This is a genomic window from Paenibacillus sp. Marseille-Q9583 (genome assembly GCF_976954365.1).
On sequence record NZ_CDRJTB010000024.1, the window covers coordinates 1 to 57671 of the forward strand.

The 57671-nt window shown below is 43.1% G+C and carries 52 protein-coding genes (1 of these 52 running past the window's edge); 14 read left to right on the top strand and 38 right to left on the bottom strand.

Annotated elements, in window-relative coordinates; translation table 11 throughout:
- Positions 1–290 precede the first annotated feature (290 nt).
- The 4 genes from ACWNM1_RS13255 to ACWNM1_RS13270 form a co-directional block, all read right to left on the bottom strand.
- Positions 291–1499: an S-layer homology domain-containing protein gene (locus tag ACWNM1_RS13255; protein ID WP_449601281.1), complete on the bottom strand. Its 1209-nt coding sequence runs from the start codon at positions 1497–1499 to the stop codon at positions 291–293.
- 185 nt (positions 1500–1684) lie between these two features.
- Complete coding sequence (locus ACWNM1_RS13260) at positions 1685–2893, bottom strand: S-layer homology domain-containing protein (RefSeq protein ID WP_449601282.1); 1209 nt, start codon at positions 2891–2893, stop codon at positions 1685–1687.
- Positions 2894–2937: 44 nt separating this feature from the next.
- A complete protein-coding gene (locus tag ACWNM1_RS13265; RefSeq protein WP_449601283.1) occupies positions 2938–3174 on the bottom strand; it encodes a hypothetical protein in 237 nt (78 codons plus the stop codon).
- Positions 3175–3179: 5 nt separating this feature from the next.
- The gene (locus ACWNM1_RS13270; protein WP_449601284.1) at positions 3180–3506 is read right to left on the bottom strand and encodes a hypothetical protein; all 327 of its coding nucleotides are present in this window, start codon (positions 3504–3506) and stop codon (positions 3180–3182) included.
- A gap of 842 nt (positions 3507–4348) precedes the next feature.
- On the opposite strand from ACWNM1_RS13270, the gene ACWNM1_RS13275 reads away from it, so the two are divergent.
- Entirely contained in the window at positions 4349–4528 is a 180-nt protein-coding gene (locus ACWNM1_RS13275; RefSeq protein ID WP_449601285.1) for a cyclic nucleotide-binding domain-containing protein, read from the top strand.
- Positions 4529–5483: 955 nt separating this feature from the next.
- Here ACWNM1_RS13275 and ACWNM1_RS13280 read toward each other — a convergent pair.
- From ACWNM1_RS13280 to ACWNM1_RS13295, 4 genes are all read right to left on the bottom strand, one after another.
- Positions 5484–5924 (bottom strand): SMI1/KNR4 family protein, encoded by a 441-nt coding sequence (locus tag ACWNM1_RS13280; RefSeq protein WP_449601286.1) that lies wholly within the window; start codon positions 5922–5924, stop codon positions 5484–5486.
- An 11-nt stretch (positions 5925–5935) separates the two neighbouring features.
- Positions 5936–6349, bottom strand: coding sequence for a hypothetical protein (locus ACWNM1_RS13285; RefSeq protein WP_449601287.1), 414 nt, complete (start codon positions 6347–6349; stop codon positions 5936–5938).
- Complete coding sequence (locus ACWNM1_RS13290) at positions 6342–6674, bottom strand: hypothetical protein (protein WP_449601288.1); 333 nt, start codon at positions 6672–6674, stop codon at positions 6342–6344. The genes ACWNM1_RS13285 and ACWNM1_RS13290 overlap by 8 nt, the downstream gene beginning before the upstream one ends.
- A gap of 278 nt (positions 6675–6952) precedes the next feature.
- Positions 6953–7702 carry an AraC family transcriptional regulator gene (locus tag ACWNM1_RS13295; RefSeq protein WP_449601289.1) on the bottom strand — a complete coding sequence of 250 codons (750 nt, stop codon included), beginning with the start codon at positions 7700–7702 and terminating at the stop codon, positions 6953–6955.
- Between the two features lie 111 nt (positions 7703–7813).
- Here ACWNM1_RS13295 and ACWNM1_RS13300 point away from each other — a divergent pair, with 111 nt between their 5' ends.
- Both ACWNM1_RS13300 and pgmB read left to right on the top strand, forming a co-directional pair.
- A complete protein-coding gene (locus ACWNM1_RS13300; protein WP_449601290.1) occupies positions 7814–10102 on the top strand; it encodes a glycoside hydrolase family 65 protein in 2289 nt (762 codons plus the stop codon).
- A 20-nt stretch (positions 10103–10122) separates the two neighbouring features.
- Positions 10123–10815, top strand: a complete 693-nt coding sequence (gene pgmB, locus ACWNM1_RS13305) for a beta-phosphoglucomutase (RefSeq protein WP_449601291.1) — start codon at positions 10123–10125, stop codon at positions 10813–10815.
- A 127-nt stretch (positions 10816–10942) separates the two neighbouring features.
- Here the strand turns inward: pgmB and ACWNM1_RS13310 are convergent, their stop codons facing one another.
- The 4 genes from ACWNM1_RS13310 to ACWNM1_RS13325 form a co-directional block, all read right to left on the bottom strand.
- Complete coding sequence (locus ACWNM1_RS13310; RefSeq protein WP_449601292.1) at positions 10943–12658, bottom strand: ABC transporter ATP-binding protein; 1716 nt, start codon at positions 12656–12658, stop codon at positions 10943–10945.
- A 72-nt stretch (positions 12659–12730) separates the two neighbouring features.
- Positions 12731–14533, bottom strand: a complete 1803-nt coding sequence (locus ACWNM1_RS13315) for an ABC transporter ATP-binding protein (RefSeq protein WP_449601293.1) — start codon at positions 14531–14533, stop codon at positions 12731–12733.
- Between the two features lie 229 nt (positions 14534–14762).
- Positions 14763–16142 (bottom strand): MATE family efflux transporter, encoded by a 1380-nt coding sequence (locus tag ACWNM1_RS13320; RefSeq protein WP_449601294.1) that lies wholly within the window; start codon positions 16140–16142, stop codon positions 14763–14765.
- Positions 16143–16502: an MmcQ/YjbR family DNA-binding protein gene (locus tag ACWNM1_RS13325; RefSeq protein WP_449601295.1), complete on the bottom strand. Its 360-nt coding sequence runs from the start codon at positions 16500–16502 to the stop codon at positions 16143–16145. It lies immediately after the preceding gene.
- 208 nt (positions 16503–16710) lie between these two features.
- On the opposite strand from ACWNM1_RS13325, the gene ACWNM1_RS13330 reads away from it, so the two are divergent.
- Both ACWNM1_RS13330 and ACWNM1_RS13335 read left to right on the top strand, forming a co-directional pair.
- Positions 16711–17226 (top strand): DUF3231 family protein, encoded by a 516-nt coding sequence (locus tag ACWNM1_RS13330; protein WP_449601296.1) that lies wholly within the window; start codon positions 16711–16713, stop codon positions 17224–17226.
- Positions 17227–17338: 112 nt separating this feature from the next.
- Complete coding sequence (locus tag ACWNM1_RS13335; protein ID WP_449601326.1) at positions 17339–17971, top strand: LysE family transporter; 633 nt, start codon at positions 17339–17341, stop codon at positions 17969–17971.
- Here the strand turns inward: ACWNM1_RS13335 and ACWNM1_RS13340 are convergent.
- The 14 genes from ACWNM1_RS13340 to ACWNM1_RS13405 form a co-directional block, all read right to left on the bottom strand.
- On the bottom strand, positions 17968–19407 hold the full coding sequence (locus ACWNM1_RS13340) for an amino acid permease (RefSeq protein ID WP_449601297.1): 1440 nt from the start codon (positions 19405–19407) through the stop codon (positions 17968–17970). The genes ACWNM1_RS13335 and ACWNM1_RS13340 overlap by 4 nt on opposite strands.
- Positions 19408–19598: 191 nt before the next feature.
- A complete protein-coding gene (locus ACWNM1_RS13345; RefSeq protein WP_076284176.1) occupies positions 19599–20168 on the bottom strand; it encodes a manganese catalase family protein in 570 nt (189 codons plus the stop codon).
- Positions 20169–20217: 49 nt separating this feature from the next.
- Positions 20218–20484, bottom strand: a complete 267-nt coding sequence (locus ACWNM1_RS13350; protein WP_042186389.1) for a spore coat protein CotJB — start codon at positions 20482–20484, stop codon at positions 20218–20220.
- 3 nt (positions 20485–20487) lie between these two features.
- Positions 20488–20706: a spore coat associated protein CotJA gene (locus ACWNM1_RS13355; protein ID WP_313636984.1), complete on the bottom strand. Its 219-nt coding sequence runs from the start codon at positions 20704–20706 to the stop codon at positions 20488–20490.
- Positions 20707–20908: 202 nt separating this feature from the next.
- Positions 20909–21925, bottom strand: a complete 1017-nt coding sequence (locus tag ACWNM1_RS13360) for an AI-2E family transporter (RefSeq protein ID WP_149645895.1) — start codon at positions 21923–21925, stop codon at positions 20909–20911.
- A 48-nt stretch (positions 21926–21973) separates the two neighbouring features.
- Complete coding sequence (locus ACWNM1_RS13365; protein ID WP_449601298.1) at positions 21974–22468, bottom strand: DedA family protein; 495 nt, start codon at positions 22466–22468, stop codon at positions 21974–21976.
- 6 nt (positions 22469–22474) lie between these two features.
- Positions 22475–22999, bottom strand: a complete 525-nt coding sequence (pssA, locus tag ACWNM1_RS13370; protein ID WP_449601299.1) for a CDP-diacylglycerol--serine O-phosphatidyltransferase — start codon at positions 22997–22999, stop codon at positions 22475–22477.
- A 41-nt stretch (positions 23000–23040) separates the two neighbouring features.
- Positions 23041–24795, bottom strand: coding sequence for an ATP-binding protein (locus ACWNM1_RS13375; RefSeq protein ID WP_449601300.1), 1755 nt, complete (start codon positions 24793–24795; stop codon positions 23041–23043).
- Complete coding sequence (locus tag ACWNM1_RS13380) at positions 24792–25472, bottom strand: response regulator transcription factor (protein ID WP_449601301.1); 681 nt, start codon at positions 25470–25472, stop codon at positions 24792–24794. Before ACWNM1_RS13380 ends, ACWNM1_RS13375 begins: the two co-directional genes overlap by 4 nt.
- Before the next feature lie 164 nt (positions 25473–25636).
- Positions 25637–26965: a hemolysin family protein gene (locus ACWNM1_RS13385; protein WP_339248482.1), complete on the bottom strand. Its 1329-nt coding sequence runs from the start codon at positions 26963–26965 to the stop codon at positions 25637–25639.
- Between the two features lie 51 nt (positions 26966–27016).
- A complete protein-coding gene (gene yfkAB, locus ACWNM1_RS13390; protein WP_449601302.1) occupies positions 27017–28153 on the bottom strand; it encodes a radical SAM/CxCxxxxC motif protein YfkAB in 1137 nt (378 codons plus the stop codon).
- 232 nt (positions 28154–28385) lie between these two features.
- A complete protein-coding gene (locus ACWNM1_RS13395; protein WP_449601303.1) occupies positions 28386–29489 on the bottom strand; it encodes an HD-GYP domain-containing protein in 1104 nt (367 codons plus the stop codon).
- Between the two features lie 145 nt (positions 29490–29634).
- Entirely contained in the window at positions 29635–30462 is an 828-nt protein-coding gene (locus tag ACWNM1_RS13400; RefSeq protein ID WP_449601304.1) for an undecaprenyl-diphosphate phosphatase, read from the bottom strand.
- Positions 30463–30535: 73 nt separating this feature from the next.
- Positions 30536–31975, bottom strand: coding sequence for a bifunctional metallophosphatase/5'-nucleotidase (locus ACWNM1_RS13405; protein WP_449601305.1), 1440 nt, complete (start codon positions 31973–31975; stop codon positions 30536–30538).
- Positions 31976–32111: 136 nt separating this feature from the next.
- Here ACWNM1_RS13405 and ACWNM1_RS13410 point away from each other — a divergent pair, with 136 nt between their 5' ends.
- From ACWNM1_RS13410 to ACWNM1_RS13420, 3 genes are all read left to right on the top strand, one after another.
- A complete protein-coding gene (locus ACWNM1_RS13410; RefSeq protein WP_449601306.1) occupies positions 32112–32825 on the top strand; it encodes a molybdenum cofactor biosynthesis protein in 714 nt (237 codons plus the stop codon).
- Between the two features lie 77 nt (positions 32826–32902).
- On the top strand, positions 32903–33943 hold the full coding sequence (locus ACWNM1_RS13415; RefSeq protein ID WP_339246409.1) for an HD-GYP domain-containing protein: 1041 nt from the start codon (positions 32903–32905) through the stop codon (positions 33941–33943).
- 307 nt (positions 33944–34250) lie between these two features.
- A complete protein-coding gene (locus tag ACWNM1_RS13420) occupies positions 34251–34499 on the top strand; it encodes a DUF7667 family protein (RefSeq protein WP_449601307.1) in 249 nt (82 codons plus the stop codon).
- A 69-nt stretch (positions 34500–34568) separates the two neighbouring features.
- Here the strand turns inward: ACWNM1_RS13420 and ACWNM1_RS13425 are convergent, their stop codons facing one another.
- From ACWNM1_RS13425 to ACWNM1_RS13435, 3 genes are all read right to left on the bottom strand, one after another.
- On the bottom strand, positions 34569–36428 hold the full coding sequence (locus ACWNM1_RS13425; protein ID WP_449601308.1) for an ABC transporter ATP-binding protein: 1860 nt from the start codon (positions 36426–36428) through the stop codon (positions 34569–34571).
- Between the two features lie 5 nt (positions 36429–36433).
- Entirely contained in the window at positions 36434–38194 is a 1761-nt protein-coding gene (locus tag ACWNM1_RS13430) for an ABC transporter ATP-binding protein (RefSeq protein ID WP_449601309.1), read from the bottom strand.
- 594 nt (positions 38195–38788) lie between these two features.
- Entirely contained in the window at positions 38789–39028 is a 240-nt protein-coding gene (locus ACWNM1_RS13435) for a helix-turn-helix domain-containing protein (RefSeq protein ID WP_449601310.1), read from the bottom strand.
- A gap of 390 nt (positions 39029–39418) precedes the next feature.
- Here ACWNM1_RS13435 and ACWNM1_RS13440 point away from each other — a divergent pair, with 390 nt between their 5' ends.
- Positions 39419–39988 (top strand): PadR family transcriptional regulator, encoded by a 570-nt coding sequence (locus tag ACWNM1_RS13440; RefSeq protein WP_449601311.1) that lies wholly within the window; start codon positions 39419–39421, stop codon positions 39986–39988.
- The gene (locus tag ACWNM1_RS13445) at positions 39972–40952 is read left to right on the top strand and encodes a BtrH N-terminal domain-containing protein (protein WP_449601327.1); all 981 of its coding nucleotides are present in this window, start codon (positions 39972–39974) and stop codon (positions 40950–40952) included. The genes ACWNM1_RS13440 and ACWNM1_RS13445 overlap by 17 nt, the downstream gene beginning before the upstream one ends.
- A 519-nt stretch (positions 40953–41471) precedes the next feature.
- Here the strand turns inward: ACWNM1_RS13445 and sufB are convergent.
- The 7 genes from sufB to ACWNM1_RS13480 form a co-directional block, all read right to left on the bottom strand.
- Complete coding sequence (gene sufB, locus ACWNM1_RS13450; RefSeq protein WP_449601312.1) at positions 41472–42869, bottom strand: Fe-S cluster assembly protein SufB; 1398 nt, start codon at positions 42867–42869, stop codon at positions 41472–41474.
- Between the two features lie 24 nt (positions 42870–42893).
- Positions 42894–43325, bottom strand: coding sequence for a Fe-S cluster assembly sulfur transfer protein SufU (gene sufU, locus ACWNM1_RS13455; protein WP_036684339.1), 432 nt, complete (start codon positions 43323–43325; stop codon positions 42894–42896).
- Positions 43312–44538, bottom strand: a complete 1227-nt coding sequence (locus tag ACWNM1_RS13460) for a cysteine desulfurase (RefSeq protein ID WP_449601313.1) — start codon at positions 44536–44538, stop codon at positions 43312–43314. Before ACWNM1_RS13460 ends, sufU begins: the two co-directional genes overlap by 14 nt.
- Positions 44535–45836 (bottom strand): Fe-S cluster assembly protein SufD, encoded by a 1302-nt coding sequence (gene sufD, locus ACWNM1_RS13465; RefSeq protein WP_042186353.1) that lies wholly within the window; start codon positions 45834–45836, stop codon positions 44535–44537. Before sufD ends, ACWNM1_RS13460 begins: the two co-directional genes overlap by 4 nt.
- A gap of 27 nt (positions 45837–45863) precedes the next feature.
- On the bottom strand, positions 45864–46646 hold the full coding sequence (gene sufC, locus ACWNM1_RS13470) for a Fe-S cluster assembly ATPase SufC (protein WP_042186351.1): 783 nt from the start codon (positions 46644–46646) through the stop codon (positions 45864–45866).
- A 285-nt stretch (positions 46647–46931) separates the two neighbouring features.
- Entirely contained in the window at positions 46932–47393 is a 462-nt protein-coding gene (locus tag ACWNM1_RS13475) for a Dps family protein (protein WP_449601314.1), read from the bottom strand.
- Between the two features lie 243 nt (positions 47394–47636).
- Positions 47637–47939, bottom strand: a complete 303-nt coding sequence (locus ACWNM1_RS13480; RefSeq protein WP_042186349.1) for a YunC family protein — start codon at positions 47937–47939, stop codon at positions 47637–47639.
- Positions 47940–48154: 215 nt separating this feature from the next.
- Here ACWNM1_RS13480 and ACWNM1_RS13485 point away from each other — a divergent pair, with 215 nt between their 5' ends.
- Positions 48155–48682 (top strand): hypothetical protein, encoded by a 528-nt coding sequence (locus tag ACWNM1_RS13485; protein ID WP_449601315.1) that lies wholly within the window; start codon positions 48155–48157, stop codon positions 48680–48682.
- Between the two features lie 79 nt (positions 48683–48761).
- On the opposite strand, the gene ACWNM1_RS13490 is transcribed toward ACWNM1_RS13485, so the two are convergent.
- Positions 48762–49148, bottom strand: a complete 387-nt coding sequence (locus ACWNM1_RS13490) for a DUF423 domain-containing protein (RefSeq protein WP_076284185.1) — start codon at positions 49146–49148, stop codon at positions 48762–48764.
- A gap of 169 nt (positions 49149–49317) precedes the next feature.
- On the opposite strand from ACWNM1_RS13490, the gene ACWNM1_RS13495 reads away from it, so the two are divergent.
- Positions 49318–49779 carry a hypothetical protein gene (locus tag ACWNM1_RS13495; RefSeq protein WP_449601316.1) on the top strand — a complete coding sequence of 154 codons (462 nt, stop codon included), beginning with the start codon at positions 49318–49320 and terminating at the stop codon, positions 49777–49779.
- Between the two features lie 87 nt (positions 49780–49866).
- On the opposite strand, the gene ACWNM1_RS13500 is transcribed toward ACWNM1_RS13495, so the two are convergent.
- Positions 49867–50334, bottom strand: coding sequence for a hypothetical protein (locus ACWNM1_RS13500; protein WP_076284187.1), 468 nt, complete (start codon positions 50332–50334; stop codon positions 49867–49869).
- Between the two features lie 204 nt (positions 50335–50538).
- Between ACWNM1_RS13500 and ACWNM1_RS13505 the strand changes: the two genes are divergently transcribed.
- On the top strand, positions 50539–51183 hold the full coding sequence (locus ACWNM1_RS13505; RefSeq protein ID WP_449601317.1) for a methyltransferase domain-containing protein: 645 nt from the start codon (positions 50539–50541) through the stop codon (positions 51181–51183).
- Between the two features lie 120 nt (positions 51184–51303).
- Positions 51304–57671, top strand: partial view of a DUF7507 domain-containing protein gene (locus ACWNM1_RS13510; protein ID WP_449601318.1) — the 5' portion only. It continues 370 nt past the right edge of the window; 6368 of the gene's 6738 nt are visible here — the first part of the coding sequence; its start codon is at positions 51304–51306; the stop codon falls past the right edge of the window.

The window sequence follows — 57671 nt, forward strand, 5'->3', positions numbered from 1 at the left end:
GGCGTATTCTTTAATTTCATTCTCCCAGATATCCCACTACCTACCCTTTATTCACCGTCTATCAATTCCTGTTTTCGCCCAATGATTCGCCGCAACGTCACTAAATTGAACGGCGTCAGCCTTAACAGCTGAAGTTGAGGATGAAACTAAGAACACAGCGAGTATTAAGAAGAAAGGAACTGCTTTTTCACTAGTTTTAATAGATTATTCATATAAAACTTTCTCTCGTCGCTAATATATATTTATAAATCCAGACCTACTTGACAGCGCAATCATCAACATCCTCTTCACTATTGTTCACTATGAGGATTTACAATTAAAATATCTGAAAAGGAACGAAAATATCCAGAAGTCGGTGTAGCTATCCATACATTTACCGATTCACTCAGCTTATCTTTCGTAACTTTAGGAATAATCTTAAAAGGAGAATCATCTCGTTTCTTTTGAAAAACTGGTGCGGTCATCGTTAATACACCCTCTTCTTGCTTAGGATTGGGTAATCCTACTCCTATTAATTCTATCTGTGCAAATCCATCACCGAAATAACGATCCGGTGCATCATTTTTCTCCGTTGACTTCCAATAGAGGAGATATGCTTTTTTATAGTTCGATACGGGGTGTCCAGGATTCCCATATTCTCCATAGCTCCATTTAAGTGTGCTTAAAGGAGGTATTTGTTTTAAATTAGGATCATTCGGATCTTCTAAATCAATAGCAATTAGTTCATGCAGGGTCGCCACGTATTTATTGTCTTTGGAGGTTAAGGTTAACTTATCTTCTTCCCATTGATCTTCTATGCTTTCATAGCGCGACCACTTTTCACCACGATATCCAACAATCTCCGGCATCACCGTAAAAATATTCGTCTTATGCCAAGCCAATTCTGCACTGCTAATCGCATACTTATCTGTCGGCAGCTTCTCTCCGCCTTTTATCGTTAATACACGCTCTACGGTAGCTACAGATTGCGCTCTTGTTGTGTTTTCCTTTTCTCCTAGCTTACCTGCACCAAGTCCAGAGATTAAGCCCGACTTCGTAGCCAGATACATCCACTTGTCATCTTCCTTTGACTCTAAGCCGGTTGCCCGGGCAGCAATACGTGCCATCTCTTGACGGGTTATCTTTTTGTTCCATTCCAGCTCTGAATTGGCAAAATCACTGGCCATGTACAACTTCGCCTGTTCCGCAGCATTGACGTAACCTTCATACCATTTGCCTGCGGTTTCCTCTATGTTTTGCCCAGTCGCTGTCACAATCATTTTGATGAATTCCGCACGGGTCACGTTGGCGTTAGGCATAAACAGCCCTCCCGGATATCCCACTATATACCCTTTTTTTACAGCTATATCTATTCCTGATTTCGCCCAATGCTTCGCAGGAACGTCACTAAATTGAATAGGGTCCGCCTTAACTGCTGAAGTTGAGGATGAAGCCAAGCTCACAGCGAGCAGTAAGAAGACCGGGGCTGCTTTTTTACTTAGTTTTAATAGAGTATTCATATAAATCTTCCTCTCGTTGCGAATATGTATTTTTAGGTAATTCTATTTATTAGACAAATCTATTGTCTTCCAGATGTGTTCATCTACTTGTGCGGCTCTTCCTGTTTGTGACTTCAATGTGATAAGCGTCAAGACTAATACCACTAATATACTGGTTACTTTGATCCACCTCATCAACATCTTCACTATTGTTCACTATGAGGATATACATTTAAAACATATACATCGGAATAAAAATATCCAGAATTCGGCGTAGAAATACTTACTGCTATTGAACTTATCAACTTATCTTTTGTAACTTTAGGAACAATAGAATAAGGAACATCTCCCCTTTTCGTTTGAGAAACAGATTCACTCATCGTTAATACACCCTCTTTTTGCTTAGGACTGGGTAAGCCTACTCCTAGTAATTCTACCTGCGCATATCCATCACTGAAATAACGATCCGGTGCATCATTTTTTTCCGTTGACTTCCAATAGAGGAGATATGCTTTTTTATAATTCGATACGGGGTGTCCAGGATTCCCATAGTCTCCAACCCCCCATTTAAGTGTGCTCAATGGAGCAATTTGTTTTAAATTAGGATCATTCGGATCCTCTAAGTCAATCGCAATAAGCTCATGTAGGGTCGCCACGTATTTATTGTCTTTGGAGGTTAGGGTTAACTTATCTTCTCTCCATTGATCTTCAATGCTGGCATATCGCGACCAATCTTTACCACGATATCCAACAATCTCCGGCATCACCGTAAAAATTTTCGTCTTATGCCAGGCTATTTCTGCGCTACTAATCGCATACTTATCTGTCGGCAGCTTCCCTCCGCCTTTTACTGTTAATACACGCTCTACGGTAGCTACAGATTGCGCTCTAGTTGTATTTTCCTTTTCTCCAAGCTTACCTGCACCAAGTCCAGAGATTAAGCCCGACTTCGTAGCCAGATACATCCACTTGTCATCTTCCTTTGACTCTAATCCGGTTGCCCGGGCAGCGATACGCGCCATCTCTTGACGGGTTATTGTTTTGTTCCATTCCAGCTCCGAATTAGCAAAATCACTGCTCACGTAAAACTTCGCCACTTCCGCAGCATTAACGTAACTTTCATACCATTTGCCTGCGGTCTCCTCCACGCTTTGCCCAGTCGCTGTCACGATCATTTTGATAAATTCAGCACGGGTCACGTTAGCGTTAGGCATAAACAGCCCTCCCGGATATCCCACTACATACCCTTTTTTCACCGCCGTATCAATTCCTGATTTCGCCCAATGCTTCGCCGGAATGTCACTGAACTGAATAGAATCAGCCTTAGCCGCTGAAGTTGAGGATGAAGCCAAGCTCACAGCGAGCAGTAAGAAGACCGGAGCTGCTTTTTTATTTAGTTTTAATAGATTATTCATATAAAACTTCCTCTCGTTGCGAATATGTATTAATAGATCTAGATTTACCTAACCGCACAATCCTCAATAAAATACCCTTTTCGCGCGGCCTCCTCTGGATCGAACAGACTTTCTATAACAGTAACCCCCGAGGGTACACAGCTTTCTCCGTAAGCAATATGTCGCCCAGCTGAATTCCGGGTACCTACCAGAACCTTTCGTCGCATTACTGCCCCACTACCTAAGGAATATGCATCCAGCAGTTCTCCACCAGGAAGCGGATAACCTTGAATAAAAGCCATGATCCCTACATCCTGTATGGATTGCTCCTGCAAGCCGCGGGGAAGGGTGAACTGAAAGACAAGCCCATTCGTTTCACCAGCTCCAAATGTCTGTTAATGACTGTTTCCAAGTCTTTTTCAACGAGTGATGTGATCGTACTCTGCCGGATTTCGTGAAATAGTTCTATAGAGGTCAGAGGATTAAGATTGGTCTCAGCCGCTAGGCTTGTATACTCCCCCTCATAGAATTCATTAGAGCTAGTATCATACACCCGCGCATTGTCATCCAAAGTGAAATACAGCAAATTGCCGTTCTGAAGCTTGTAGTAATAGGGACGCTCAGGCCAACTCACAGGCTTAAGTTCATCCTTACCGCTATCACACTGGATCTATAATTCAAAATTGAAACCATGACCGTAGAACAGCATACCCATGGTTGATATCAGCATGGTAAACGACCTGGTCAATGTTGACATAGATATGGAGATGACTAACATCCCGATGGGAGGACTATAATCGTCAACCATGAAAAGATTGGTTTTCCCGATGGCCGGGCAGGATCCTCCAAAACCAATTCACCTTCCGGGTAATTTGGTTTAATTCGAGGGGTCCTTTGTACCTGATTAGTTAGCATTTCTTGAGCACTCATCTTTTTCATCACCACTGGATAGGAATTTTGGATTAACAAGAATAAATAGTGTAAATTTTAATTAAAAAATAAATTATTTTCCAATTTAGGAGATACATACTGCATTATCGGTTCGACGACTAAATAGTTTATATTTTCCATAACATTTTTTGCTAAAATGGTTCAAAGATCCCCAATAAATTACCTTCATTTTTATAAAAGTAAAATTACTAGTGTATATAGATCCAGTTTTAAGGTCACCTCTCCGCACTTCCTTTTTGATTTAATTTATTACATTTGGCACATTTACTTTTTTTATATTTTTCATTTCTTTTTGTTAATCTTACTTCTCAGGAGTAAAATTACGAGTTTTTTTGTATCTAGTATTCCATTGTAGATCCTATGTATCAGACCATTTCTACCAAATTGGAGAGAATTCATACTTCTGGAAGGTATTAACCCGTGGAATAAACTAGGAAATCCCTGCTAACTCGAACTATTAGCCGGTATCAAATCTCATATATGTTTAAGCAAATGTAAACAGACAACCTCGTATGACGCTGCCTGATGTATTCTTTAATCCAAATACGTGTTTACGAGCAGAATGAAATCATTTTGCATGAGGGCGATGAGCTGGACGGAATTTTTTTTCAAGTGGAGGGACGTACTAAGGTCTCTTCTAGTGTGGGAACGGGAAAATCCTTGTTATTACGGTTCTGCTCACCCTTGTCATTCCGTTTCTTTTGACAAGATTTATATACAGAGGAGCTGCATCAACACTTCCGCCACCAACTAATAATGGTAGTCAGCATTGATTTCATATTTGCGGATGTACAACCTGAACCAACGTTTTCATAGAGATAACCTTCAAAATCCATCCACGACAACGCCTCGCCTTGCTGAGCTAAATCCCGTACTTCATCAATGGACAATATCTCAACTTTTTTATTACCACAGGCTGAATGTATAAATCGTCAAAGCAAACAATAACAGCATTATCAAGTTACGCTTACTTCTCATTCATAAACCTCCCAACTCTATCGGGATCTTCCCTACATTGAAAGACACACCTTCTGGTGCGTTTAAAAATGGCTTGAATTTCGGGAGTTCAGCTAAGTGCTCGGAATTCTAATTAGTTAACTTACCTGTATATGTTGACTGGTCGTTACCAGATTGTTCTTGTCACAGTAATCATCGTTACTATGGTCAGTTATGTTGCAGACAAAGTGTTGTTCTTTGAATTACCGCCCTTACTATAGTTTTCGTACTGTTAATCATGAAAGTTGCGATACATATCCTACTATCACATCTAAATTGATAGGATATCCTACAGTTGTGAGTAAATTTGATAAAACCGTGAGAAAACGAAGATAACAAAAACAGGCCAATCATGGTGGTATCTAACCATAATCGACCTGTTATATGTAACGCTAAAGCGTTATTTGGGTTATATTATTAAAGCATTGCTGTGCGTACAAAAGAGATGGAAAAATTATTGTAGTGGTATTACATAGGTTAAGTATGTTATTGGTTGAAAAATCGGTTTATTCGGCCTGGGTGGGGTCTTATTAAACAGCCACCACAACTGATGCATTGTGCAAAAAAGTTCACAAACAATACTGTCGTCTAACTCGCATTGTAATGGCTTCTCATAAGTTAACTGTGTGGATCGATGAAATCATAGATGGAATCTTCAAAAAATTTATTCATCTCCATATAAGTTGTTAATGAACTCATCAAATTCATTAGAAAGAAAAACCATATTATCTACCTCATCATTATCTTCTATATCATGAAACCAAAAATACAATTTCCCATAATATTCACCACTAATCCCAAGGCAAATCTGATTTCCTCCTGAATCATCACCTATAGATAAAAATCCTTCAGGAATTGATCCTTCTAACGATTCGTATGCATTCAACAATTCATCATAACTTTTGCTTATTTTCAATCCATAAAAAACATTTACCACGCTCTCTCCAACATCTGATATGTTAAATAGATTTGGCTCAGGATGCCCCCCGTTAAAAGTAATTAAAAATTCTTTATATGATTCAGGAAGTTTAATATTATGCGTACGCTCAAAACCTTCTATTTCCTGCACTGTTATTTTTTCATTTGAACTAATAATCTTTGTCATATAGACACCCCTTACTTTTTATTTTCCCCATTTACAGCTGACATGCCACCTGTATGGGTAAAATCTCTAACAGGTACATAAACAACTTCAAACCTCGTTAACTCCCCCTGAGTGACCTGTCCATACCGTTTCATCCGTTGACGCTTCTTATCGTAAACTCGGCTGTAACCTGCTACTTGCCTTTGATGCTTCTTATTGGAGTAGCCAGTCCCTTTCCAAGTCCGCATATTCCGCCCAGTGAGCGATAACGTGAACAACTCTGATATGGGCAGCGGTATGTCAAATGCTACATCACACCGAACAAATAATATGGCTGTGGCATTGTTTTTTAATGGCTTAAGCCATGAATAGAAATGAAGTAAGCTATCAGGGTTAACAAGTAAATCAGAATAACTCTCCTCTAATCTACATTTGAGCTCATTCATTTGAGGTAATACTTGTATATATATAAATCTCTGTGATTTTATGGCTATCAGGATCAAGAAACATTGTAACATTAGTAATGTCATTTTCCTTCCAGTTCACCTGATTAACACTGTAGATAATCTTATTCTTGTCTTCAACTCTCGTTTTTTCAATGCCGAATAGACTGCCTAAATTGATGTAATTGGGATTCCCTTTTCTAAATATCAAGACTAGATCAACTAACAAACCATCGAGAGGCTTTTCAAAGAAATCTTTTTGTAGTGCATCCCATTCATGATCAATAAAAGTAAACCAATTAGGGGTTTCAAGCTTTCCCTTTAACAATCCAGATAATTTCCATTTCCTTATGCCAATGTAGTGTAGTTAATATACTGCCATCGTTCTCAATACAGCGGTACGGAAAGGCTTTATCTAGTCTTGGGAATTCCAAATAAATGGCCATCTGATCATCTCTCTTACTTATTTAGTGGATTTATAATCTCATTTATAGCGGACAAAGGCGAGTTTGGCTATTGAAGCTGAAACGTAAAAAGAGCTATCCATTACCCAACCAGGGAAGCATGGACAGCAAATTTTAGGGATCGTTAATGATTCAACTTCTCTCATTTCGTAGTTGCTCCACCGTCCCGACGAAACTGCTTGGGGGTCACGCCAGTGTATTTTTTAAATAACTGTGTATAGTAACTTTGGCTGCAAAATTTAAACATCAAAGCGATTTCGGAAATAGACTGATTCGTGTGAATGAGGATGGACTGCGATTCCTCAATTCTACGCCGGTTAATAAATTCCGTGAGCGGCATACCTGTTTCGCGCTTGAAGCGGTCGGACAAATAACTGGGATGCACACCAACATGCCGGGAGACCAGACTAAGGTTCAAATCTTGAAACAGATGCTCGCGTATAAAATATACGGATAGATTGACAATATGTGAATAGTGAAGGTTCTCCTTCTGCTGGCGCATCACTGTAATGAATTGCAGGACCATTTCATATTCATATCGATGAAGTGCCTCTAGCTCCGTCGTAGCTTCCACCGCACGGATGAACGTATCACTCAGCTGAAAAGCGGTCTCAGGGTCAACACCACCCCGGATAATCGCACGTGTAAACAAGGTGCAGGATGCAATCATAGCGTTTTTCTTGGAGCGCAGCGGATATCGGGCTAGTGTAGCAGCTTCCATTGCGTTGATTCTATGCAGTGCTTCCAGTGCCCGGTTCTCGTCACCGATTCGGATAGCTTCCAAAAGCTCATGTTCATAATCCAGCGGAGGATGGACAAATCCCTCTGACAGATCCACAGAACGTGTGGACCAATATTCCGGCAGTTTATGTTGTCCTTTAAGTTGATCCATAATTGTTAACCTCACCTAAAAATTTTGATAATATCCTAAATAATTTAGTATAATTCTAGCCCTTTCGGACTTAAAATTCAATTCATAACCATTAAGGGAGGAAACATAAGCATGAGCTGGAGCATTGCCAATCAGGGATTGTCGGCAGATACCCTACTGAATTTGGAAAGTATTTTTGCGCTGGGGAACGGGTATTTGGGCGTGCGTGGCAATTTTGAAGAAGGGTATTCCGATAAAGAAATCCGCAGTATCCGCGGAACGTATTTGAACGCCTTTCACGATGTGATTGAGATTCCCTATGGGGAGAAGCTATTCGCCTTTCCAGGTACCCAGCAAAAATTGGTTAATATTATAGATTCCCAAGGGATAAATATTTATATAGGCGAAGATATGGAGCCATTTGCGCTTACAGAAGAGAGTGTCCTCGCCTATGAGCGTAACCTCCATCTGGATAAGGGATATTCGGAACGTAAGATCCACTGGAAATCCCCCTCCGGTAAAGAACTCAAGCTGCATTTCCGCAGACTCGTTTCTTTCACTACCCGTGAACTTTTTGCCATTCATCTGACTGTTGAGCCTGTCAATTTCACCGGTCCAATCCGGGTTGTCTCTCATGTAAATGGCGATGTTAGCAACTATACTAACCCGAATGACCCTCGTGTAGCTGCAGGACATTCCAAACGCCTGAGCGTAGTAGCATGCGAAGCACGGGGTGAATATGTATGCCTGGAGAACGAGACAATGGCTTCGGCCCTGCGGACCGCCTGTGTTACCCGGCATGAATGGGAAGGTGACTGGCAGGTTGAACCTCAGGCTGGAGAAACCGATGCTACAGTGACGGCAACCGCCTCCTTGTCTCGGCCACTATCGCTGACCAAATGGAATGTTTATACCGATACACTACGACATGAACAAATGCTTGTAGATACCGGTATTCAGGTACAGGAATCATTGAAGCACCTCTCCTTTGAAGACATGCTGGAACAGCAGGAGCATTATTTGGCTGACTTCTGGAAGCGTTCCGATGTAGTCATTGAGAACGACTTGTCGCTTCAGGAGGGTATACGTTTCAACCTTTATCAGCTGCTACAATCAGCCGGACGCGACGAGCATAGCAACATCTCTGCCAAAGGCTTATCCGGTGAAGGGTACGAAGGCCATTATTTCTGGGACACGGAAATTTATATGTTCCCTGTGTTCCTAATGACTTCCCCTGACTTGGCCCGGCAGCTGCTATTGTACCGGTATTCCAAGCTGGATGAGGCAAGAGAACGTGCTAAAGAGATGGGCCATGCCCAAGGTGCATTGTTCCCATGGCGGACGATTTCAGGTACGGAATGTTCCTCCTTCTTCCCCTCCGGCACAGCTCAATATCATATCAGCGCCGATGTAGCCTACAGCTATATTCAATACCATCTAGCGGAAGAAGATGACGCCTTCTTGCTTCAATACGGCGCCGAGGTGCTATTTGAGACAGCGCGGCTTTGGATGGAGATCGGTCATTACTACGAAGGCAAGTTTCACATTGATGAAGTGACTGGACCTGACGAATACACTTGTCTTGTGAACAACAACTATTACACCAATGTAATGGCCAAACATAATTTAAAATGGGCCGCACGCAGTTTTGCGCGACTTCATGAATATGACGAGGCTGGATTCCAAGCTTTGTGTGTGCGCCTGCATGTAACCGGACCAGAAGCAGACAGCTGGCTGAAGGCGGCAAATGCCATGCTGCTTCCTTACGACGAGAAGCTGGGCATTAATCCGCAGGATGATACTTTTTTACGCAAAGCGGTCTGGGATTTCGACAATACACCACCGGAGAAACATCCGTTGCTGCTGCATTACCACCCACTAACGCTGTACCGTTATCAGGTCTGCAAGCAAGCCGATACTGTACTCGCTCATTACTTACTGGAAGACGAGCAGTCACAAGAAACTATTCGCAAATCGTACGATTATTATGAACAAATCACTACCCATGATTCCTCTTTGTCGTCTTGCATATTCAGCATTATGGCCTCGAAGATCGGGTATAAGGACAAAGCGTATAACTATTTTATCGAGACGGCGCGGCTCGATCTCGACAATACGCACGGAAACACTAAAGACGGATTACATCTCGCCAATATGGGTGGAACGTGGATGGCCATTGTGTACGGTTTTGCCGGAACACGTCTCAAGGAAAATGGCCTGTCGCTCGCTCCGTCCCTACCTACGGGCTGGCAGAAATATAATTTCCGCCTCACCTTCCGCGGCCGCCTCATTGCTGTAACCATTCGCGAGGAAGGTGTCGAGCTTGAATTGCTAGAGGGTGAAGCCCTTGAACTTACGCTCTACGGCCAATCGGTAACTCTGGGCAACGAGAAGCCGGTAACTCAGGCGTTGCAAGCCTAATTCATAAGGAGAGATACACAATGAATGCAACCTCTCAAATTCAAGCCGTAATCTTTGATCTAGACGGCGTTATTACCGATACCGCAGAATATCATTATCAGGCTTGGGGCATGATCGCGAAAGAGCTGGGTCTCCCGTTCACCCGAGAGTTCAATGAGAACCTCAAAGGTGTATCGCGCATAGCCTCACTGGAGTTGCTACTTGGACAAGCGGCAACTCCGCACACCTACTCTCCCGAAGAGATGGAGGAGATGGCGAACCGCAAAAATGAGTTTTATCAGCAGCTCATTCAGCAGGTAACCCCTGCCGATGTGCTGCCTGGTATTTCTGAATTGCTCGCCGAGCTGAAGAACCATGGAGTGAAAACTGGCATTGCCTCCGCTAGCAAAAATGCCTTTACAGTTATCCGCCTTCTAGGTATGGAGAAAGACTTCGGAGTTATTGTAGATGCAGCAAAGCTTGCTCGCAACAAACCAGACCCGGAAGTGTTCCTGACCGCCGCCGATGCACTTGGTGTAGATCCGCAATTTTGCGTCGGGGTTGAAGACGCAGTCGCCGGGGTAGAAGCGATCAGAGCGGCAGGTATGTTCGCTGTATATATCTCCTTACAGGAGAGCTTGTCCAACGCTGATATGAACTTGAACAACACTGCTGAACTTAACTACTCCGAGCTAAACCAGCAATTCGCTAATAAGAATAGAGTAACTAAATAATCAGGTATCCCAGTCTCAATATATGTAAGTCACGAACTAAGCCGGCAAGCTCCTAAGGGAAGCTTGCCGGCTTTTGTTTGAAATATACTTTTCAGAATACCCGCTTCTGATTCCGATCATCAATAACCTATTGATAATATTGCGCTTGTGCTTTCCACATCGTGCTGTACTCCTGCTGATCTTTCAACAATTGATCATGTGGACCGTATTCGCGCAATTCACCATTGTTAAAAAGTGCGATCTTATCGCAGAATTTACAAGCAGATAAACGATGTGAGATATAAATAACAGTATGATTTGCTGCCAAAAGATTAAAGTTGTTGTACATCTCAAACTCCGCATAAGGGTCCAACGCAGCTGTAGGCTCGTCCAAAATAAGAATAGGTGGCTTTTTGAGTAAAGCCCTAGCAATTGCAATCTTCTGACTTTCACCACCCGAAAAGTCTGTGCCTTTTTCATCAAAGATTCTAAATACCTGTGTATCTAGTCCTTTGTCCAAACCTTTCATTTTTGCTTCCAATCCTACTTGATTAAGCATTTCTTCCATTTCCTTATCCGATGTTTCGCTATCCTTCGCGCATAAGTTGTCTTTGATAGAAAATGAAAACAACTTATAATCCTGAAACACAACACCTAAGATTTTCATATATTCATCGTATCGATAATCTTGAATAGATCTTCCATTCAGAAGAATCTCTCCTTGATCAGGTTCATACAATCGGCAAAGCAGTTTAATAAAAGTCGTTTTACCTGCGCCATTTTGACCTACTATAGCTAACTTCTCTCCATTTTTTATCGTCATTGATACATTTTTTATTGAATAGCTCTCGTTTCCCGCATATTTAAAAGACACATTGCAAAATTCAATCTCAACATTCATGAGTTTTTCAAGACGTTCTTCTCCGCTTTTCATTGTTGGACTTAGACTTTCAAATTCTCTAAACACCTCAATGTACTTACACATTTGGCGAAAATCAACATAAGCATTCATTCCCAGAGACACTTGCGTAGAAAAGCTATTGGTGGCGGAGATATACATAACAAAACCACCAATTTGAATTTTCCCCGTAACTACTTTTACAACCATGTAGGCGTAAATAATGACCATTTGCAATTGAAGATTAGCACTGGCCAGTCCCTTATATCTCCCCACTTTTTCGTAAAGCCCTCCAAAACCACGAACGCTTTCATTATGATATGCATCCACTTTATTCAGCAAATAAGGAGCCATCCCAAACAAACGGACATCTTTAGCCATGGAAAAATCAACGGCCAGTTTGGAATAATAACCAAATTTCCGATTCAGAGGAGCTAATAATTTATGAAAATTGAATTGAGCTTGTTGCGACTTTTTAAAGATAAAGGTATTAAGTACAATCATCCCAATAATCAGCACGATGATTCCAATGTTTAACGTAGAGATTAAGGCCGTTAGTCCCAACAGGGAGAGCATTGTTTGCAGCAAAATCTTCATACTATCTAGCATTTTACGTATAACATCCTGCTGCCTAATGGGAATAAGCGCCTGTTCTTTAAGATCTAGCACTTTGGGATTCTCTAAATTCTCATAATCCAGGTTCATAATATGATTTCCAATATGTAGCTCTAAATTATCCATGACCAATACATTGGACAGTTCAATTTGTTTAGTAAGATAACTCTGAAGTAACCTCAAGACAGCATTACCTGCCACCAAAATTCCTATCCAAAGGATAATATTCATTTCGCGGCCAGCTCCCATCAATTCATCAATCAAATATTTGGGAAGGATAATGTTTATAAACGGAAAGATTGCGCTACATAGTGAAGAAACTACCATTAACGGAACATAAGATTTTGACATAGAATGTACCAGCTTCAAAAAGTAAAGGGTCACATGCCAATCCTTTTTCAGAGCAGGGAATGGATTCATAAGCTAGGTATCACTTCCCTTATAATATTGTGCTTGAATCTGATACATTTGGTTGTACTTTCCTCTGCGTTCCATCAATTCGCTGTGAGAACCGCCTTCGGAAATCTCTCCTTGCTCCATATACAATATCTGGTCACAGAACCGTGTGCTGGACAAACGATGGGAAATATATAATGCTGTTCTCTCTCCGATCATTTCATTAAATCTTGTATACAGGTTGAATTCGGCAATTGCATCAACTGCTGCAGTCGGCTCATCCAAAATAATCAATTCTCCATTCTTATATAGTGCCCTTGCCAACATCATTCTTTGGTTTTCCCCTCCAGAGAACTCAACGCCTTGATCATCCAAAAACTTTTGCATTGGGGTGAGAATACCTGATTTCAATGAGGCGACTTTTTCGCTTAGTCCCGCTTTTTCAAGACTGTCATGAATTCTTAACGCGTCAGACTCTCTATGTTCTTTTAGAGAAATATTCTCTGCTAATGAGAAAGCGAGTACGCGAATTTCTTGAAATACCGTAGAAAATAATCTCCAGTAATCCGTTTTAGCAAAATGTTTGATATTGATTCCATTCAGAGTTATCTCTCCACTATCGGGTTCATACAACCTGCATAACAATTTGATAAGCGTTGTCTTGCCAGCACCATTATGACCCACAATAGCAAGTCGTTGATGCGGAGGGATGATGAAGGATATTTTATTAAACACAGGCTGGCTAGTACCAGGATATGTAAAGGAAACTTCTTTAAATTCTATCGAATAAGGGCCTGTTGGGAGTGCATGCATAGCTCCTTCCCCCTGCTTATCTTGCTGCATCTCTAAAAAGTTACGGAGTTCCTCTATGTATAAATTCTGTGTGCGCAGATGGGCTAAATCTTTCATAAATCCCTGAAGAACGCCAGAAAATCCAGCGACAGCAGTTGTGTACATCACAAAATCACCTATAGTTATCCTCTGATGAAGGTAAAGATACGCCAAATAACCATATACAATCCCCTCACGGAATAACCGGATCAAAATATCTAATATTTCACTCTGAAAATAAGAGCTGCTGATTGAGGACTGAATTTCCTGTCTATTTTGAACACTTGAATGGTATAGGGAGACCAATGTATTGTTAAAGGAATTAATCCGAATTTCCTTACCAAAAGTAAAGTCTTGCATAATATCCGAATAATACTTTCTCTTCCTCTCCAATTCTGAAAGCTGTTGTTCATGTTCATACTCATAACGTTTAGCACGTAGGGAAAACACGTAAGAACACCCAATACTTATAATTAGAAAAACAATAACAGCAGAATTTAATCCTCCAATTACAGTTATATAGCCCGCAAAAGCAAGAAATCCAGCCAGACATGCAAAAAATGTATGAAATAATCCCTGAAATCCATTCTGCACACTTTGTAGGGAACGCTTGGCCTGCTCCATCTGATTAAGATAACCGGGATCTTCTGTATTTTTGAAATCAACATTCATATTTTGCGCAGTGTGCGCGTGGATCTGTTTAAATACAACTTTCATTAATTGAGTTAAACCCAAATTTTGTAGATATCCTGTAAAATAGCTAGTGATGGTCAGTAATAAAAACATCAGTGAAATTAGGAAGATAAACTGTTGAGGTCTTTGCTGTCCCGTCAGTTCAACTATAATAAATTTTGGGAATAGGATTAAAAGGAAGGGCTGCATAGCTAAAAGAAGCGTTACAGTAGAGTAATAAATAATGGAACGTCTACTGTTAATCCACGATGTGGAGAGGACATAGCGAATGCTGGTCCAAGTGGAGGTTAAGGATCTTGTTCTCATTACATAAAGTTCCCCTTAGTATTTAAAATGTTTCTTGATTACATTTTATCAATACTATTATTTGGAAACAGTATGAATAAATTAGTATAAACAGTATTATTTTAGGTGGATTAACGGATAAATTCGTGCATCACAAATAAAAAGGTTCTTGTTAGCCGAAGCTAGCAAGAACCTTAATCTTTAGTTTCATCCTCAGAATACCGACTTCTATTCGCCATTGCGGGCATCTTCACAGCATTCCAGCTTTATCAGACCTATCGTTAAAAAGCTTCTTTACCGTGAGTCCAAATAAAACACAGCAAGTCAGTGCCGCACAAAAATCAGCAATAGGCTCAGCAATAATCACTGCATCTGTTTTCGGGCTAATAAATGTCGGGAGCAAAAGGACTAATGGAATAAGCAAGATAATCTTACGCAAGATTGCGATAAAAATAGAAACCCTGGCTTGTCCCAAAGCAATAAATACTTGTTGAAACGCTAATTGAATACCAAAAATACAAGTGCCAAGGAAAAATATCTTCATTAATCTAGCCGTCAGAGCCACAAGCTCAGGATTATTGGTAAAAATGATAATGGGTAGCTTCGGAACAAAAATGGCCACGCCCCACATCGACAATCCGAAAGCTGCGCAAAAAACACTGCAATATAAAATGGCGGATTTTACACGTGCGAAATCACGAGCTCCATAATTATAGCTAATAATAGGCTGTGCCCCTTGCGCAAAACCAGATAACAACGTCCCAAAGATTTGCATCAGCGTGCCCATAATCCCCATGGCAGCAACGTACATATCGCCTCCAAATTTAGCTAAGGACGTGTTAAATACAATTTGAATTAAACTTTCGGTCGACATCATAATAAACGGAGAAAGCCCCAATGCAAGTACACTAGCCGCTTCTTTAGGTTTAATGCGCATATTCGATAGACGTAAGCGCAGATGAGCCCGTTTAGAGATTAAGAACCCCAATACCCAAATAGCCGAAATAAATTGGGCAATCACAGTTGCCAACGCTGCACCCTTAATTCCCATATTCATCTCGAAAATAAAAATGGCGTCAAGGACGATATTCACAACTGCTCCAATGCATACCGTGAGCATGGCTGTTTTGGCGTATCCTTGCGCTGCAATGAATGGATTCAATCCTAAAGAAATGAGCACCGCCACAGTTCCTAGAAGGTAAATGCTTAAAAAATCGTTGGCCAGCGGCAATGTATCGTGACTCGCTCCGAATAACGTTAAGAATGGCGACTTAAAGATAAGAAACAAAGCGGTTAGGATTACGGATACCAACAGCAGCATAGTAAAACAACTTCCCAGTAATTCTTCTGCTTTTTTATGTTCTCCTTCGCCCATCTTAATGGAAGCTAGGGGCGCCCCACCAGCTCCGATTAGAGCTGCAAAAGCTGAAATCAACATAAGGATCGGAAAAGATATCCCTATAGCGGATAAGGCTAGCGTTCCCCCCTCCTCCATTCTTCCGAGGAACATCCGGTCAACTACACTGTACATGGCATTGATTAGCTGAGCTATAACGGCAGGAATAGCCAATAAGAAAATAAGCTTGGGTATACTTTGGTTGGCAAAACGATCCTTCATTTGATTATTCATTTAGTTCATTTCCAACATAGATTCTCGGAGGCTTTTAGGAAGCTTTTTGACAACCATATCGTAGGAGTGGTCAATCATGTCAAAGACATCCGACTCTGGCAAGGAACCATCAATCATGATTGTATTCCAGTGCTTTTTGTTCATATGAAATCCCGGTCGAACGCTCTCATGTTGCTCTCTAAGATTTTCCGCAATGACTGGGTCACATTTTAGGTTTAAGCGAACAAGCTTCCCTGTTTCCTCAAAAATAAGTGCGAACATTTTATCAGCAACTTTGATGACCAATGGAGTGGGGCCAAACGGATGCTCTTGAGTCGCTCCTTTCTTTTTTAAACAGTATTCGATGATGTTATTCTTCAACTCTCTCTCTCCTTCGTTGATCAACAATCTGATCATTTCTGCCATTAAACACGTTTCTTAATTATATCATTTTATTCAGCTGAGCAGGTTTCTGCATAATTTTTTTAGCTTTGAGATAACTCATATTTTTTGAAGCAGACGACCGCAACATTTGAACATTTATGGGCATGCTATATACGTTCAAATTTAATTATAAAGGAGCTTTCTTATGACAGGAATTTTAGGTGGCAACCCCAAGGATGAACCGATGCATTATGGTGAGATCTTTAGTGTATGGCAAGCTTCGATGGTAGCAAAGGGGGCCCTTTCGTGCTACCGAGCTTACTTGTATCATGCCGGCGATAATGACCTAAAAAAAGTATTAGGCGCATTAATTGATCAAGCCGAGCTTGAAGTTAGTGAGTGTGATACGCTGCTGGCAGATAACGGGGTTGCTTCCGTACCAGCGATGCCAAATAGACCCGAAGCCAAGCTTGAAGATATTCCTGTAGGTGCACGATTCACAGATCCCGAGATTGCTGCTAAAATTGCTGCTGACACTGCTACAGGATTGGTAGCTTGTAGCCAGGTTATGGGTCTTTCTATCAGAGAAGATATCGGTGCATTATTTGCAAAATATCACCTAACTAAAGCAGCGATAGGCGTTAAAATTCTCAATTTGAGCAAGAAAAAAGGGTGGTTAATTCCTCCACCACTTCAGATAAAAAGACCAGAGTCTGAATAAGATTGTACCCTGAAAAGGCCTTCGATAAATCGGAGGCCTTTTTGGTTGTCCTACAAATTGTTTTTTTGAATAGGCTAGTATTACACACAAATATTAGAGAGGAGGGAATGCTATCAATACTTTTATTGGATATATTTTTCTTGGTCTTTCGCTATCCGCACCTATTGGTCCTATTAATGCTGCTCAACTGGACAAAGGAATTCGTAAGGGCTTCTGGCATGCTTGGGTGGTAGGGCTTGGAGCCATAAGTGCAGATATCATATTCATGTTACTCGTTTACTTTGGGGTAATCCATCTGCTCGAATCCCCTTTTATTAAAGCATTCTTGTGGTTATTCGGTTTCTTTGTGCTGGTGTATACGGGCATAGAGAGCATTAAACATGCTGGTGTGATTTCTGAACCCGGTATGAGAAGCAATGATTCATCCTTAACGAAGTCTTATTGGTCCGGTTTACTGATGTCTTTATTCAATCCGCTTTCCATATTATTTTGGCTAGGGATATACGGGTCCATTTTGGCCAAAGCGGCCATGGAGTATCCAATGCAGCAGTTGTTGATGTATAGCGGAGCTATTGTACTTGGAATTTTGCTCTGGGATATATCTATGGCGGCCGCTTCAAGCATGTTCCGTAAAGTCCTCACAACCGGTGTTTTAAAATCGATCTCCGTGCTGTCAGGCCTTTCGCTTGTTGGTTTTGGGCTTTATTTTGGTGTACAAGCCGCTAGGCTATTGTTTTTTCATTAAGTTTTGTTTTTTTTGGGCCGAATGATTTTTATCGGATCCTTTGAATAATCTATTATTCCCTGAATTTCTAACAATAAATTCCCTTTACTCGGTTCCTTATCCGTATCAACGGTACGTTTCTTTCGAACACGTGTCACGATCCAATCAGAAACGGCGATCAGAGTGACAAGCAACAAACTAATATATAACCCTGGGCGGCTGAGTGAATGAAAAAGAGTACCTGTGACCGCGACCCCAATGAGTAGCAATCCTATCCAACGTTTAACCGTGCTAAATCGATTGCCTTTTAGCAGCTTTCCAGAAGACAGCAGGATAAACGACCAATTATACAGCAGCATTAACCCGGCTGCAGTTGTGATATACTCATACACTTTTCCCGGCAACAATAGTGACATCACTACTGCTGCCGTAATCCCTACGGTGATCAAGGTAAGGGCATAAAAGGGATATTTATCCTTCCACTTCCGAGAAAATAACTTCGGAGCATCTCCTTCTTGAGACAGGGTAATCATCATTGAAGTTACAGCGTAGAGTGACGCAGTCATTGTAGAGAAGCCAGCGACAATCAACACTCCGTTAAATAAATGAGGTACGAAAGCCAAATGATCACTACTTAGCGCTAGAACAAACGGACTTTCTTTCGAGTTAAACGCACTAAAGGGCACCATGATTACAGCTAGACCAATAGACAAGATGTATACAATAACCAAGGCGATCAGCATAACCTTTCCTGCCTTTGGTGCATCCTCCGGCTTTTGAAGTCTATTGGACATAATTCCGAGTACCTCAATCCCTCCGTAAGCATAAAAAGCGAACAGAAAGGCAGACCACAACCCCACCCCTCCTTTAGGAAATAGCGCGGAGTAGATTAATGGAACCTTCGGTGTATACTTCCCTCCGCCTATCCAACCAGCCAATAGAGAAGCCGCAATGATTAAGAACATGAGAATAGCAGCTATTTTTATTACAGCCAACACATTCTCAACCCGGTCAAACCCCTTATTCCCAAAAAAGACAATGACAAGACCCAATAAAGCAAACCCAGCAGCAAAAATCCACATAGGTACCGCTGGGAACCAAAATCGCGAAAAGATAGATAAAGCAGTTAGTTGACTACCCATGATTAACAACTCCGAGAACCAATAAACCCAGCCACTGCAGAAACCCGCCCAGCTACCAAACGCTTTTTTTGCATAGGAACGAAAAGATCCTTGCTCTGGTTGTTCTGCTGTCATACGTGAAAGAGCATCAAATACTATATACGTTCCAATAGCTGCCAAGATGTAAGCGATCAGTACTGCAGGCCCGCCTATAGAAATCGCTAAGCCTGAACCTAAGAAATATCCGGTTCCAATCGTACCTGCAACGCCTAATAAGCTTAACTGCCACCATTTCAATTTCTTTTCACTTTTTGAATTAGTAGAAGCTTGGTTCAAAGAATTCAGTCCTTTTCGTAAAGAAGATATAAGTTCACCTTCTGGATTTTACACACTCCAATAGGCTGTCCTTATACTCATAAGTACATGCGGACTTTTTTTATTCTATATAATGCAAAGGGAATGAGACCTGTATAAATTTAAAAAGAGTAAAGCGACCAATAGGTCACTTTACTCTTTTTTAGTATCCCTCAGAATATCCGCTTCTGATCCCGATCATCAATAATAATCTGCACGGCTTCTTTAAACCGAATCGCATGGATGATCTCCCGCTCCCGCAGGAACTTGAGACTATCCTGCAAATCCACATCATCCGTCATGTCAATCAGCCACTGGTATGTAGCCCGAGCCTTTTCCTCCGCTGCAATGTCCTCATACAAATCTGCCAGCGGGTCACCCTTAGCTTGAATATAAGCCGTTGTAAACGGTACACCTGAGGCATTATTGTAGAACAAGGCATGGTCATGCGCTGCAAAATGCGGGCCTAATCCAGCTTCCTCTAATTCGCATACCGACGCGTCCTTCGTCAGCTTGTAGATCATCGTGGCAATCATTTCGAGGTGGGCGAATTCTTCTGTAGAAATATCGTTCAAAACGCCAATAACTTTATCCGGAATCGTGTATCTTTGATTCATATAGCGCAGGGCTGCGGCGAGCTCACCGTCAGCTCCTCCGTATTGCTCACTTAAATAACGCGCCATCCGGATATCACATTTACCGACCCGTACCGGATATTGCAGCTTCTTCTCATATATCCACATTCGGGAACTTCCCCTCCTCTAGAAACTTAGTTCCTTACAGTACACACTTTTACACCTGCCAAGGCCAAGGAGCCTGATTCCATTCCCACGGACATTTCGAATAAGCGCGACCAAAATTCTGCAGCGGACCATATAATTCCTGAAATTGATTCGCTAGCTTAGTACGTTCCTGAGTCAGCTGATTAAATTGTTCAATACTTCTTAAATCATCTGGATGAGTGTTCAGATATAAGTTTAACTCCACCAAGGCAAAATCAAGAGTCTGCAGCTGTTCAAGCATTTCATAATATCGTTGATCGCAAGGGTTTGCCTCCATAGTCTACTTTCCTCCTCCTTTGCACTTAGATTCATACGGGCTGAACAGTGCTGGCCAGAGCGTGCCATACCTTAGAGCCTCCTGTAAACTAAACTGCGGAAGATCGGGTGGCTGAAAGTTAATGAACTGATTGGGTGGAACTACATATGTCTTGAATGGTACCGGTGGGCAAGGATCAAACGGGCCCCTAAACGGGGTATACCTCCGTAGCTGTGATTCCATTTTTCGTACCTCCTTTGTTCCTGTTCCTTGTTTATTACTCCCTTAGCTAACTTATGACAGCAGGACACATTATAAAACGTTATTTATAAAAAAAGCACTGAAGCAAGATTTGTCATGCAATTGCACAACAAATAAGCTGACTTCGGAAAAGTACCGAAAACAGCTTATAACTTGGAACTTATTGAATATTAAGTTCTAGACTTCACTTTTTTGACGAATCTTCGTGGGTAATCTCAAGGATATCCAACATAAAAACAAAGATGGGAATGCCAAGAAGAAGTCCCCAGACACCTATATAATGCTCAGAAAACAACAACACGATAAAGGTGTAGAACATCGGCAAATTCATTTTTGTGGACATCAACTTGGGATTCAAGAAATAGCCTTCGATAAAATGTAATACCGCAATAATCGCCAGCACATAAGTGACTGTTGTCAGACCGCCGATGTTGTAGCCGATGATTAAGAGCGGAATGAGCGAAATCAAAAAACCAACCACCGGAATGAGACTGAGCAGAAAAATCAAGATCGATAAGGCAAATAAATATGGGAAGTTAAGCAGCCACAAACCAATAATAGTAAGACAGGTGTTGAACAGAGCAATGAGAATTTGTGCTTCAATTACTTTCCCAAAGGAAATGATGAATTTTCGGCTGAAATACTCCAGATCTATATAAAACCAGGCAATTCGGCTCTCTCTCATTCTAGAAGTGAAACTGACGACCCGGTTCTTCTCCAGAATAAACACAAAACTTAGAATGGTCGATATAACGAAAGTCGCACCCCAGTTGCTAACCTTCAGCACATAATCGATACCTCTTTTGATGTAGGACTGATAGTTAAGGTCCCTGAGCATATCATACAAATACAATGTAATCTTGTTCTGCGGGAGATCTTCTGGTTTGAGATTGGTAAGGAAGATGGTTAATTGCTTAATCTGTTCCAATACTTTAGGGAGATATTTAGCAAGGGCCAGTACAATCACTGCGATTAAAGCGAGGTATAAAATGACAATAATCACCTTACTGTTAACCTTCATAAATTTACCAATTCGTTTACTAAGCAATGTCTGAAAGCTGTTCATGACAAAAGCAATCAAAAACGTCAGCAACACCAGATTAAGCATCCCTCGAATACTGAACAGCAGCAACCCGATAAGTGCGAGAATAAAAAAACGCCTGGTGGTTATATTCGCGTAGAATCGCTTCAATACATTCATAGATCTTGCTCCATTCGATTGCGATTAATATTGCTGATCATCCATTGGCTATAAAAAGGAAAACTTAGCCCCCACAAAAAAGCCAATTGAAACAAAAAGGAGTGACCAGGTTAGCGCTCCTGCAGTCGTTATGAGTATATATTTTTTGAAAGACATAGCACTGATTCCAGAGATATAGCTTGATACATGCCTCAGACCGGGAATGAAATAGGCAATGAAAATCGCCCAGTTGCCAAACCGCAAAAACCATCTTTTCATACTGGCAAAACGCTTGGGTGTAAGGCCAACCCACTTGCCGAATTTTTCTACCACAGGTTGCCCTAGTCTTAAACCAATGGTATAGCTGATAAGCATTCCGGTGATAGATCCCATGAAACAAACCAATACGGAAATTGAAAAGTCCAAAACCATAACGGAGGATAAATAACCTACAAACAGCATTAACACCTCATCCGGCACAGGAAGTCCAATAATTCCAAGTGCCATAAGGGCAAATATGGCTAAATATCCGTACTGCGAAATGATTTCAATAATCCAAGGCATGGTGTATCACTTCCTGTTGAAGGATTTTTTAAGGGACGGAAATGGGATACGACTGACCATCATTACAGACAGTATTGCCATTAATACGATGACCAGTCCTGGTTTCATGCGTTCATCTAGTAAAGAAATCATCGACAGAATGACTCCAGCAGCAGTAATGGGCATCCCCACGAACCCTTTGGTAGGCGCCGACAGATTAAATCTGGCCAAACGAAGTGCGCCACAGATCAAAAAAAGAACCGAAACTGCAGGTCCAATCCAGTGAGCATCTTCTAACCTATACAACAAGATCAGGAAGGTTGGCGCTAAACCAAATGATATAATATCCGCCAATGAGTCCAATTGCTTACCGAATTCACTGGTACATTGCAGTATTCTTGCCAGCAACCCATCGAGTACATCGCATATTGCCGCAAGCAATATCATAAATAAAGCCAGGCTGTATCGTTCTTGAATCGTGAAATACAAAGATAGTGATCCGAGCCCCAAGTTTGCAAGTGTGCACATTGAAGGCAACCAATTCAATTTCATACGATTTCACCCCTTTCATTGTAGTATTTTTGTTGATCCTTTTAACCTTCAAAGGTCACAGTAAAGCTGACGCCGTTCTCCGTATTTTTCACAGTATAAAGACAAGCGTGCATATCTAATATTCGCTTCGCAATGGAAAGCCCCAGACCTGTACCGCCCGTCATTCGACTGCGAGATGGCTCAGACCGATAGAACCGTTCCCAGATCTGCTCCAGCTGATCTTCAGGGATTAATTCTCCAATATTTTGAATAGTGAATACAATAGTCTGGGCATGACTCTCAATATTGACGGTGATAGAACTTCTTTCTTCCGCATGTCTGATAGCATTGGTCATAAAATTCAGCAGAACTTGTTCGATCCAGTTCACATCAGCATATATCGGTAATTCGTTTGCAGGAATAATGATGACCTCTAAATGTTTTTCACTCAGCAAGTGAACCAGCTTGTCCGTCACCTTTTCCGTCAGTTCACTTAACATAAAGGAAGTTTTCCGAAGTTTAATCGTGCCCGACTCCAACCGTGCTAGATCTAGCATATTTTTAACAAGAAACTCCATTTTATCTGCTTCCTCAATAATCACCTTAATGTAGTGATCCTGCTTGCCGGCGCTAACGCCATCTTCTAATCCCTCGGCAAAACCTTTGATAATACTGAGCGGTGTCTTCAATTCATGTGAGGCATTGGCAAAAAAGTCCTGCTGCATGATCTCCATTCTTTGTTTCTGCTCCATATCCTCAACTAGCTGCTGATTGGCCTCTCTTAACTCTCGTAAAGCAGAATCCAGACTTAGTGATAAGGTGAACATGCTATTAGAAAGACTGCCTAGCTCATCCTTCTGCCGAATCGATGTGTCCCCTGTAAAGTCCAGAGAAACCATCCGTTTGGCTATGTTGTTTAACTTAATTAGCGGACGCGTTACCATTTTCGAAAAAAAGAGAGAAAGAACCAAAATCAGAACAATACCGCCTATTCCCAGATATAAAAAGAACCAACGCAACGCCTCGTTCGAATCCTTGACTTCCTGTAATGAGGTGACTGTGAATAGTAGTTCAATTTCTCCGGTACTTTGTTTAAGAGGCAAAATAATCACAGAATTACGACTCCCGCTCCAGGGAGCAATCCAGTCCTGCTTCTGCATTTTCAAATTTTTGAAGTCGTCTATCTGCGCCGGTGTCAAAGGAAACCATTCCTCTAGAGCCTCAAACAGTATTCCCTGGCGTGGATTCCATATTTTCATATCAGGCAGTACAATTTCTGCAACTGTACCAGATGCGTGAATCATCCCGGTCTCTTCCGTATCCCCTATTGTTCCGCTCCCTTTTTTTGTAATACTTATGGGATAGAGTATAACGGGTGAAGAACTGTCTTCATCCAGAAGTTCGCCTTCAACGCTCAACTGGTCATCTACTTTTATGTTTGCTGCTCTAAGCGCATCTCCGTACTGATTCATGAATAGGGATAAAGAAACAACCATACTCTTTCCGTCATCATCAATTAACTTTATATGAAATGGATCTTCCGAATTCATTTTTCCATCCAGCTTCAAAATAACCATTTGTGTTTTATTCCGCAGCATAAACCGAACGAGCTCCTGGGAGGTTCGAGTGCTTCCCCACGGCTCGCTTATATATCTTGCAGCAAAGCTCTTAAGATGTTTCTCCACGCGGTTTTCTTTTTGCTTCTGATAAAAATTGTCAAACAACAGCAATTGGCTTAGAATGACCATCCCATAAAAGCAGAGGAAAAAGATAACGGTCATCACAAACAGTTTAAAAGTAATTCCGCGTCTTCTCATGCCTCTTCCTCGAACATGTACCCTGTACCAATCACCGTACGAATAAACCGAGATTCATAACCCAATTTACTTCGCAGCTTTTTAATATGACTGTCCACAACTCTAGAATCTCCTTCAAATTCAATTCCCCAGATCCGACTAAGGATCGTATCCCTTGAAATGACAATCCCTTTGTTTCGTATTAACAGCCATAAAAGATCATATTCCTTAGGGGTAAGCTCCACTTCCGCATCTTCTACCTCTAAGCGATGAGCTAAGGTGTTAAACATCGCGGAACCAAATTTTATTATGCTGGATTCAGGCTGATGGGAGCCTTCAACACGCTTCATAAGTGCATTTGCCCGGGCTACCAGCACCTTTGGACTAAATGGCTTTGTAACATAATCATCCGCTCCTAATTCAAAGCCGTAGATTTTGTCGTCATCTGTAGACTTGGCGGTTAACAAAATGATAGGTACCGCTGATTTTTCACGAACTTCACGGCATACTTCAAAGCCATTCATAGCAGGCATCATGATATCCAAAATCAGCAGATCCGGCAGTAGTGAGTCAAACCAAACCAATGCATCTAATCCATTATCGGCTTCGAGTACTTCCCAATCATTCTGTATGAAATAATCAGACACCAGTTCACGAATACGAATTTCATCCTCAACGAGAAGAAGCTTCTTTTTCAATCTAGACCCCGCTTTCAAACCTTTTATAAATATTAGCATAGTCGAACGCTATGTCCTTTATGTGTCCACAAAAAACTCCTCCTGTCATGAGCCATGCAGCTCTAGCAGGAGGAGTTCATTTTATCCCTGAACATCCGGAACAATACTTTACTAATTTCAATAGGTTATTCTTTATTTCCGTCCGGCTCTGATGGATTTTCTTCGTTCTCAACAGGGGGTTCCCGATGGATATTAATTCGAGTGATCCGCAATCTTGTCGATTCCTCGACTTCAAATATCACATCTTCTACTTTAACCCGTTTTCCTTTGGTTGGATTCCCCTCCAGCTCCTTAAACAACCAGCCACCAATGGAATCCACTTCATCATCCTCGATCACTACACCCGTAAGATCATTGACATCTTCAATCAACATCCGGCCTTCAACGGAAATATAATCTCCATTGCGCTCCACACTCGGACGCTCATCTTCGAATTCGTCATGCAGATCGCCTACGATTTCTTCCAGAATTTCTTCTGCTGTCAATAGCCCGGCTGTACCGCCGTATTCATCGACAACTAGCGTTAGCTGAGCTTTATTCTTCTGCATAAAACGAAGCGTATGGCTAATCTCCATCGATTCCGGCACGTTAAGGATTGGTCGAACCAGCGTCGTAAGATCATTCTGCTGCTCAGGTGGAGCAAACAGCAGGTCGGTAATATGAATAAAACCGATAATTCGGTCCTTGTCTTCAAAAGCAACCGGATAACGTGAATGTCTTGTTTCGGTAATAATCTTCATATTTTCTTCGAGCGAAAGATTGCTGTACAGCACATCCATATCCGTACGAGGCAACATGACTTCACGAGCGAGAAGATCAGAGAATTCAAAGATGTTATCCATCAGCTTCATCTCATCTTTATCAATGACACCACTCTTAGCACTCTGATTCATCAGGATACGAATTTCCTCTTCCGAGTGGGCTGCCTCACTCTCATTCGCGGGCTCAACACCCACTAAACGAAGCAATGCGTTCGCCGATGCATTCAGTATCCAGATAAAAGGCATAAAGAGATTATAGAAGAACATCAATGGTGCCGAGAGCAGTAGCGCAGATCCTTCTGTTCTTTGAATCGCAAGTGATTTCGGTGCAAGCTCACCAAGTACAATATGTAAAAATGTAATAATCGAAAATCCGATAACAACAGAAACAGTAGAAATCAGAGTACCGTCGGTAATCCCCATTTTATACATTAAAGGTTCAACGAGCAGCTCTGAAATGGCCGGCTCACCGACCCAGCCTAATCCCAGTGACGCGAGTGTAATCCCAAACTGGGTGGCAGATAAGTAAGAATCCAGTCTCTTATTTACCTTGAGTGCATATCCAGCCATTTTATTACCTTCACTGACAAGTTGGGTCAGACGAGACTGCCTGACCTTAACTAATGAGAACTCCGCTGCTACAAAAATACCGTTCAATAATACGAGCACCAGAACAAGCAAAAGATTAAGCATTAATCTCCCTACTTCAAATTCCGTATGCGCCACTTTAACAACGCCTCATTTCTACAGATTGATCGCTTTTCTAGTTTTGAAATCAACTTCCGGATAATACATATCCGCTACTAACAGGTTAGGTCCGCAACAACCTGCTGCATCGCAGTAACAATTCACCTTCTGGTTCAGCGGATGCTTCGTCTGCCAATCGATAAATATATCATCCAGTTTTTGGTTGTCTATGTTACCAAAGGCTGCGATATCAGCGAAATCTGTAACGAAAACATCTCCAGTAAACATATTAACGTTCACACGATTCCGACCATCCGGATCGTTACGAAGCGTAACATTCTTCTCTGCGCGCATTCTACTTAGCAATTTCTGATCTTCTTCAAGGAAGCTGCAAGCAAAAAACGGAAGCGTGCCGAACAACATCCATACCTCTGGATCACGCTGGTCCAGTAACGAATGGATCGCTGTCCGCATTTCATTTAAAGATAACACTGGCAAAGCGGAAGCAAAGCTCGAATTGTACATCGGATGAACTTCATGGCGTTTTGCTCCCATGTCGAGAATCAGCTTATGAATTTCAGGCAGCTTAGTGTGGGTACGGTAATTAATCATAGTTTCCGCAGAAATTAACATACCATCCTCACTTAGCCTTCGAGAGTTCTCCATCATTGTATTATATAGCCGGTAAGCAGCTTCCTTAGCAACCGCATGACCACTGTTCGCAAAACCGACTTCATGAAAATCGTCACCGTTCACATAATTAAATGAAATATGCATAACGTCCAGATATGGAAGCAGCTTCTCATAACGGGAATATGGCATCGTCAGATTAGAATTAATTTGTGATCTGATTCCCCGCTCTTTGGCGTATTTCAACAATGGTACAATGATATTATCCACCGTTCCGGCGCGGAACATGGGCTCTCCACCCGTAATACTAATAGTTTCTAGATGCTCAACTTCCTCTAAACGGTCTAGCATATTCTTAAGCGGTAGCATATCTCCTTCTTTGGAGGTTAGACTATCACCAACAGCACAGTGCTCACACCGCATATTGCATAAATTGGTTACAGTGAATTCCACACTCGTTAGCACATGGCGGCCATGCTTACGTAGAGAAGTGATTGGATCCCATGGATCGTAACTTGGCGACAGCTCCCTCGGTGAAGATGTTAATGGTCTTAAAACATTCATTTGTACTAGCTCCTTTAAATCTTATTCCTATTATTAACCCAAAATCATGAAGAAAGAACGATGACTTACCCTATATCATACCACGTTAGTCAAAAAAACTGCACTTATGATGTCTTTCTGGCCTTCTATACTTGCGCTACATTTCAAAAAAAATAAAAGCAGCGAGACGAAAAATAGGCTTCCGACATATCTTCGGACAAGCCTAAACTTCTCTCCACGCTGCTATAAATAATCAATTTGGCGTTTCCAGAGAACCGCCTTGTTCTGCGACGTCAATAATAACAACGGAGAGGGCTTTACTAAGATCTCGTTCAAACGGTACGACTTTCTCTCCTTCAGGACCCGTAAGCACACGTACGGTGGGTCTGTGAGGCGTACTTGGATCTATTTTGACCACAACCCCGCTCTCCCCCGTACTGAGCTTCAACGTAAGCCCCAGCGGATAGATAGCTACGCGATCTCTAAACAACTCTAAATGCTTCTGCTCATATAAAGTACCGGAACCAACATAGAGGGCCTCAACGGCTTGATGTGGCAGCATAGCCTTTTTGTAGACTCTATTGGAGGTCATGGCATCGTAGGAGTCCGCTACACCCAGCCACTTGGCATATTCATGGATTTGGGGTCCTGTTAATCCGCGAGGATATCCGGAACCGTCAATGCGTTCATGATGCTGCAAGGCACAATGTGCTGCGAGCAGCGGGATATTCGGCTCCTCCTTTAGAATCTGAAACCCAATCTCGGTATGAGCCTGCATGTGGCGGAATTCTTCATCACTGAGCCTGCCGGGTTTCTGTACGATTTTTATCGGGATTTGTGTCTTCCCAATATCATGCAGCAGCGCGCCTAGCCCAATCACTCGAAGTTCCTCTTTACTATACCCGTGAGCAATACCAAGCACTAAAGTGTACAAGCAGACATTCAGGGAATGGACATATAAATAGTTATCAGCAGTGTGCATATCCATCAGCATGATCATCGGATCTTCTTGTAAAGACATATCGTCTAAAATGTTATCCATGATCTTAGAAAATTTTTTGTCCAGATGATACAGACCCTTGGTAATTCCTGAAGCCCCAGACATTTGCTGAAATTGATTACGAATCACCTTTAGGGCCTGATTGCGCGTCTCATCCTGTAGAATACCAGTAATCACAATATCGTCCGTGACAGAATCCTCTATGTAGATATAGCCGATATCAATTCTTGCAAGACGCTTGATCAATGCATCCGTAAGCTCCACCCCGTCCGCGAGTAGAGTTAGACCTTCATCATTATATATTTTTTTACCTAATTTCATGCCTGCTTGAAGCTGATTCACGGATACTAAACGCACTAAACTCACTCCTGCCTTTAACGGTAAAATGCTATTCTGTATTGAAATCCTTGGGTCACACGCTTTGTCTATACCGTTTTGATGGACATTCAGACAGGTGTACCTTTAAGAAAATCAGATGTGTCTAGGTATATGCCAATGGACATTAACGCATAATAAACAACCAGAATACAGCAGCAAGTATGAATCGATAGATCGCGAAATGCGTTAATCTAATTTTCTGAATCAATTTCATAAACAAAATGACTACTATATATGCCACTACAAAAGAAATCAAAAATCCAATTACAAAATAACCAATCGACTCACTTGTGAAATCTTTATACGAATCCAGCAGTTCATATCCGGAAGCCGCACACATGATAGGAATCGCTATGAGGAAGGAAAAATCCGCCGAGGCCTTATAGCTGACCCCGCTTAACATCCCTCCAGAAATCGTAGACCCGGAGCGGGAGAAACCAGGCCAGAGGACCGAAATAATCTGATACAATCCAATCGCCAGCGCCTGTCTGTAAGACAAATCATCCAGTTCGTGAGCAGTAATCCGTATTTTTCGTCTGTTCACCCATTCTGCTACAATCATTAGAATCCCTCCGGCCACAAGCGCCCATAGCACAGTGGAAGCACCAAAGAGACTTTTGATAAAATCACGGGCAAAAAATGCCACAGCAAGCGCTGGGGCAATCCCAAGAATCACATGAATTAAATTCAGACGGGATGCCGGCATAACGCCTCCTCTGCCCGAACTACTACGTCCTATCCCTAGCAAATTAAGCACACGCTTGCGGTAAACAAGTGCAATCGCCAAAATCGCCCCTAGTTGAATTACAATTTCATAAGTCTTCATAATCGAATCTTGCTCAGCGAAACCCAATAGCTTCGTAGTCAAGATCATGTGTCCGGTCGAAGATACAGGAATAAATTCAGTGATCCCTTCGACAATTGCTAGAATAATAGCGGTAATCGTGTCCATAACTGTCCTCCTATTTTTGGAAATCTAGCACTGTTAAATCGAGCCTATAAGTGTAGATTATGAGCTGTTGGCCTTATTCAGACTTAGCCTCCCAGCGAGTAAGCAAGCATTCATCGAGGCTGTTTGGACGCTGTAACTCCATTCGCAAGAGATCGCGCAAAAAATGTGGTAATAGAAACAAAGCATTCTTCCCATTTGCGATCGTCTCATAGCCTGCCTTGAAAGTAAACATGTCCAGCGTACCAACATTATACTCTCTTTCATCCTCCAGTGGGTTTCCTTCGACAAAAACTGCAACACTCTTATCATACGGTATCTTTAGTGGGTCGTACAAGATTTTTAATCCATCTACTGCCAAACTGCCCAGATGAATCCCGCGGAAACCGTACCCGTAAATGACCTTACTATAAAACTCCTCTGTAAGGCTCTGTTCCAAAGCTGTGCGAATATCTATACCCTTCAGCTTAATGATGCAAGTATTGATGGGAGAAGGACAAAGTGCGTGCAGCATTCCTGTCGTAACCTCGCCTTCCGGCAATGCTCCTAGCAGCTGACCCGTGTTAACTAATGACATACTAGTTCCTGTAAATCTACGTACTGCTTGTGCCAAAAGATTGCCAAAGGGGGACTCTCCCCGCAAGTTCAAAGGAAGCTCACGGTCAGTAATCGCAGCGATCGTCTGAAGAGATTCTTGGCCATGCTTCAAATGAATAGCGATTGCAGGACCTATAACCTCCTCCTTCAGAAGGGGGTCAATAGGAATACATTCACCCCTCACTAAGCTGAAATCAGACTGAGGATCTAGTCGCTCAAATTGTAGGCGCCCGAGATACCGACCGAATTTCCCAGCACCGCATACGGCAGTACCATTAATCATAATAGGCTCTTCTAACAGATGGTGCGTATGTCCACCAAGAATGGCATGTACGCCCTCTAACCGTTCTGCCAGAATTTTATCCGTAGGAAGTCCGAGATGAGATAGAACGATTAAAATATCCACCTGTGGCGCTAAAAGTAGGCATTGTTCCCGGAGTGCAGTCTCAGGATCTAAAGCATCCCAGCCCAAAAGGGAATAGAACGAAGTAAATGCCGCTGTTGCTCCGGTCACTCCAATTCTAATTCCATCCTTCTCCAAGACCGCATGACGCTTCATCCAGCTTGGTGGCTCTCCTGTCGAAGACTCTACAAAATTACAGCATACTACCGGACACTGTAACCCGGAAAAAATAGATGACAACATCTCCTGAGAGAAAGTGAGCCCCTCATTATTGCCAATGGTTACAGCATCATATCCTGTTAAGTTTAATACGTCGATGTTAGCCTGACCCATAGTGCCTTCTGTCTCAACAGCTGCACGATCCATATGATCACCAATATCCAGTAGCAGTACAGGCTCTTCTCCCGCTGCAGCCCTTTGCGCGTATATTTCCGCTGCCACCGGACTTACCATTTCAAAATGGCTATGTATATCATTGGTATGAAGTATGGTCAGTCTTTGCGGCACATGCCCCATAAGCAACATTCCTCCTACCCTTGAGCTGCTCTTTAATGAAGCAGTCGGTGCGTGATCTTATAGAGCCTAGCATAACATTTTCAGACACATTATGGTATATTGAAGACATCAGATCATACATCAGAGGAGAATAAAAATGCATATTACTATCCGACTATTCGCGGGTCTGGCTGAGACCATCGGCTCTTCTTCTCTGTCCTTCCAAGCGACTGAGATTCCCTTAACAGCTGGCAAGCTGAAGGAGCTTCTATCTGCCTCTTATCCGAATGCAGCATCCCAAATTGGTGCTTCTTTAATTGCCATTGACCGGGAGTATGCTCCTGATGATTCTATCATCACAGTGTCTTCCGAAATCGCACTTATTCCTCCAGTTTCCGGGGGAGAGAATGGCACTATATATGAAGCTACTATTGATGGCCTCTATAGCATAACGGACCAGCCTTTAAGTGCAGAGAAGCTTCTAGATGCCGTTCTTGACGTCAATCACGGAGCATCCTTATTATTTATCGGCACTACACGTGAAATGACCGGAGAACAACGTACAACCGCGCTTCATTATGATGCCTATATTCCTATGGCCTTAAGTAAACTAGAGGAGATTGGTAAAGAGGTGAAGAACCGCTGGAACGCAAACTGCGCCATATCTCACCGTATTGGGCTTGTAGGTTTAAAGGAAGCAAGTGTTATCATTGCCGTCTCCACACCCCATCGCGATACCTGTTACGAAGCCAGCCGCTTTGCCATTGAACGATTGAAACAGACGGTTCCCGTTTGGAAAAAAGACATTAATGAATCGGGCCAACATTGGGTGAACTCTGATCAAAAAGCTAGCGATACCATCCACAAATAATCTTTTCTCCTTTTTGATTGAAAAATCTGAACTTTGTTGATATTCTGGATAAAATCGGATAAAAGGTGGCATAGGCATTGAGAGTACACGTCTCGGATCTAAAACCTGGTAATCACCTTAACGCGGACGCATATAGTTCTAGGGGTTTACATGTACTACCAAAAGGATCACTGCTCCAAATAAATGATATCGCCAAGCTGATGCAGCTTGGAGTTGATTATGTTGATATCGAGACGTTAGAGGAAGAGGTATCCCCCCTCAGCAGACCTTCAATTATTCAGACGGTAACCACTAGTTTTGATACCATGATTGACGGCTTCGAGTCTCTTTATATGGAAGCGTTATTAAAAGGAAGCTTCAACCAATCCGTGGTAAACGACATTCTTCAGCCTTCGCTTCAAACTTTGGACAAGCATAAAGATGTAGTGTCCCTCCTGCTTTTGCTAGATCGGGAAGATAACTATACCTATAATCACTCCCTTCAGGTAGGCATGCTCTCTTATTATATTGCGATATGGCTTGGTTATTCCAAACAAGAATGCTATGAAATTGGTCGTGCAGGATATTTGATTGATATTGGAAAATGCCGAATTTCACCCTCTCTCTTGAATAAACCAGGGAAGCTAACGCCAGATGAGTTCGAGGAAATTAAACTACATACTAAGTACGGCTACGAAATTATACGTAATTCCATGGATGATTCTTACACAGCTTTGGCTGCTCTCCAACATCATGAGCGTGAGGACGGCTCTGGCTATCCGAGCGGTCTAACCAAAACCGATATTCATCCTTATGCACAAATTGCAGCTGTAGCTGACATTTATAGTGCGATGACTTCTAAACGAGTCTATCAGTCGAAGCAAGAGCTTATTTCCGTCCTGCGTGAAATAAACAATCTAAGTTTCGGTAAATTGAACGCTAAAACAGTACAAGCCTTTATCCAGCATTTAATGCCCAACTTCATCGGCAAGCGTGTGTTGCTGAACACAGGTGATATTGGCGTAATTATTATGAACAATCTGGTCGATATTTTCCGGCCACTGGTAAAGGTTGACGGAATGTTTGTGGATCTTTCCCGCGAACGGAACGTTGCCATTGTAGAAATTTACATGGACTAGGACACTTCGATTCATGATCCCCCCTTTTCTTTCGGGGGGAATTTTCTGTTGTATTTTGTGAGCGGTAAAGGAGCTTTCTATTGTAGATACTGCAATAGAAAGCTCCGAATCCAGAATGCTAATTCCGTACCTTCTTTAATCTGTACCTTCCTAAATTCTTCCTTCCTACAAATCCCCAACAGTTTCTTCCATTGCTCGAAACCCTTAATCATTTGTAACCTTCCTATCATTATTCTCATGATGATTGAATTACAATTTTCTTGGCGAGACTAATATGTGGCTTAACTATTTCTAGGAGGTAAAAAGTATGCTTCCAGTCCATGAACGTCTTGCCGAGCTGTTCACTCTAAGTCGTCTACGCCAGCTTACAGCCTCCGAAGAAACGGAACAACAGCAATGCCTTCAGGTGAATGCCTCCTACTGTTGGGAGATGGCACGACTACAGAATGAAATACTGTTAGCGGAACAAACAACGGATACACAGTGGCATCAGGATATTTGTGCCCAAATGTTTGAGCTACGTATAACGGGTAGATTACCTAAACGCCCGAAATAATTAGACGTACGATATAAAACAGCCCACTCCTCATTTGCTTTCGCAAGGGGAATGGGCTGTTGTTCTTTGCTATAGAAAGCGGAACTGCGCTTCTATTAATCCGTTATACACACCATCACGTGATGTCAGTTCTCGGTGGGTTCCTTCTTCTTTAATCTCACCATGGTCCAGAACGACTATTTTATCCGCATGGCGAATGGTAGATAGTCTATGGGCGACAATAAAGGAGGTCCTGCCCTGAAGTAAGATTTTGAGTGCCTCTTGAATCTTCAGCTCCGTCTCTGTATCAATACTTGCCGTAGCTTCATCAAGGATCAGAATCCGTGGATTCGCCAATAGTGCACGGGCAAAGGAGAGCAGCTGACGCTGTCCCATGGACAAGGCACTACCACGCTCTTCTACCTCTGTCTCATACCCTCCAGGAAGCTTCATAATAAAGTCATGGGCATCTACTGCTTTCGCGGCATTTTCCACTTCTTCATCGGTAGCATCCAGTCGACCAAATCGGATATTATCGCGAATCGTTCCTGAGAAAATGAAGGTGTCCTGCAGCACGATTCCGATCTGCCTTCTCAGACTATCTAGAGTAACTTCACGGATATCTTCACCGTCAATCGTAATTCTTCCGCTCTTAATATCATAAAACCGGCCAATCAGGTTAATAATCGTGCTTTTCCCCGAGCCAGTATGACCCACTAGCGCGATCGACTGCCCAGCTTTTACATCCAGATCGATGCCCTTTAAAGCGGCCCGACCTTTTTCATATTCAAAAACAACCTTATTAAAGTTAATATCTCCACGAATCGTTCCTAGTGGTTTAGCCCCTGGATTATCTTGAACCGAAGGCTGCTCATCCAAATATTCAAAGATCCGTTCTGAGGAGGCCATCGCTACCAGCAGTTGGTTATACATCTGGCCCAGACGGTTGATCGGGTCCCAGAAGTTGCTGACATACGAACTGAACGCTACCAGCAAACCGACAGTAAGCTCGCCAGATTGGATGAGATACGCCCCTAGCCAAAAGAGGATCATCGTTCCAAAACCACCAGTGATCTCGATCATCGGCCCGAAAGCCTGGTTCATCGCAGATGCTTTATTCCAGGACTTTCTGCTATCTGTATTCATAAAATCGAAATAATTCATGTTTTCACGTTCTTGTGTATAGGCCTGTGTGACTCTGATCCCCTGAATCGATTCGTTCAAGTGAGAATTAATTCTAGAGTTCTTCATCCGCACATCCTGCCAAGCGATCCGAATCTTCTGACGCAGCTTAGTAGAAATAAAGAACATGATCGGAACCGTAACCATTACTGCAAGACCAAGTTTCCAGTTGATCAATAACAGAATAATGGTAATCCCCAAAAGCTGTACACAGTCAATCATCAGATTGACTACCCCGTTCGTGAACAAATCCTGCAGTGAGTTGATATCATTCGTCACACGTACTAATACCGAACCTGCCGGGCGTTTATCGAAGAAGTTAAAAGAGAGCTTCTGAATATGCTTGAACAAGTCAGAACGCAAGTCATAAATGACTCTTTGTCCAATGATGTTCGTGTACTTAATCCGGTACACGCCTGCAATCCATTGAATGAGATATAAGACAATGACGCCTGCCGTAAGCGAATAAAGAAGTGTTAAGCTTGGATTCCCAACCTTAGGCGCTATAGCACGGTCGATAGCTAAACTTGTCAAGAAAGGAACGGTCAGCTTCGTAATGGTTCCGAGAATCATCATGATAGAAACCAGTGGAAGCATCTGTTTGGCGTAAGGCTTCATATAGCTGAATAATCTGGTGAACTGCTTCCAGTCAAACGCTTTGTCGATCACATCATCATCTTTGTACACGAAACGTTCATCAAGTGTCTTCTGCTCGGCTGCTTTACGCTTTGCTCCCGAAGCGGTATTCTGTTTGGCTTCAAGTTTCATATGCCTCACTCCTCCCCTCTTCCGGTAGCTCTGGCCAGATAGTCAGCATATTGTATCCGGTATACATCTTGGTATGGACCCGGAACTTCAATTAGCTCCTGATGAGTACCACGCTGCTGAACATGACCTTCGTTCATGACAATGATCTGATCCGCATGTCGCAAGGAGGATATCCGATGGGCAATTATAAGTGTTGTACGCCCATTCATGACCTCCTGGAATCCCGCTTGAATCTCATGTTCCGTTTCCATATCGACCGCACTTGTCGCATCGTCGAGGATGAGGATACGCGGATTCTTAAGCAGGGCTCTTGCGATCGCAATCCGCTGCTTTTGTCCGCCAGAGAGACCCATCCCGCGTTCACCCACTACAGTGTCATAGCCGTCTGCCATCTCCATAATGAAATCATGCGCCTTTGCCAGCTGTGCAGCACGGATAATCTCCTCCATGCTTACATTTTTCAAGCCATATGAAATGTTATTGCGGATGGATGAGGAGAACAGGAATGTTTCCTGGAATACGGTGGCAATCTGTGACCGCAGGCTACGCACACTGTATTCTCTAATATCAATGCCATCCAGCGTAATACTCCCTTCATTGATATCATAAGCTCGCATCATCAGTTGAGTAATAGTGGATTTACCTGAACCTGTGCCTCCAAGAAATCCGATGATTTCACCTGATTTAGCTTCAAAATGGATGTCAGTAACAGCAGGCATTTTGTTCCCGTACGCAAAGGTGACATGATTAAAGGCAACGTCCCCCTTAACCTCGGAAGGTACCAGTTCACGGGCATCCTCTTTATCCTTGACATCAATTTTTTGATTAAGTACTTCAAGTACACGTTCTCCCGAAGCTTTGGACTGTGTATAGTTATTAATATGAAAGCCTAGACCCCATACCGGTCCAATGATGTACCAAATCAAACTGAAGAAGGCAACCAATTCACCTAGTGACATTTTCCCGTTAATGACGAGTGTACCACCTACGCCTAACAGGATAGCTATACTTACCGATGCTAAAAGCTCCATGACAGGAAAAAATTTACTCCAGAGCTCAGCGGCAAAAATCTGATTATTCTTATAACGTTCATTACGGTGTGAGAATTTCTCAACTTCGTGAGCCTCTCTAGCAAACGATTTGACAGTACGCACACCGGTGATATTCTCCTGTACAGCCGTTGTCAGAGAACTCAGCGCAAGGCGCATCTCTTGAAAGGCCGGATGAATCTTCGACTCAAATCTTAAAGCTACTGCTGCAAGAAATGGCATAGTAACCAAAGTAACCAAAGTTAGCTGCCAATTAATGGTGAACATCATGATAGAACCAAAAAGCACCATAAAAAACACATTAAGCAGCTGAGCAAAACCAAAACCGATAAAGTTTCGGATCGCTTCTAAATCCCCGGTCAGCCGGGACATCAGATCTCCTGTTTTCGCGGTATCATAATAACGGAAAGATAGAAATTGCAATTTCTCATAACAAGCGTTACGTAGCCGGTATGCCAGAAAATTACCTAACCGCCCTCCGTAAAAACCATGTGCAAATTGCAGGCACGCCTTTACGATTACTACTACTAACACACTGAGCGCCAACACAGGCACCTCTTTAAACTTGAGTGGAACAATTACATCATCGATCAGCTTCCTTAACAAATTGGGGGTAATTAGCCCCACTGCAGTTGCGGCGGCCAAGCATACAATCGAAAGAATCAAATAATGCAGTTTCTCCCGGTAATAGCCTCGCAGTTGCCTGAGAACATCCATATCTCTCCTCCTTAAAGCTTTACGAAGTAAAGCTGCTTCGTAAGCATAGACTTAGCTTTACTTCGTAAAGCTATTTTTTAGCGCTTACAATTTTAGTGACTTTAAGCAGTGTATCATCCCTAATTTAAAGCGGCAAAGGGTAGAATTGAGCGTTTATCCTGTTATTTCGGAAAAAAGACCCATATATAGGTGATAAACGACCATCATTGTCTTAAAATACTCGATTTTCCTCCTTAATGCTGTTGAATTAAGAAACATCATGATCCTTGAAGTGATCGGCTACTCAAAAGAAGACCTTTATCAGGCTATTTACATAATTATTGGCACTTTTCCTCAGATCAGGAGAATTATTATCGGTTTCCTAATGAAAATCCATTGTTCAAGTTGTTCAGTTTAAGCCAAAAAAAAGCCTACATCTATTCTATGGGAAAATAAAGATCCATGTAGACCGAACCGTCGATCTCCAATTTCTCTTCCAGCCCGCTTAGCCCATTCTGTGACAAAGCTAATTACCTCATCTTCAGGATTATCACTGACCCTTACCCCACTCACTACCTTCATCGCGCCCAAGCTGCCTATTGTAACTTCACTTAATTAGTCCACTTTAATTCCACCGCGTAATTGGTTTATTTGATCATTTAATAATGGTTTAGGCGGCAAAGCATATCTCACATTTCTGCAGCAACTGGGTAGTTGACCGAACTCCTGCTGAAAAGCTCTACTAAATGATCTTTCTGAGCTATAGCCATAGTCCAGAGCAATGTCTAGAATTCTTCTGCCGTTTATGACATCAACCATCACATAACCCAACCGTCTCCTATGGACATATTCCATTAGGGTGACATCAACCCAAATGCTTCACTTCCTCGTTGCAACGATTAACTGTATTTATAAGCTTTGCTTCCATTCAGGATAGGACATTTCTTGCTGTTTCTAAGAACACTCTCTAAAAATCGTACAAACAGGAAAGAAGAATCTACTGTATCTAACGATTGCAGGAATCTCTTAATTCATTAATAGACCAATATTCCTTATTTCGGATGCTGTGACCTTCAAAAAAATGAATTGTTTCTTATTTATTTCGCCTTTTTGCTTAATACAATTACAACCTTTAAATCCGGCCAGCCGTACGCCCAGCTAGTTATTGATCTTATATTACATACGTGTTATATTACATATGTGATATATTGCATATGTGAAATATTAAAGATGGGAGGTTCCTCTATGTTACTCTCGAATGTCGAATTCATGCTGCTGCAAATGATCGCGGAATGCCGCCAAGCTTCCGGATATGATATCAAGAAGCTAGTCGATCGGCGTGGCTATCGGGATTGGGCGAATATCGGCACGACTTCGATCTACTTAGGACTGAAGAAGCTTAAAGATAAAGGATGGGTTACATCCGAGGAATCCGAAGGAAAATCAGGCAAGGGACCTTTGCCACACCTTTTCTCCCTCACCGAAGCCGGTATGATCGTGCTAAGAAACGAAATCCTGGACAGCCTGTCATCAGCGCGGGAGCGCGACATCCGCTTCGATCTCGGCCTTGCGGCTTTACCTTATATCGGGAAAGACGAGGCCGTGGAAGCTTTGAGGAAACGGTTGGATTTTCTTCAAAAGGCTTCAATAAAAATAAGGAAAAAATACGAATCGCAAGGCGAAGAACAATTACCGCTGAACGTAAGAGCACTGTTCTTGCATCCTATAAGCCTCATCAAGAGTGAAAGAGCGTTCGTTGCCAGTCTAATTAATGAATTATTGGAGGAGACAGGTGAATATGGCCAAAATCATTGAAGGATTCCATCCTTACCAAGGCGAACATTGCGAAACGACTGCCATGGGCAATTTACTGCAATTTGCGGGAGTTCACTTGTCGGAGCCGCTGCTGTTCGGACTCGGGCAAGGGCTCGGATTTATTTACTGGGATTCGAAAAAAATGGACTTTCCGTTCATCGGCGGAAGGGTGAAACCGGATGAATTGACGGCCAACCTCGCCGCCCGGCTGGGTTTAATCGTCAATATTCAAGAAACATCGTCCATCGACAAGGCATGGCAGAACGTACGGAGTTACATCGATCGCGGAATTCCGGTCGGACTAAAGTTGGATTCCTATTACTTAGACTATTTCACGAGCAAAGTGCACTTTGCCGGTCACTATGCGGTTCTTTACGGCATGGACGACGCTTATGCCTACATGGCAGACACTGCACAACAGGGCGGACTGCTGAAGACGAGTTTAACAAGCTTGGTCGCAGCCAGAAATGCAAAAGGGCCCATGAGTTCCCGTAATCGTTCTTTCACACTCGAGCCATTTGATACTATCCCGCCTCTCGTTCAAGCTATACGCGTATCCCTGGCCAAAAATGCGCATGACTATTTGAACCCGCCCATTCGCAATATCGGAAATAAAGGCATTATAAAAATGAGCGATGAAATCCTGAAGTGGCCTTCCCGCAGCAACAATATTGAACATGATTTATGCCTGACCGCAATGCTAATGGAACGTGGTGGAACCGGCGGTGCTTTGTTTCGGAATCTGTATCGGGATTTCCTGAAAGAATGCGCAGATCAGTTGGCAGACCCGAAAATCGAGCAAGCTTACCGCTTGTTTGCGGAAATCGCTCCAATGTGGGTCAGCATATCTGCTTCGATCAACCATGCCGGAAAAACGGGCAGCCACCGGGAGCTGCAGCAGGTATCCAAACTGTTGCTCGAGATTGCGGATAAAGAACGCGCAGCCATGGAGCTTTTATTGTGAATGCAAGCAGTTACGCTGTTTAAAAATCGCAAAGATGAATTCTTGTTCACGATCAATGCAGCCTTACCTTGTATTATAGGCATAGGCATCAACTCAAAAGAAGCATCCTGGCCTAAAAAATGGCTTTATGCATGGTTGGATTGTTGGCCTTGGTTGAATGACTATCGACCTTTCCCTAACCACCACACGAAAAACAATGAACCGGACTGCTATTAAATGGCTTACCATTAGCGCGGTTTTTTTGTTAATCGGTTTTGGAGGATATTTCTTCTATCAATTCCTTCGGAGTGTCCATATTTTTTAGATGTTAAACCTTTAATAAAATTCCGCTTAATTCTAAAGGGCAAATGTAAACATTGGTACAGAATGCAAAGCCTAATCAAAGGTATTTTTGTGTATATGAACCTGTTCCAGTCAGAAAACATCACTCGAAAACAAAAAAATACCCCGTCAACCAATAACTATGGTGACGGGGTATTTCTTATTCACTTATCATGCAGTAAACATCAGCAACAGAAATTAACCGATAGAACCTTCCATTTCGAACTTAATCAAACGGTTCATTTCGACCGCATATTCCATCGGCAGTTCTTTGGTGAACGGTTCGATGAAGCCCATGACGATCATTTGAGTCGCTTCTGCTTCTGTTAAGCCGCGGCTCATCAGATAGAACAATTGCTCCTCAGAAACTTTGGACACCGTTGCTTCGTGCTCAAGAACGATGTTATCGTTCATAATTTCATTGTAAGGAATAGTATCCGAAGTGGATTCATTATCCAAAATGAGCGTATCACATTTGATGTTCGATTTCGCACCTTCTGCTTGACGACCAAAGGAAGCAAGACCACGATAAGTTACTTTACCGCCGTGCTTACTGATCGATTTCGATACAATAGTGGATGTTGTGTCTGGAGCCAAATGGATCATCTTGGCACCTGCATCCTGATGCTGGTTTTTACCCGCTACCGCGATGGACAGTACTGAACCTTTAGCGCCACGGCCTTTAAGAACCACCGCAGGGTACTTCATCGTCAGCTTGGAACCGATGTTGCCATCGACCCATTCCATCGTAGCATTCTCTTCTGCAACCGCACGTTTAGTAACGAGGTTGTAGATGTTAGGAGCCCAGTTCTGGATTGTAGTATAACGAACGCGTGAGTTCTTCATACACAAAATTTCAACAACTGCACTGTGCAGAGAATTCGTGCTGTAGATTGGCGCTGTACAGCCTTCTACATAATGCACGAAGCTATCTTCGTCAGCGAGGATCAAGGTACGCTCAAATTGTCCCATGTTCTCGGAGTTAATACGGAAGTAAGCCTGCAAAGGAACTTCACATTTCACACCTTTTGGAACGTAGATGAAGCTTCCGCCTGACCAAACTGCACTGTTAAGTGCTGCAAATTTATTATCGGTTGGAGGGATTATCGTCCCGAAGAACTTCTTAAGAAGCTCTGGATGTTCACGCAGTGCAGTATCGGTATCTGTAAAAATAACCCCTTGATCTTCAAGGCTCTTCTGCATGCTGTGGTATACAACCTCAGATTCATATTGTGCCGATACGCCGGCGAGGAACTTCTGTTCCGCTTCAGGAATACCCAGCTTATCAAAGGTTTCCTTGATTTCGGAAGGAACTTCTTCCCAAGTTTTCCCTTGTTTCTCGGAAGGTCTTACATAATATTGAATATCCTCAAAATCTAAATCGTCCATATTGCCGCCCCATGTAGGCATCGGCATTTTACGGAACTGTTCAAGGGATTTTAAACGGAAATCAAGCATCCACTGTGGTTCATTTTTGATTGCTGAAATTTCTTTAACAATTTCGGCCGTCAAACCTTTACCAGACTGGAATATCGACTTATGCTCATCACGGAACCCGTATTGGTACTCTTCCATATCAGGCGCTTTCTTAGCCATGGTGTCAGCCTCCTTGTTCTACTGTTATTTATGTTGTTCTTCTTCGTCAATTCCTTTACGAAGCGCGTTCCAAGCCAGTGTTGCGCATTTGATCCGCGCAGGGAATTTATTCACACCCGATAGGGCTTCAATGTCTTCATAATCTCCAAAATCCACGTCTTCACCCTTCATCAATAAGGAGAAGTTATCGGCTAATTCGAGTGCTCGTTCAACCGTTTGTCCTTTGATCGCCTCAGTCATCATCGAAGCCGATGACATACTGATCGAGCAACCTTCACCGTTATAACGGGCATCCTTGACGATTCCATCCTCTACCTTAAGCTGAAGTGTAATACGATCACCACAAGTTGGGTTATTCAGTTCAATTTTCAGAGCATCATCTTCAAATGAACCACGATTCCTAGGACTTTTATAATGATCCATAATTACGCGTCTGTACAAGTCATCCAAGTTCATAGCCGAAGTACTCCTTTGTCTTGATTAAAGCGTCCACCAATCGATCTACATCCTGCTCGGTGTTATACAGGTAAAAGCTCGCACGCGCTGTTGAGCTGGCTTCCAGCCAGCGCATCAGCGGCTGACAGCAGTGATGACCAGCACGGATAGCAATTCCCTCCGCATCTAGTACTGTAGCGACATCATGCGGGTGAACGTCACCCAGATTAAAAGTCACAACGCCAACTTCACGATTGCGCGGACCATAAATGGTCAAGCCATCAATTTCAGATAAACGCTGTTCTGCGTATGCGGCAAGCTTCTTCTCATGGCTGTGAATCTCATCCATGCCAATTTCTTGTAAGAAATCTACGGCTGCACCTAATCCAACAGCTCCTGCAATGATCGGCGTACCGCCCTCAAACTTCCAAGGAAGTTCTTTCCATGTCGATTCATAGAGACCCACATCATCAATCATTTCGCCACCGAACTCAATAGGTTCCATGGCTTCAAGGAGTGCTCTTTTGCCGTACAAAGCCCCAATTCCAGTCGGTGCTAGCATTTTATGTCCGGAAAGTGCATAGAAATCACAATCCAGATCCTGCATATCGACCTTCATATGAGGTGTGCTCTGTGCGCCGTCTACGACAATTACCGCACCGTTTCGATGAGCAATCGCCGCAAGCTCTTTAACCGGATGAGTTACTCCCATAACATTAGATACATAAGCGATAGCAACGATCTTGGTTTTATCCGTAATCGTCTTCTCAGCATCTTCAAGCGTAATCGTTCCGTCAGGTTGCAACGGTATATATTTTAAAGTAGCACCTGTCTTCTTAGCTAGCTGCTGCCAGGGGATCAAATTACTATGATGCTCCATCAGGGTGATGACAATTTCATCGCCTTCACCCACTGCAGATGGCCCGTAAGAAGAGGCAACAAGATTTAGGGCAGTGGTTGTGCCGCGCGTAAAGATGATTTCTTTAGTGCTGCGGGCGTTAATAAACTTAGCTAGCTTCTCCCGGGCTCCCTCGTAGGCATCTGTTGCACGGCTGCCTAGAGTATGGACGCCACGGTGTACGTTGGCGTTATCCCACTCATAATACGACTTGACCGCCTCAATCACTTGACGAGGCTTCTGTGAAGTAGCAGCACTGTCAAGATAGACCAGTGGATGGCCGTTCACATTCTGGTTCAGTATGGGAAATTGCTCCCGGATGACGCTCCCTATCATTGACCTAACTTCCTTTCCACAAGAGATTGGAGCTGATTGCGCAGTCCCTCTAGTGGAATTTGCGACACAACAGGAGCCAAGAAGCCATAGATGATCAGAGTTTCTGCATCATGCCGTGTAATTCCGCGGGACATCAGGTAAAAGACTTGCTCGTGATTGACCTGTCCTACGGAAGCGGCATGGCCTGCTGTAACATCATCTTCATCAATCAGCAGGATCGGATTGGCGTCACCACGGGCTTTTGGACTCAGCATCAATACTTTCTCCGTTTGCTGACCGTCGGCTCTTGTAGCACCCTTCTCGATCTTAGTAATTCCGTTGATGATAGAAGTAGCATTATCACGCATAACCGCACGAGTGATCATGTCACTTGGGGTATTTTTGCCGAAATGCTGAGCTTGAGTTGTGTAATTCAGTTTCTGTGATCCCGTACCTACAGCAATTACTTTAGCATCCGAGCTAGAGCCATTACCTTTGAGCACAGATTTGGTATCACTTGCTGTATCACCATAGTTCATCTCTCCAACAATCCATTCGATCGTTCCGTCATTCTCAACAACAGCGCGGCGGTAAGTCACATCTGTTGTATCCACGCCCAGCTGATGCACTGTAGCATAACGGACTTTAGCACCTGCACCCACGAATACTTCTACAGCACCATTGTGCAAGCCAGCTTCCTCTTTATCCGACACGTAGTTGTCTACGTATGTCAGGGAGCTGTTAGTATCCGCTACAATCAGAATGTGAGGAACAAATGAAGCTTCCGCATCATCTGTTAACAGCACCGCCTGAAGTGGAGTTTCAACCACTACATTCTTAGGAACATAGAGGAATACTCCCCCGTTCCATAGTGCTGCATGAAGCGCAGCGATAGAATGCTCGTCAGGCTGAATCGCCTTATGAAGGTAACGTTGTACCAAATCTCCGTGCTCTTTAACAGCCGTTTGCAGATCGGTAAAAATAACACCTTGTGCTGCAAGTTCAGGAGCTAGTCGTGTATATACTGCACCAGAGTTACGTTGAATAATCAGACTGCCTTCTTCCTGATCCTTGATCAAGGAGGAAATGGAAGCAGGTGCATCCTTCAGTGAAGCAATGGTTTCGCTTGCTTTGTAGCTACCATAATTATTCACATTCCAACGATCAATCCGTGTCTTCTCTAATTTAGGCAGTGTCAGAGTAGCTGCCAGTTCAAGTGCTTTCAAGCGGCTTTCTTTCAGCCAACCCGGTTCGCCGCTACTATGCGATAATTCGCTCAAGCGCTCGGCATCCACCGGAAGAATGGTCTGTGTCGTCATAAGTGTTCTCCTCCTTCCTGGCGTTTCTTACGCGTCTTGCCCTACTGTTTCGTCTTCAATTCCAAGTTCTTCTTTAATCCATTCGTAGCCTTCTGCTTCCAGACGTTGTGCAAGCTCAGGACCACCGGATTTTACAATTCTGCCCTGCATCATAACATGTACAAAATCAGGCTTGATGTAGTTCAAGAGACGTTGATAGTGGGTAATAACCAGGAAACCGCGATCTTCACTCCGCATGGAGTTTACGCCTTCGGCAACAATTTTCAAAGCATCAATATCAAGACCAGAGTCAATTTCGTCCAGAATCACGATTTTTGGATCTAGCATCATCATTTGTAGAATTTCGTTACGTTTCTTCTCACCACCGGAGAAGCCTTCGTTCAGGTAACGGTGTAGGAACTCAGGATTCATGTCCAGTTCTTTCATCTTCGCTTCCATAAGGCGGATAAAACGAATCAAAGAAATTTCGCTTCCCTCTTCACGACGGGCATTAATGGCAGAGCGCAAGAAATCGGAGTTTGTTACTCCGGAAATTTCACTTGGGTACTGCATAGCAAGGAAAAGACCTGCACGTGCGCGTTCATCAACCGCCATCTCCAGTAGATCTTCACCTTCAAGTGTTGCTGTTCCTTCAGTTACTTCATATTTAGGGTGACCCATAAGAGCTGACGCCAAGGTACTTTTACCTGTACCGTTTGGTCCCATGATGGCGTGAATTTCGCCACCTTTCATTTGAAGGTTAATCCCCTTCAAAATCTCTTTTCCCTCAATCGTCGCTTTAAGTCCCTCAATGACAAAATCTGCTGCCATAATATTATTCCCTCCATTGATCGATTTGCGAAATCAAAAGTTGTATTGAAACAGGATGATCCTGATTCCCAGCACAATTAGATTCTATATCACATTATAATTATTATAAATTGAATCACAATGATTATCAATGATTCTCAACAATTTTATAACAAACCCTGTCTTTTTACAAATATCTCTTTTTATTTATCCTTTAATGCACCGCATGTTTCGCTATTTTCCGTAACCACCTAACGCAAAAAATAAGACCTCCCGCAGGAAGCCTTATTTCATATACTTTATCGTTTAGCTAAGGTAGGAACGCAGCATCCATTGATGTTTCTCAAGATCACCACGAATTTTAATAAACATGTCAGAGGTAGGCTGGTCCTTAATTTCCTCAGCAAGCTCAATGCCTTCTGTCAACTCTTCAGAAATAGTAGCGAAGTCTTCAACCAGAGACTGGACCATACCACGTGTATCCTCTTTACCAGTAGCTTCTTGAATCGTTGCCAATTCCAGATATTCTTTCATCGTTGCAGCGGGACTTCCTTTGATGCTTAACAGACGCTCTGCAACTTCATCCATTTGCAGCGTCACTTCATTATATAGATCCTCAAATTTCACGTGAAGAGAGAAGAATTGTTCTCCTTTTACGTACCAATGAAAATTATGGATTTTAACGTACAATACATTCAAGTTAGCAACCTGACGATTCAAAATTTGTTCCAGTGAAGTTGTATTTACTTTATTAGATGCTTTAGCCATGAGATGATCCCATCCTTATCCTTTATATTTACCGGGCTACTTAATCCTTCATCCGGCAGCAACTTGTCTATTCTTAATTTACCCCTTAACATGTAAGACGAAACAAGGAGAACCCTTCCATAAAATCTCTGTTTAAATTATTTAAACTAAAGACGCTCTCTTTTATGTTCAATTACTGATTCTTGCAAAAAAACACAAGAGGCCATTGGCCTCTTGTGTTTTGGATTTTGTAAGATTGTTCAGTCAGACCATGAGAAGTAATGCATCCGCACCCGTCATGCCGGGTACGATACCTAGTCGCTCCGCTTCTATGGTTACCGATTCCAATGGGGCAGCTAACAACTGTGACAGCGTACGTACACCAACCGCCCGGGCTGCGATAATATGCCGATCACTGAGCTTCTCATTGAGCAAACCAACATCCAGCGCACCACACATAATATACCCTCTGCTTGTGCTGATTGAGAGCAGCGTTGTTTTCGGAAGCTTAACTTCTACCCCGATCAGCGTATGTTCACCTACGGTAATGGGCTCCATAGTAACCAATAGCAGCACCTCCTTTATTCACAAACCACGATGTATATGTATGCTTCACCCCCTGCTGATGTGCAGTTCGTAGTCCTAGGCTTTTCGTAAAAAACACAGTACCTTGGTCCCATTTTCTCTAGTGTCAGGTATATGATTATTACTTGTTTAATGTTATAGTTTATTTACATTCTTATAATTGTAAAGAAATGTTCAAACGAAAAGCTGGGAGATCTATGGACGAGAAACTACAACACACAGACGGCAACTATTTATTTAATGTCGACATCCTGATTAATGCCCGTACCAACCCGCTTGCATTGCAATATCTGCTTGAAATGTTGAACAATAATGACAAAATCACAGATTTCAACATTAACTCCGGTCTTGAATTGGGGAGAACCATTGACAGCTTGCTTCGTTCTGCCAAACTAGCCTTGAATCAAAGCTCTGCTCCTCCAACTTCATTTAAGCTGCCACCAAAGACCACTAAAAAGCAGCTCGATAAACCGATTGATAAACAGGCAGAGTTGCCTGCACAGCAGTCAGCTATTGAGACGCCAGCTGATGCATACGGGAAAATTCGACAGTATATTCAGAACAACCAATTAGTACGTTTACGAGCGAATCGGTACGGGAAACAAGTGTCCATGCCCTGTCGTATTTTAAATTTTGATGAAGCAGCCAACTCTATTAGTGTCTATCACGTGGATGAGAAACAGGTATACAGCTTTAATTTAAATGAGATCGACGAATTTCTGTAAACGTATACGTTACAGATAAATAAGCATCCGCCCCTTTATGGAACGGATGCTTATTTATCAACTTCTGTAACTTGATTGCTTAGGATGCCTCTTTGCTGCGTGAGAATGCTTCCACAGCCAAACATAACCACCCTGCTATGAAGCATACACCACCAATAGGTGTAATCGCTCCAAGCACCTTAATCCCGGAAATGCTCAGTACATACAAGCTACCAGAGAATAAAATTGTCCCTGCTATTAATAGCCTTCCTGCCCAGCGTAACCGGGTACTTTCTCCCCATTGACCTACAGCCAGTGCTATCAGAATTACACCCAGCGCATGTACCAAATGATACTGTACACCCGTCTCATATACCTTCATATATTCTTCGCTAATAACAGGTTTTAATAAATGAGCGCCAAAAGCGCCTACTCCTACTGCCAGCATTGCTAGCACAGCCCCCCAGGCCATAAGTTTCCGTTGCATGCGATTACAACTCCTTAATATTAGACTTCTTCTATCATAAACGATTACCGATTGCTTTTTCCAGCAGCCATTTACGAATTAGCCACAATCAGGGGTTGCTTTTTTAGCATCAATATGAAAAAGTGGATATTAACAACATTTCATTCTTATCTCTCAAGGAGTGCAACCTATGGACTTTAATTCTCTCTCAAAATCTGACGCGCCTACAGCAGAGGTAGGAAATGCCCAACCTGATCTGAGTCAGCCAAGTGCTGGTTCGTCGTATTCGTACCAGAAAGTAGATCATGACCTTCAACACTCTGGACCTGGTATTGCTTCTTTCATCATCAGCCTCGTGACCATAATGGGTTATGCAGCTCTCTTCGTCTTCATTATTATGAAGGCTTCTTCCATGGTTAATGAGAACTCGAATCTATTAGCCGAATCATCGCAGTCCATCATGCTTCTTGGAATGACTGTTATAATTCTTTCAGCTCTTAATGTAATTGGTGTTGTCATCGGCATTATTGGGCTTTCCATCCGGAAGAGACGTAAGGTTTTCGGCGTTATAGGCACTATCATCAACGGTGTGATTATCCTACTCTTTATGCTGCTTATTACTATTTTCTTAGTTAATGCCGGGACGCTATAACGTTCATTTCTAATTCCAAGACAAAAGGGCTGTTCCTGAAATCAATCAGGAGCAGCCCTTTTGTTATTCATAAATGATAGCGTTTCTTTATTTTGCAAGTGACAGCTTCGAAAGTACACGCTGTTTAACTGTAGCATCGCCTTCCACTGCTTTTTCAACATATTCAAAAGCTACAGGATCATCCGTATTTAACTTCTCAATAACGCTCTCCATACCAGCTGTGATCTCAAAAGCCGTAGGACCTTCTTTGGTCTCAATCTCAACAGAATGACTATCTATTTGGCCGACGTAAACGCCTGTTCCTTTAAGAATTTTAGCTTCTGGATTTGCAGTAGGTTTGGGTGCGGGAGTACTTGGATTCTCTGTTGGTGCAGTGGTACTTGTACCTTCTGTAGGTACGGGTGTGCTTGTGGTCTCCTCTGTTGGCACTGGAGAAGCTGTTGCACTTGGTTCTGCAGATGGCTGTGCTGAATTATTAGTAGCACCGCAAGCGGTTAGGGCTAGCGTTAATGCTGCGATTGCAGCTATAGCGGGTAAGGAACGTTGTTTTTTCATGTTGACTGCCTCCTCTATGTTTAGCGGTTGTTTGCAAAGTCATTTTCTATAAGCCTACTCCTATAAACGTATCAACTCTGCTAAGGTTTCATAATACGTTATTTTTAGTAACTTCCAGTCTTTAATAGGCATCCGCCGGATGCAGGCTTAAGCCGGATTAATACAATAGTGTTGAGCCTGATTTATCCCTAAGGAGTGGTCCCCTTGAGAATCGATATCGGCTGCGGATCCAGTAAAGAAGCAGGTTATCTCGGGATCGATCGTATCGCGGGTCCCAACGTAGATATTGTCTGTGACATTAGCCAAGGCATCCCTTTGCCGGACAATACCGCCGAGTTTGTAATGGCTAGTCGTGTATTACCTTATATCGACGATTTATCCGCGGTTATGTCGGAAATTCACAGAATTAGCACCCACAAAGCCATTGTTTGTATACTGGCCCCGTATGCCCACAGTTTTGTTCATATGTCCAATCCTTCCTTTAAGCAGAAGTTTGATGAATATACTCCGAGGTATTTCACAGGATCCTTTTTCCAGCCCCCGTCCGGTCCAGTATGCCCATCGATTCCTGACTATCCCATCCCGGTGCCGCCGTTCGATTATCGATTGCTGCGGATGGAGCTTTTCTATCAATACCCTTATGAAGATCCTCTTTATGAAACAGAAGAACTAGAAATACTAAAGACGCTTCAAGCCAATGTTGTGCATGAAATCATGTACCACTTCACCGTAATCAAAGAAGATATTTCTATTCATGAGCTGGAATTGATGAGTAGAGGGCTTTACGCTGAACCGCGTGTTCTTATGAAACGCAGGCTAAAATCACACGATAGACAAAATTTCCTATAATTTATTGATGGGACATACAATTATACCCGATTTGACTCATAGGCTAACATACAGGTATTAACTGTGCCGTCCTGATTATGGGACGGTTCAGTTTTTTGAAACTAATGAACCTCGAAGGAGGTGAGAATCATTCCACTAGTCGTACGGGCAACGATCAATGCGACCGGTGCTATCACATTTACGGGCAATACACTTGGGCTTAGTCGCTCTGATACAGTCGGAGTACCTGGGACACAGGACAGCATCGGTGGCTTTACCACTGTCAATACATCGTCTATTTTTGGCACCTATCCTAGCGGAACGACTAGTCTTTATACAAGCAATAGTTCAGCAGCCATACTGGTCCTTCCGTCAGGTAGCACAGTGCTGTATGCAGAGCTGATATGGGGCGGTACTTATATTAACGGAACTGTGAATCTCAGTGCGGCCATAAACAATCCAGTCACCTTAATTACGCCTACCGGAAGTACGTTCAGCATTACTCCCGATGCAGCGACTAGTAATACTGTTGATTTGGGAAATGGCGCATCGGCGTATGTTCGTTCTGCCAATGTCACCAGCATTATTTCGCAAGGCGGCGCAGGGACCTACACCACTGGCGGTGTAGTTGGCACGATCGTTATTCCTAGTGATTCCACAGCTAATCATGCGGGCTGGACACTCGGTGTAATCTATCAAAATACATCCTTGCCCTTCCGTAATATGTCCTTACGGGCAGGCGCAATACTTGTACAGGCAAATTCTGCACCAGTCTCTACTACAATAACAGGCTTTGCAACTCCAATTACAGGTGCACTTGGAGGCAGGGCACTATTTAGCGCACAGGAAGGTGATGCGAATCGTTCGGGAGACCAGGCATTGTTCGGGCCTACATCAGCTACGCTTGTAGCTTTATCAGGACCCAATAACTTTGCCAACAACTTCTTCGCTTCACAGATTAACAACGATCTAGGTGTACTGGATACCACTGGAACATTCGGAAATCGCAATCAAACAAACGGAAATCCAGGCACCAACATCATCGGTGGCCGACAAGGCTGGGACATTACTAATGTTGACGTGTCAGCCAGACTTACAAATAATCAGTCTTCAGCGATTTTACAATTAACTACCTCTGGTGACGCTTATGTGCTTAATGGAAATGCCATACAAGTAGATATAAATGCACCCAAAATAAACCTTACTAAAAGTGCCAATGTGTCCGGGCCAATAGTCGGGGATACGGTAACTTACACTGTAATTGTCAATAATACTGGTACAGCGAGTGCAGCTAGCGTCGTTTTATCAGATGCGCTGCCAGCAGGAACAACCTTTGTTACCGGAAGCGTTGTAGTGGCCGGCGTCGCAAGACCAACCTTTGATATTACAGCAGGAATCTCTCTAGGTTCATTAGCTTTGGGTACTTCAATAACGGTTACATATCAAGCCAAAGTTACTTCATTACCACCAAGTCCGCAAAATATCGCGAATACCGCAAATGCTGCCTTTACGTTTCAAAGTGTAGCAGGAGGCCCTATCATGACCGGGGTCATTCCATCCAACACTGTAACTTTACCCGTATATTCACCCGTTCTTAACATTGTAAAATCAGCCAACACTGCAAATGCGACCGTCGGAAATCAAATCACATATACGCTTCAAATCACCAACACCGGAAACATCGGTGCGCTAACGACACTTACGGATAACATTCCTACAGGAAGCTCTTATGTTGCTGGTAGTTTCACCGTCAATGGAACACCAGTCGCTGGAAATCCTGCTACAGGTATTGCTATTGGAACGATAGCTGCTGGAGGTAGTTCTACCGTTCAATTCCGTGTATTAGTGAACAGCCTTCCGTCCCCTCCACAACTGGTCGATCAAGCAAGCGCCGCTTATACCTTTCAGGTTCCAGATGGACGAATTATTGCTGGATCAGCCTCGTCCAATACATTGTCTATTCCCGTTAGACTCCCAAATGTTGCCGTGGTTAAAAGTGCAGGTTTGGCCGATGTCGCCGTCGGCGATACACTCCTATATACCTCTGTAATCACCAACAACGGAATCGAAGCAGTTACTAGCGTCACCCTTACAGACACCATTCCCGCAGGGACTTCGCTGGTTACGGGAAGTGTTACCGTTGCGGGGACGTCACAACCCTCTGCAAATCCAGGAACAGGGATTACTGTGGGTTCAATCGCTGCGGGAAGTTCAGTTGCCGTCACCTTTCAAGTCAGTGTTACCTCTTTACCTAGTCCAGCACAGCTATTAAACAAGTCTACGGCATCCTACAGTTCAGGGGTCTTTACTGGCATTTCGCTTTCCAACACGACTACGACCCCGGTATACCAACCCATCATTCAAATTGTCAAAAGCTCGAACACCGCTAGTGCAACAGTAGGCGGTAATATTCTTTATACATTAAATGTTCAGAACTCTGGAAACATTGGGGCAACCGTAACCTTAACCGACAATATTCCCTCAGGCGCATCCTTTGTATCGGGTAGCGTAACCGTCAATGGAGTCACACGACCCACTGACTCTCCACTTACGGGTATTAATCTAGGTACAGTAGCCATAGGAACGGTTGTGCCCGTAACATTTCTTGTCTCTGTGCAATCTTTGCCTTCACCACCTGTTCTGAACAATCAAGGCAGCAGCAGCTACACCTACCAACTACCAAGCGGTAGATCCTTATCCGGAACTAGCCAATCAAACACCGTTAGCATCCCAGTCTCCGCTCCAAATATTACGCTAACCAAATCCGCAAGCCTTGCTGATGTCACAGTCGGCGAGAATCTGACTTACACAGTCCAAGTGTCCAACACAAGCAGCGTAGCTGTGAATAACGTTGTCGTCTCTGACCCCATTCCTACGGGAGGCACTTTTGTAGCAGGCAGCGTTATTGTTGGCGGTTCATCGGTACCAGCCGCAAATCCAGGTACAGGAATATCTATCGGTAGTATTGCGGCTGGCAGCTCTATTACAGTCTCTTTTAGAGTGAATGTTTCTTCTTTACCAAATCCATCACAATTTACAAACAGAGCTAGTGCATCTTTCTCATCCGGTGCCTTCACTGGTTCTTCACTTTCGAACACGGTAGTAACCCCTGTGTATCAACCTATTATTAGTATGGTCAAAAGCGCGAATACCGCTCAGGCATCCGTAGGAGGATCTTTGTCTTTCTCGATTCTCATCAGCAATACCGGGAATATTTCAACCACTCTACTATTAACTGATAATCTTCCACCCCAAGCTTTATTTAACGCGAACAGTATAATCATCGGGGGAACACCTTTACCCGGATATAATCCAGTAACCGGAATCCCTGTAGGCCCATTGGCACCAGGTGACAGCGTATCTGTGAGCTTTCTGGTCACGATAACAGCGTTACCTCCTTCACAGATGTTACTGAACTCCGCTTCGGCAACATATAGCTTCACCCTCCCGGACGGGCGTCAACTCGGAGGAAATGTAGTATCAAATACGCTCTCTGTCCCTGTATCCGCACCTAATGTCAGTGTCGTAAAAAGTGTGAATGCAGCTACTGCCGTTACAGGCGATATCCTTACATTCACCTCTGTTTTGACGAACAACAGTATAGCTACAGTAAGTAACATCATTCTCAGCGATCCTCTGCCTGAGAATGCAGCTTTTATTCCCGGAACCGTAATTGTAAACGGCATTACCCAGCCGCTAGCAGTTCCGTCCGCCGGCATTCTAATCGGTAGTCTAGGACCAGGCGCCACAGCTACCGTAACATTCGAGGTGAGGATAACGATGCCGATACCATCACAGATTAATAATCAGTCATCCGTCAGTTTTACATCCGGTGTATTCTCCGGTTCTTCTTCATCAAATATTACTAGTACACCAGTCATTCAACCACAGATCTCCTTAGTAAAAAGTGCCGTAGATGGAGACGGTGATTTCGATGCCCTAGTTGTAGGTGATACGGTCATCTACACAGTTGTCGTAAGCAATACTGGTAATCTTGCTGCAAATGTAACCCTAACCGATAACATTCCAGTCGGAACTACCTTCAATCCTAATAGTGTTATCGTCGGTGGAATGCCACAACCAGGTGCAGCTCCAGATACCGGCATCGCTGTAGGAAATGTCGCACCGGGTACCAGTATCCCTGTTAGCTTCTCTGTTAATATCGTTTCCCTGCCAACACCGCAACAAATCGTCAATCAAGCTTCTGCAAGCTTCACCTTTACTCCACCCGACGGTAGGCCCTTAAGCGGAACTGCTGTGTCTAATACTGTCACACTACAGGTCTCGGCTCCTAATATCGTAGTAGTCAAAAGCTCAACCTCAACTTCCGTAGCGATCGGAGATACAGTTACTTATAACGTAAATATTACCAATAACGGTTTAGACGCTGTTAATAGCGTGTTACTTAATGACCCCACGCCAGCAGGCGCTGCTTTCGTAGCGGGTAGCGTATCTGTAAATGGAGTGCCTTTTCCAAACCTGAATCCCTCTACCGGGATTTCTATTGGTACCCTGGCACCCGGATTTTCAGCACTAGTTGCTTACAGTGTTACTGTGACCTCTGTTCCTCCTGCTGCTACACTCATCAATAAAGCATCCGTAACCTTTACATCAGGTGTTTTTTCCGGCTCGACTTTTTCCAATACCGTTACCATCCCTGTCTACCAGCCGAACATCTCTGTTGTCAAAACAGCAAGTACGAATAACGCCACTACAGGTGACGCTGTAAGCTATACCCTGACCGTGAGTAACACGGGGAATTATCCCGCAAGTTTGTTAGTGACAGATAACATTCCAGCCGGTACTACCTTCGTTCCGAATAGTGTGCTCATTAATGGACTACCCTTAGCGCAAGCAGATCCTTCTACGGGTATTCCAGCTGGAGTTATTGCACCCGGTGCTACAACTGCGATAATATTCACCGTTGATATCACTTCACTCCCCACTCCTCAGCAGCTGGTCAATCAGGGTACAGTAGCGTATAGCTTCACTTTGCCTGACGGACGTACACTTGGTGGTTCAATCTTATCTAATACTGTTACAATCCCCGTCTCTTCACCAAATCTAGCTGTAGTAAAATCTACACCTACCACATCTACTACAGTGGGAGACACGATAACCTACACAGTTACGATTACCAATAACGGAATTGAAACGGTGAATAACGCCGTTTTCACAGACGCCCTTCCTGCGGGTACTACATTTGTATCAGGCAGCGTGCTAGTGGATGGTCTACCTCGTGCGGGGGGCAGCCCTGCCACGGGGGTAACCTTGGGCAGCATTGCACCAGGTGTAACCGTAACTGTAGCCTTCACGGTGAATACAGTCTCATTGCCACCTTCAGGTCTACTAAATAACCAGTCAACCGTTAGCTTCACCTCAGGGGTACTCAATAATGTAGCCTTTTCTAACATTGTGTCAACGCCTATTTATTTACCGATTCTAGCCGCAGCAAAAAGCTCCAATACAGTTCAAGCGACCGTCGGTGATACCATAACCTATACAATTAACGTAACCAACACAGGGAATTACGGGGCTTTGGCTACGCTGAGTGATACCATCCCTTCCGGAACGACATTTGTGCCTAATAGCGTACTTATTCAAGGCGCTCCGGCTCCGGGAGCAGATCCAGCGGCTGGCATTCCACTCGGTGTTATATCCGCAGGTGCAACACTATCTGTTATGTTCTCAGTACTCATTTCAACACTGCCAGCAAGCCAGCAACTAATTAACCAAGCTTCGGTAGCATTTGCTTACACCTTGCCTGATGGGCGGACGTTTAACAGTTCGATCAATTCCAATTCGACAACGATTTCGGTATCCTCACCGAATGTGATCGTAACTAAGTCTTCACCAGCTACAGATGCTGTTGTTGGTGATACTATTACCTACAACATGACGGTTACCAATAGTGGAATAGCCAACATCAACAACGTAAATATTAGTGATCCAATACCCGCGGGATCTACATTTGTCACTGGGAGTGTGCTCGTTGATGGTATTCCACATCTTAATGCCAATCCTGCGAATGGTATCTCATTGGGCACAATTGCACCGGGCGTTACGGTCAATATCTCGTTTAGCACTATCGTCAATGTACTGCCTAATCCTGCAACGCTAACTGATCAAGCATCCGTCAGCTTCACATCTGGAGCCTTCTCGGGATCTTCCTTCTCTAATACGCTTGTTATTCCGGTATATCAGCCTATCATTGTAGTTGTCAAAGGGGCAGACAGAACCGCCGCAACTGTCGGAGATACGATTACTTACTCCTTGAATGTGACGAATACTGGTAACCTCATAGCAAATGTAGTTATCACCGATACCATCCCTAATGGAGCTGTCTTTGTTCCAAACAGCGTGCTAGTTAACGGAGTGCCACAACCAGGCTCCGACCCGTCTAATGGATTAAATATTGGAGCAGTTGCTCCGGGAAGCACAGTAACAGTGACCATAACCCTGCAGGTTACAGTAGCCTCCCTCCCGTCACCGCAGCAGTTAGTCAATCA

Excerpts from the sequence above, each read along its gene's own strand:
- ACWNM1_RS13255 (WP_449601281.1), bottom strand. The coding sequence starts at position 1,499 with ATGAATACTCTATTAAAACTAAGTAAAAAAGCAGCCCCGGTCTTCTTA.
- ACWNM1_RS13260 (WP_449601282.1), bottom strand. The coding sequence starts at position 2,893 with ATGAATAATCTATTAAAACTAAATAAAAAAGCAGCTCCGGTCTTCTTA.
- ACWNM1_RS13265 (WP_449601283.1), bottom strand. The coding sequence starts at position 3,174 with ATGGCTTTTATTCAAGGTTATCCGCTTCCTGGTGGAGAACTGCTGGAT.
- ACWNM1_RS13275 (WP_449601285.1), top strand. The coding sequence starts at position 4,349 with ATGTATTCTTTAATCCAAATACGTGTTTACGAGCAGAATGAAATCATT.
- ACWNM1_RS13280 (WP_449601286.1), bottom strand. The coding sequence starts at position 5,924 with ATGACAAAGATTATTAGTTCAAATGAAAAAATAACAGTGCAGGAAATA.
- ACWNM1_RS13285 (WP_449601287.1), bottom strand. The coding sequence starts at position 6,349 with ATGAATGAGCTCAAATGTAGATTAGAGGAGAGTTATTCTGATTTACTT.
- ACWNM1_RS13295 (WP_449601289.1), bottom strand. The coding sequence starts at position 7,702 with ATGGATCAACTTAAAGGACAACATAAACTGCCGGAATATTGGTCCACA.
- ACWNM1_RS13300 (WP_449601290.1), top strand. The coding sequence starts at position 7,814 with ATGAGCTGGAGCATTGCCAATCAGGGATTGTCGGCAGATACCCTACTG.
- pgmB (WP_449601291.1), top strand. The coding sequence starts at position 10,123 with ATGAATGCAACCTCTCAAATTCAAGCCGTAATCTTTGATCTAGACGGC.
- ACWNM1_RS13310 (WP_449601292.1), bottom strand. The coding sequence starts at position 12,658 with ATGTCAAAATCTTATGTTCCGTTAATGGTAGTTTCTTCACTATGTAGC.
- ACWNM1_RS13315 (WP_449601293.1), bottom strand. The coding sequence starts at position 14,533 with ATGAGAACAAGATCCTTAACCTCCACTTGGACCAGCATTCGCTATGTC.
- ACWNM1_RS13320 (WP_449601294.1), bottom strand. The coding sequence starts at position 16,142 with ATGAATAATCAAATGAAGGATCGTTTTGCCAACCAAAGTATACCCAAG.
- ACWNM1_RS13330 (WP_449601296.1), top strand. The coding sequence starts at position 16,711 with ATGACAGGAATTTTAGGTGGCAACCCCAAGGATGAACCGATGCATTAT.
- ACWNM1_RS13345 (WP_076284176.1), bottom strand. The coding sequence starts at position 20,168 with ATGTGGATATATGAGAAGAAGCTGCAATATCCGGTACGGGTCGGTAAA.
- ACWNM1_RS13350 (WP_042186389.1), bottom strand. The coding sequence starts at position 20,484 with ATGGAGGCAAACCCTTGCGATCAACGATATTATGAAATGCTTGAACAG.
- ACWNM1_RS13355 (WP_313636984.1), bottom strand. The coding sequence starts at position 20,706 with ATGGAATCACAGCTACGGAGGTATACCCCGTTTAGGGGCCCGTTTGAT.
- ACWNM1_RS13360 (WP_149645895.1), bottom strand. The coding sequence starts at position 21,925 with ATGAATGTATTGAAGCGATTCTACGCGAATATAACCACCAGGCGTTTT.
- ACWNM1_RS13365 (WP_449601298.1), bottom strand. The coding sequence starts at position 22,468 with ATGCCTTGGATTATTGAAATCATTTCGCAGTACGGATATTTAGCCATA.
- pssA (WP_449601299.1), bottom strand. The coding sequence starts at position 22,999 with ATGAAATTGAATTGGTTGCCTTCAATGTGCACACTTGCAAACTTGGGG.
- ACWNM1_RS13375 (WP_449601300.1), bottom strand. The coding sequence starts at position 24,795 with ATGAGAAGACGCGGAATTACTTTTAAACTGTTTGTGATGACCGTTATC.
- ACWNM1_RS13385 (WP_339248482.1), bottom strand. The coding sequence starts at position 26,965 with ATGCTTAATCTTTTGCTTGTTCTGGTGCTCGTATTATTGAACGGTATT.
- yfkAB (WP_449601302.1), bottom strand. The coding sequence starts at position 28,153 with ATGAATGTTTTAAGACCATTAACATCTTCACCGAGGGAGCTGTCGCCA.
- ACWNM1_RS13400 (WP_449601304.1), bottom strand. The coding sequence starts at position 30,462 with ATGGACACGATTACCGCTATTATTCTAGCAATTGTCGAAGGGATCACT.
- ACWNM1_RS13405 (WP_449601305.1), bottom strand. The coding sequence starts at position 31,975 with ATGGGGCATGTGCCGCAAAGACTGACCATACTTCATACCAATGATATA.
- ACWNM1_RS13410 (WP_449601306.1), top strand. The coding sequence starts at position 32,112 with ATGCATATTACTATCCGACTATTCGCGGGTCTGGCTGAGACCATCGGC.
- ACWNM1_RS13420 (WP_449601307.1), top strand. The coding sequence starts at position 34,251 with ATGCTTCCAGTCCATGAACGTCTTGCCGAGCTGTTCACTCTAAGTCGT.
- ACWNM1_RS13425 (WP_449601308.1), bottom strand. The coding sequence starts at position 36,428 with ATGAAACTTGAAGCCAAACAGAATACCGCTTCGGGAGCAAAGCGTAAA.
- ACWNM1_RS13430 (WP_449601309.1), bottom strand. The coding sequence starts at position 38,194 with ATGGATGTTCTCAGGCAACTGCGAGGCTATTACCGGGAGAAACTGCAT.
- ACWNM1_RS13435 (WP_449601310.1), bottom strand. The coding sequence starts at position 39,028 with ATGGAATATGTCCATAGGAGACGGTTGGGTTATGTGATGGTTGATGTC.
- ACWNM1_RS13440 (WP_449601311.1), top strand. The coding sequence starts at position 39,419 with ATGTTACTCTCGAATGTCGAATTCATGCTGCTGCAAATGATCGCGGAA.
- ACWNM1_RS13445 (WP_449601327.1), top strand. The coding sequence starts at position 39,972 with ATGGCCAAAATCATTGAAGGATTCCATCCTTACCAAGGCGAACATTGC.
- sufB (WP_449601312.1), bottom strand. The coding sequence starts at position 42,869 with ATGGCTAAGAAAGCGCCTGATATGGAAGAGTACCAATACGGGTTCCGT.
- sufU (WP_036684339.1), bottom strand. The coding sequence starts at position 43,325 with ATGAACTTGGATGACTTGTACAGACGCGTAATTATGGATCATTATAAA.
- ACWNM1_RS13460 (WP_449601313.1), bottom strand. The coding sequence starts at position 44,538 with ATGATAGGGAGCGTCATCCGGGAGCAATTTCCCATACTGAACCAGAAT.
- sufD (WP_042186353.1), bottom strand. The coding sequence starts at position 45,836 with ATGACGACACAGACCATTCTTCCGGTGGATGCCGAGCGCTTGAGCGAA.
- sufC (WP_042186351.1), bottom strand. The coding sequence starts at position 46,646 with ATGGCAGCAGATTTTGTCATTGAGGGACTTAAAGCGACGATTGAGGGA.
- ACWNM1_RS13475 (WP_449601314.1), bottom strand. The coding sequence starts at position 47,393 with ATGGCTAAAGCATCTAATAAAGTAAATACAACTTCACTGGAACAAATT.
- ACWNM1_RS13485 (WP_449601315.1), top strand. The coding sequence starts at position 48,155 with ATGGACGAGAAACTACAACACACAGACGGCAACTATTTATTTAATGTC.
- ACWNM1_RS13490 (WP_076284185.1), bottom strand. The coding sequence starts at position 49,148 with ATGCAACGGAAACTTATGGCCTGGGGGGCTGTGCTAGCAATGCTGGCA.
- ACWNM1_RS13495 (WP_449601316.1), top strand. The coding sequence starts at position 49,318 with ATGGACTTTAATTCTCTCTCAAAATCTGACGCGCCTACAGCAGAGGTA.
- ACWNM1_RS13500 (WP_076284187.1), bottom strand. The coding sequence starts at position 50,334 with ATGAAAAAACAACGTTCCTTACCCGCTATAGCTGCAATCGCAGCATTA.